The organism is Plantactinospora sp. A48 (assembly GCF_055793945.1).
The window spans coordinates 57,672-114,299 of the sequence record NZ_JBTIXF010000006.1; the positions used below are offsets into that span (position 1 = coordinate 57,672).

At 73.2% G+C, this 56,628-nt stretch carries 51 protein-coding genes and 2 pseudogenes (2 of these 53 running past the window's edge); 39 read left to right on the plus strand and 14 right to left on the minus strand.

Translation table 11 applies throughout. The features are described 5' to 3' along the window. Positions 1-690 carry the 5' portion of a TetR/AcrR family transcriptional regulator C-terminal domain-containing protein gene (locus ACXN5W_RS05325; protein WP_473157011.1) on the minus strand. The gene continues 330 nt to the left of window position 1, outside the view, so the window shows 690 of its 1,020 coding nt (coding positions 1-690); the start codon lies at positions 688-690; its stop codon lies off the left edge, out of view. A 224-nt stretch (positions 691-914) separates the two neighbouring features. On the opposite strand from ACXN5W_RS05325, the gene ACXN5W_RS05330 reads away from it, so the two are divergent. Together ACXN5W_RS05330 and ACXN5W_RS05335 are read left to right on the plus strand one after the other, a co-directional pair. Continuing rightward, positions 915-2,264 carry an FAD-dependent monooxygenase gene (locus tag ACXN5W_RS05330; RefSeq protein ID WP_473157012.1) on the plus strand — a complete coding sequence of 450 codons (1,350 nt, stop codon included), beginning with the start codon at positions 915-917 and terminating at the stop codon, positions 2,262-2,264. A gap of 4 nt (positions 2,265-2,268) precedes the next feature. After that, positions 2,269-4,755, plus strand: coding sequence for an FtsK/SpoIIIE family DNA translocase (locus ACXN5W_RS05335; protein WP_473157013.1), 2,487 nt, complete (start codon positions 2,269-2,271; stop codon positions 4,753-4,755). A gap of 51 nt (positions 4,756-4,806) precedes the next feature. On the opposite strand, the gene ACXN5W_RS05340 is transcribed toward ACXN5W_RS05335, so the two are convergent. Then, complete coding sequence (locus ACXN5W_RS05340; RefSeq protein ID WP_473157014.1) at positions 4,807-5,121, minus strand: DMT family transporter; 315 nt, start codon at positions 5,119-5,121, stop codon at positions 4,807-4,809. Between the two features lie 117 nt (positions 5,122-5,238). Here ACXN5W_RS05340 and rimO point away from each other — a divergent pair, with 117 nt between their 5' ends. From rimO to pspM, 6 genes are all read left to right on the plus strand, one after another. Beyond that, a complete protein-coding gene (gene rimO / locus ACXN5W_RS05345; protein ID WP_473157015.1) occupies positions 5,239-6,771 on the plus strand; it encodes a 30S ribosomal protein S12 methylthiotransferase RimO in 1,533 nt (510 codons plus the stop codon). 23 nt (positions 6,772-6,794) lie between these two features. Continuing rightward, positions 6,795-7,448, plus strand: coding sequence for a CDP-diacylglycerol--glycerol-3-phosphate 3-phosphatidyltransferase (gene pgsA, locus ACXN5W_RS05350; RefSeq protein WP_473157016.1), 654 nt, complete (start codon positions 6,795-6,797; stop codon positions 7,446-7,448). A 28-nt stretch (positions 7,449-7,476) separates the two neighbouring features. Further along, positions 7,477-7,995 carry a CinA family protein gene (locus ACXN5W_RS05355; RefSeq protein WP_473157017.1) on the plus strand — a complete coding sequence of 173 codons (519 nt, stop codon included), beginning with the start codon at positions 7,477-7,479 and terminating at the stop codon, positions 7,993-7,995. A gap of 238 nt (positions 7,996-8,233) precedes the next feature. Beyond that, entirely contained in the window at positions 8,234-8,740 is a 507-nt protein-coding gene (locus ACXN5W_RS05360; RefSeq protein ID WP_473157018.1) for a helix-turn-helix domain-containing protein, read from the plus strand. A 233-nt stretch (positions 8,741-8,973) separates the two neighbouring features. Further along, positions 8,974-9,840 (plus strand): PspA/IM30 family protein, encoded by an 867-nt coding sequence (locus tag ACXN5W_RS05365; protein ID WP_473157019.1) that lies wholly within the window; start codon positions 8,974-8,976, stop codon positions 9,838-9,840. Positions 9,841-9,857: 17 nt separating this feature from the next. After that, positions 9,858-10,631, plus strand: coding sequence for a phage shock envelope stress response protein PspM (gene pspM / locus ACXN5W_RS05370; protein WP_473157020.1), 774 nt, complete (start codon positions 9,858-9,860; stop codon positions 10,629-10,631). A 116-nt stretch (positions 10,632-10,747) separates the two neighbouring features. Here pspM and ACXN5W_RS05375 read toward each other — a convergent pair whose 3' ends face one another. The 4 genes from ACXN5W_RS05375 to ACXN5W_RS05390 form a co-directional block, all read right to left on the minus strand. Further along, positions 10,748-11,443 carry an MBL fold metallo-hydrolase gene (locus ACXN5W_RS05375; protein ID WP_473157021.1) on the minus strand — a complete coding sequence of 232 codons (696 nt, stop codon included), beginning with the start codon at positions 11,441-11,443 and terminating at the stop codon, positions 10,748-10,750. Positions 11,444-11,608: 165 nt separating this feature from the next. Continuing rightward, positions 11,609-12,403, minus strand: coding sequence for a DNA-formamidopyrimidine glycosylase family protein (locus tag ACXN5W_RS05380; protein WP_473157022.1), 795 nt, complete (start codon positions 12,401-12,403; stop codon positions 11,609-11,611). An 18-nt stretch (positions 12,404-12,421) separates the two neighbouring features. Then, positions 12,422-12,664, minus strand: coding sequence for a CPCC family cysteine-rich protein (locus ACXN5W_RS05385; protein WP_473157023.1), 243 nt, complete (start codon positions 12,662-12,664; stop codon positions 12,422-12,424). Positions 12,665-12,857: 193 nt separating this feature from the next. After that, positions 12,858-13,646: an SAM hydrolase/SAM-dependent halogenase family protein gene (locus ACXN5W_RS05390; RefSeq protein WP_473157024.1), complete on the minus strand. Its 789-nt coding sequence runs from the start codon at positions 13,644-13,646 to the stop codon at positions 12,858-12,860. A gap of 167 nt (positions 13,647-13,813) precedes the next feature. Here ACXN5W_RS05390 and ACXN5W_RS05395 point away from each other — a divergent pair, with 167 nt between their 5' ends. The 3 genes from ACXN5W_RS05395 (at position 13,814) to ACXN5W_RS05405 (ending at position 16,549) form a co-directional block, all read left to right on the plus strand. Beyond that, the gene (locus ACXN5W_RS05395; RefSeq protein ID WP_473157025.1) at positions 13,814-14,743 is read left to right on the plus strand and encodes an LLM class F420-dependent oxidoreductase; all 930 of its coding nucleotides are present in this window, start codon (positions 13,814-13,816) and stop codon (positions 14,741-14,743) included. Positions 14,744-14,954: 211 nt separating this feature from the next. Further along, positions 14,955-15,608, plus strand: coding sequence for a PadR family transcriptional regulator (locus ACXN5W_RS05400; RefSeq protein WP_473157026.1), 654 nt, complete (start codon positions 14,955-14,957; stop codon positions 15,606-15,608). 119 nt (positions 15,609-15,727) lie between these two features. Then, positions 15,728-16,549 carry an SAM-dependent methyltransferase gene (locus tag ACXN5W_RS05405; protein ID WP_473157027.1) on the plus strand — a complete coding sequence of 274 codons (822 nt, stop codon included), beginning with the start codon at positions 15,728-15,730 and terminating at the stop codon, positions 16,547-16,549. A 115-nt stretch (positions 16,550-16,664) separates the two neighbouring features. Here the strand turns inward: ACXN5W_RS05405 and ACXN5W_RS05410 are convergent, their stop codons facing one another. Next, on the minus strand, positions 16,665-21,353 hold the full coding sequence (locus tag ACXN5W_RS05410) for an Lhr family ATP-dependent helicase (protein ID WP_473157028.1): 4,689 nt from the start codon (positions 21,351-21,353) through the stop codon (positions 16,665-16,667). A gap of 154 nt (positions 21,354-21,507) precedes the next feature. Here ACXN5W_RS05410 and ACXN5W_RS05415 point away from each other — a divergent pair, with 154 nt between their 5' ends. From ACXN5W_RS05415 to mnhG, 7 genes are all read left to right on the plus strand, one after another. Further along, positions 21,508-21,840, plus strand: a complete 333-nt coding sequence (locus ACXN5W_RS05415) for a hypothetical protein (RefSeq protein WP_473157029.1) — start codon at positions 21,508-21,510, stop codon at positions 21,838-21,840. Positions 21,841-22,071: 231 nt separating this feature from the next. Beyond that, positions 22,072-25,242 carry a Na+/H+ antiporter subunit A gene (locus tag ACXN5W_RS05420; protein WP_473157030.1) on the plus strand — a complete coding sequence of 1,057 codons (3,171 nt, stop codon included), beginning with the start codon at positions 22,072-22,074 and terminating at the stop codon, positions 25,240-25,242. Continuing rightward, on the plus strand, positions 25,239-25,706 hold the full coding sequence (locus ACXN5W_RS05425; protein WP_473157031.1) for a Na(+)/H(+) antiporter subunit C: 468 nt from the start codon (positions 25,239-25,241) through the stop codon (positions 25,704-25,706). Before ACXN5W_RS05420 ends, ACXN5W_RS05425 begins: the two co-directional genes overlap by 4 nt. After that, positions 25,703-27,385, plus strand: coding sequence for a Na+/H+ antiporter subunit D (locus ACXN5W_RS05430; protein WP_473157032.1), 1,683 nt, complete (start codon positions 25,703-25,705; stop codon positions 27,383-27,385). Before ACXN5W_RS05425 ends, ACXN5W_RS05430 begins: the two co-directional genes overlap by 4 nt. After that, positions 27,382-27,957, plus strand: a complete 576-nt coding sequence (locus ACXN5W_RS05435) for a Na+/H+ antiporter subunit E (protein ID WP_473157033.1) — start codon at positions 27,382-27,384, stop codon at positions 27,955-27,957. Before ACXN5W_RS05430 ends, ACXN5W_RS05435 begins: the two co-directional genes overlap by 4 nt. A gap of 2 nt (positions 27,958-27,959) precedes the next feature. After that, on the plus strand, positions 27,960-28,220 hold the full coding sequence (locus tag ACXN5W_RS05440) for an MrpF/PhaF family protein (RefSeq protein WP_473157084.1): 261 nt from the start codon (positions 27,960-27,962) through the stop codon (positions 28,218-28,220). Further along, positions 28,217-28,660 carry a monovalent cation/H(+) antiporter subunit G gene (gene mnhG / locus ACXN5W_RS05445; RefSeq protein WP_473157034.1) on the plus strand — a complete coding sequence of 148 codons (444 nt, stop codon included), beginning with the start codon at positions 28,217-28,219 and terminating at the stop codon, positions 28,658-28,660. The genes ACXN5W_RS05440 and mnhG overlap by 4 nt, the downstream gene beginning before the upstream one ends. A 111-nt stretch (positions 28,661-28,771) precedes the next feature. On the opposite strand, the gene ACXN5W_RS05450 is transcribed toward mnhG, so the two are convergent. Further along, entirely contained in the window at positions 28,772-29,215 is a 444-nt protein-coding gene (locus ACXN5W_RS05450) for a hypothetical protein (RefSeq protein ID WP_473157035.1), read from the minus strand. Between the two features lie 322 nt (positions 29,216-29,537). On the opposite strand from ACXN5W_RS05450, the gene ACXN5W_RS05455 reads away from it, so the two are divergent. From ACXN5W_RS05455 to ACXN5W_RS05465, 3 genes are read left to right on the plus strand one after another with little or no spacing between them, the layout of a single operon-like run. Continuing rightward, positions 29,538-30,896 (plus strand): hemolysin family protein, encoded by a 1,359-nt coding sequence (locus ACXN5W_RS05455; protein WP_473157036.1) that lies wholly within the window; start codon positions 29,538-29,540, stop codon positions 30,894-30,896. Next, positions 30,893-31,957 carry a hemolysin family protein gene (locus tag ACXN5W_RS05460; RefSeq protein WP_473157037.1) on the plus strand — a complete coding sequence of 355 codons (1,065 nt, stop codon included), beginning with the start codon at positions 30,893-30,895 and terminating at the stop codon, positions 31,955-31,957. Before ACXN5W_RS05455 ends, ACXN5W_RS05460 begins: the two co-directional genes overlap by 4 nt. 11 nt (positions 31,958-31,968) lie before the next feature. Beyond that, the gene (locus ACXN5W_RS05465) at positions 31,969-32,829 is read left to right on the plus strand and encodes a sporulation protein (RefSeq protein ID WP_473157038.1); all 861 of its coding nucleotides are present in this window, start codon (positions 31,969-31,971) and stop codon (positions 32,827-32,829) included. A 6-nt stretch (positions 32,830-32,835) separates the two neighbouring features. Here ACXN5W_RS05465 and ACXN5W_RS05470 read toward each other — a convergent pair whose 3' ends face one another. Further along, positions 32,836-33,468 (minus strand): GNAT family N-acetyltransferase, encoded by a 633-nt coding sequence (locus ACXN5W_RS05470; protein ID WP_473157039.1) that lies wholly within the window; start codon positions 33,466-33,468, stop codon positions 32,836-32,838. A gap of 39 nt (positions 33,469-33,507) precedes the next feature. Here ACXN5W_RS05470 and ACXN5W_RS05475 point away from each other — a divergent pair, with 39 nt between their 5' ends. The 11 genes and pseudogenes from ACXN5W_RS05475 (at position 33,508) to rny (ending at position 45,128) form a co-directional block, all read left to right on the plus strand. Then, a complete protein-coding gene (locus ACXN5W_RS05475) occupies positions 33,508-34,848 on the plus strand; it encodes an aminotransferase class I/II-fold pyridoxal phosphate-dependent enzyme (RefSeq protein ID WP_473157040.1) in 1,341 nt (446 codons plus the stop codon). A gap of 170 nt (positions 34,849-35,018) precedes the next feature. Beyond that, the gene (locus ACXN5W_RS05480) at positions 35,019-35,723 is read left to right on the plus strand and encodes a UdgX family uracil-DNA binding protein (RefSeq protein ID WP_473157041.1); all 705 of its coding nucleotides are present in this window, start codon (positions 35,019-35,021) and stop codon (positions 35,721-35,723) included. A gap of 55 nt (positions 35,724-35,778) precedes the next feature. Then, a complete protein-coding gene (locus ACXN5W_RS05485) occupies positions 35,779-36,921 on the plus strand; it encodes an acyl-CoA dehydrogenase family protein (RefSeq protein ID WP_473157042.1) in 1,143 nt (380 codons plus the stop codon). An 81-nt stretch (positions 36,922-37,002) separates the two neighbouring features. Next, positions 37,003-38,421, plus strand: a complete 1,419-nt coding sequence (locus ACXN5W_RS05490; protein ID WP_473157043.1) for an MFS transporter — start codon at positions 37,003-37,005, stop codon at positions 38,419-38,421. A gap of 123 nt (positions 38,422-38,544) precedes the next feature. Beyond that, positions 38,545-38,745 (plus strand): DUF3046 domain-containing protein, encoded by a 201-nt coding sequence (locus ACXN5W_RS05495; RefSeq protein ID WP_473157044.1) that lies wholly within the window; start codon positions 38,545-38,547, stop codon positions 38,743-38,745. Positions 38,746-38,929: 184 nt separating this feature from the next. Beyond that, positions 38,930-39,781, plus strand: a pseudogene (gene recA, locus ACXN5W_RS05500) (recombinase RecA); the annotation flags it as partial. Positions 39,782-39,823: 42 nt separating this feature from the next. Continuing rightward, a pseudogene (locus ACXN5W_RS05505) lies at positions 39,824-40,396 on the plus strand (LAGLIDADG endonuclease); the annotation flags it as partial. Positions 40,397-40,567: 171 nt separating this feature from the next. Further along, the gene (locus ACXN5W_RS05510) at positions 40,568-41,068 is read left to right on the plus strand and encodes a hypothetical protein (protein ID WP_473157085.1); all 501 of its coding nucleotides are present in this window, start codon (positions 40,568-40,570) and stop codon (positions 41,066-41,068) included. Between the two features lie 107 nt (positions 41,069-41,175). After that, on the plus strand, positions 41,176-41,964 hold the full coding sequence (locus ACXN5W_RS05515; RefSeq protein ID WP_473157045.1) for a regulatory protein RecX: 789 nt from the start codon (positions 41,176-41,178) through the stop codon (positions 41,962-41,964). 217 nt (positions 41,965-42,181) lie between these two features. Beyond that, the gene (locus tag ACXN5W_RS05520) at positions 42,182-42,892 is read left to right on the plus strand and encodes a 3-keto-5-aminohexanoate cleavage protein (RefSeq protein WP_473157046.1); all 711 of its coding nucleotides are present in this window, start codon (positions 42,182-42,184) and stop codon (positions 42,890-42,892) included. 463 nt (positions 42,893-43,355) lie between these two features. Beyond that, positions 43,356-45,128, plus strand: a complete 1,773-nt coding sequence (gene rny, locus ACXN5W_RS05525; RefSeq protein ID WP_473157047.1) for a ribonuclease Y — start codon at positions 43,356-43,358, stop codon at positions 45,126-45,128. Positions 45,129-45,307: 179 nt separating this feature from the next. Here rny and ACXN5W_RS05530 read toward each other — a convergent pair whose 3' ends face one another. The 4 genes from ACXN5W_RS05530 to ACXN5W_RS05545 form a co-directional block, all read right to left on the minus strand. After that, a complete protein-coding gene (locus tag ACXN5W_RS05530; RefSeq protein WP_473157048.1) occupies positions 45,308-46,195 on the minus strand; it encodes an amino acid ABC transporter permease in 888 nt (295 codons plus the stop codon). Continuing rightward, positions 46,195-46,869 (minus strand): amino acid ABC transporter permease, encoded by a 675-nt coding sequence (locus ACXN5W_RS05535; protein WP_473157049.1) that lies wholly within the window; start codon positions 46,867-46,869, stop codon positions 46,195-46,197. Before ACXN5W_RS05535 ends, ACXN5W_RS05530 begins: the two co-directional genes overlap by 1 nt. Before the next feature lie 75 nt (positions 46,870-46,944). Continuing rightward, positions 46,945-47,805 (minus strand): glutamate ABC transporter substrate-binding protein, encoded by an 861-nt coding sequence (locus tag ACXN5W_RS05540; protein WP_473157050.1) that lies wholly within the window; start codon positions 47,803-47,805, stop codon positions 46,945-46,947. Between the two features lie 59 nt (positions 47,806-47,864). Continuing rightward, positions 47,865-48,611 carry an amino acid ABC transporter ATP-binding protein gene (locus tag ACXN5W_RS05545; RefSeq protein WP_473157051.1) on the minus strand — a complete coding sequence of 249 codons (747 nt, stop codon included), beginning with the start codon at positions 48,609-48,611 and terminating at the stop codon, positions 47,865-47,867. Positions 48,612-48,891: 280 nt separating this feature from the next. Here ACXN5W_RS05545 and selD point away from each other — a divergent pair, with 280 nt between their 5' ends. Continuing rightward, positions 48,892-49,893: a selenide, water dikinase SelD gene (gene selD / locus ACXN5W_RS05550; protein WP_473157052.1), complete on the plus strand. Its 1,002-nt coding sequence runs from the start codon at positions 48,892-48,894 to the stop codon at positions 49,891-49,893. A gap of 185 nt (positions 49,894-50,078) precedes the next feature. Next, entirely contained in the window at positions 50,079-50,561 is a 483-nt protein-coding gene (locus tag ACXN5W_RS05555; protein WP_473157053.1) for a hypothetical protein, read from the plus strand. 122 nt (positions 50,562-50,683) lie between these two features. Here the strand turns inward: ACXN5W_RS05555 and ACXN5W_RS05560 are convergent, their stop codons facing one another. Continuing rightward, positions 50,684-50,917 (minus strand): DUF2277 domain-containing protein, encoded by a 234-nt coding sequence (locus ACXN5W_RS05560; RefSeq protein ID WP_473157054.1) that lies wholly within the window; start codon positions 50,915-50,917, stop codon positions 50,684-50,686. Between the two features lie 197 nt (positions 50,918-51,114). Between ACXN5W_RS05560 and ACXN5W_RS05565 the strand changes: the two genes are divergently transcribed. The 5 genes in view from ACXN5W_RS05565 to ACXN5W_RS05585 are tightly spaced (at most 59 nt apart) and all read left to right on the plus strand, a layout consistent with a single transcriptional unit that may run on beyond the window. Continuing rightward, on the plus strand, positions 51,115-51,300 hold the full coding sequence (locus tag ACXN5W_RS05565) for a hypothetical protein (protein WP_473157055.1): 186 nt from the start codon (positions 51,115-51,117) through the stop codon (positions 51,298-51,300). A 26-nt stretch (positions 51,301-51,326) separates the two neighbouring features. After that, entirely contained in the window at positions 51,327-53,825 is a 2,499-nt protein-coding gene (locus tag ACXN5W_RS05570) for an FxsB family cyclophane-forming radical SAM/SPASM peptide maturase (protein WP_473157056.1), read from the plus strand. Further along, positions 53,800-54,687: an AAC(3) family N-acetyltransferase gene (locus ACXN5W_RS05575; protein ID WP_473157057.1), complete on the plus strand. Its 888-nt coding sequence runs from the start codon at positions 53,800-53,802 to the stop codon at positions 54,685-54,687. Before ACXN5W_RS05570 ends, ACXN5W_RS05575 begins: the two co-directional genes overlap by 26 nt. 59 nt (positions 54,688-54,746) lie before the next feature. Further along, positions 54,747-55,418 carry a TIR-like protein FxsC gene (locus ACXN5W_RS05580; protein ID WP_473157058.1) on the plus strand — a complete coding sequence of 224 codons (672 nt, stop codon included), beginning with the start codon at positions 54,747-54,749 and terminating at the stop codon, positions 55,416-55,418. Further along, positions 55,415-56,628 carry the 5' portion of a TIR-like protein FxsC gene (locus ACXN5W_RS05585; protein ID WP_473157059.1) on the plus strand. The gene runs 46 nt beyond the window's last position, so 1,214 of the gene's 1,260 nt are visible here — the first part of the coding sequence; the start codon lies at positions 55,415-55,417; its stop codon lies beyond the right edge, outside the window. Before ACXN5W_RS05580 ends, ACXN5W_RS05585 begins: the two co-directional genes overlap by 4 nt.

Sequence of the window (56,628 nt, forward strand, 5' to 3'; positions counted from 1 at the left end):
CGGCGCGAGCTGCGGGCGGGTCAGCGACATGGCCGAGGCCAGCCACGGATGCCGGCGGAACGCCGCCCACTCGGCCCGGACGATCCGCTCCAGCTCCGGCCGCCAGCCGCCGGCCGTCGGCGGTGGCAGCGGTTCGTCGCCGAGCGCGCGGTCGACCATGTGCAGGATCAGTTCCTCCTTCCCGTCCACGTACCGGTACAGCGACATGGTGGCGACGCCCAGCTCGGTCGCGACCCGGCGCATCGACAACTCGGCCAGGCCGTTGGCGTCCGCGACGGCCACCGCCACGGCCACGATCCGCTCCCGGCTCAGCTCCGGGCCGGGCTCGGGAACGGCGCCGGTCGCCCCTGCCGGCCGGGACGGCTCCGGTATCCCGGGCGACCCCGGTATCCCGGGCGACCCCGGGATACCGGGCGACCCCGGCGTGCCGGGCGGCCCCGCCGATCCAGGCGGTCCGGGCGGGCGTGAGGGCGTACCGGCGACCACGGTGCCGATCCCCGGTCGCGCCTCGGTCAGGCCCGCCTGCCGCAGCGCGGCGTGCGCCTTGGTGGCGGTGGCGATGGCGACCGACCACTCCCGGGCGATCCGCCGGGCGGACGGCACCGGATCGCCGGGCCGCAGGTCACCGGCGGCGATCCGCTGGTGGATCGCCGCGACGATGCGCCGGTACGGCGGTTCCGGCCGGCTCATCGACCCGGTCCCGCCGGGGTCGACCGGTGCCCTAGTACACCAGCGTGACGCAGTTCACTCAGAATGCCCTTCGGTTGGCCTTCACCGACCGTGCCGGTACCGCCCTCCGTACTAGTACGGAACCCTCGACCAGCCGGCCTCGACCAGCGGTGATTGCTGTCCCTGGCGGGATCTGCGTACGGTGTACTGATCACGACGTACAGCGTACACAAGCGGAGGAAACCATGGCCGTCAGAACCGTTCTCATCTCCGGCGGCGGGATCGCCGGGCCCGCGCTGGCGTACTGGCTGCGTCGGTACGGGTTCACCCCGACCATCGTGGAGACCGGCCCCGGACCACGGCCCGGCGGACAGGCCGTCGACATCCGCGGTGTCGCCCGCCGGGTGGTCGACCGGATGGGGATCATGCCCCGGGTGCGGGAGCTGGCGGTCGACGAGCGCGGATACGCCAACGTGGACGCCGCCGGCCGGGTGGTGGCCCGGATGCCGGCCGAGCTGTTCGGCGGCGAGGGCATCGTGGCGGAGATCGAGATCTCCCGGGGCGACCTCGCGGGGATCCTGTCCGACCTCACCCGCCCACACGTCGAGTACCGCTACGCGGACCGGATCAGCGAGCTGACCGAGGACGCCACCGGGGTCCGGGTGCGGTTCGCCAGCGGCGCCCAGCAGCGGTTCGACCTGGTGGTCGGTGCCGACGGGGTGTACTCGGGGGTGCGCCGGCTGGCCTTCGGGCCCGAGGAGCGGTACGTGCGACCGCTCGGCGCGTACACCGCCTACTTCACCGTGCCCGATCCGGGCGACCTGGACCACTGGTTCCTGATGTACAACGCCCCCGGCGGTCGGGTGGCCGGGCTGCGGCCCGAGCGCGGCGGCACCGCGAAGGCGATGCTCAGCTTCAGGTCGGCACCGCTCGGCCACGACCGGCGGAACCCGGACCAGCAGCGACGCATCCTGGCCGAGGCGTTCGCCGGAGTCGGCTGGCGGGTGCCTGGGCTGCTCGCGGCGATGTGGACGGCGCCGGACTTCTACTTCGACACGATCAGCCAGGTCCGGGTGCCGGTCTGGTCCCGGGGCCGGGTCGCGCTCGTCGGCGACGCGGGATACAGCGGCTCGCCGCTGACCGGGATGGGTACCAGCATGGCGCTGGTCGGCGCGTACGTGCTGGCCGGGGAGCTGGCGGCGGCCGGCGGCGCGTACCCGGTGGCGTTCGCCAGGTACCAGGAGGTGCTCCGGGACCATGCCAGCCAGGGCCAGGAACTGCCGCCCGGCGGGGTCCGCGCGTTCGCCCCGCGGACCAGGCTGATGATCTCGGCGCGGAACGCCAGCACCCGGATGATGCACCACTGGCCGATGCGGAACATCCTGGCCCGGCAGTTCGCCAAGGCCGACGCCATCACACTGCCGGACTACGAGGCTGTGACGGACCGGCCTGAGGCCGGCGGGGCTGGAACGGACCGGCCTGGGACCGGCGGGGCTGGGACGGCGGATCCGGTGCCGCCGCCGAGCAGCACCCATCGGCGGTCGGACACGGACCGCAGAACCGCGGATTCCGCCGACCGCGCGGCTACCCTGTGACTCTATGGCCGGTCGCACCTCATCCACGAGTCGCCGACGCGGCGCGTCGTCGGCTCGTTCCGGGGGCACGCGCGGCGCGGCCACCCGGTCGCGCCAGCCCGCCCGGGGCCGCCCGGCCGCGCGCCGACCCAGCCGTACCGCCCGGACCTCGCCGGCCGTCCACGTCGGACGGGCCATCGGTGCCGTGTGGATGGGCGTGGCCCACGGCGTCGGCTGGGCCGTCCGGACCGCCGGCCGGCAGGCGGCCACGGCCCGCGACCTCGACCCGGAACACCGCCGGGACGGCGGCGGGTTGCTGCTGCTCGGTTTCGCCATCCTGACCGCGGTGGCCGTGTGGTTCTCCGGTGCCGGCCCGCTGGGCGCGCGGCTGGCCGACACCATCCGGCTGTTCCTCGGCGCCGTGTCGGTCGTGCTGCCGGTGCTGCTGGGGGTCGGGGCGTACCGGTTGATGCGCCACCCGGTCCCGCCGGAGGACGAGCACCGCGGACGCGGCCTGGTCGGCTGGACGGCGTTGATCGTCGCCACCGACGCGCTGCTGCACATCGCCCAGCACCCCATCGACAACGCTCAGCGCGACTACGCGGGTGGGCTGATCGGTGCCGGCGTCGGTGACCTGCTGGAGCGCGGCTTCACCGCCTGGGTCGCGGTACCGCTGCTGGTGCTGCTCCTGCTCTTCGGTCTGCTGGTGGTCACGGCCACCCCGATCAACAAGATCCCGGAAAGGCTGGGTCTGCTGGCCGGCGCGGTCACCGGTACCGGCGCGGCCGAACCGGAGACCGGGTCGGCCGCGGAGACCGCCGCCCCGGCGCGCAAGCGTCGGCCGGCCCGCCGGGTCGTCGAACCGACCGACCCGGACGAGCCGCCCGAGGACCTGGCCGACGTCGACCCGGGCATGTTGCAGGAAACCATCGAGCTGCCCCGTCGCCCCCGGGTGCCGGCCAGCCGTCGGGTACCGGAACCGCCCGACCACTCCCCGCCGCCGACCCGGGCCGAGCAGCTCGACCTCACCGCGATCTCCGGCGACTACCAGCTGCCGCCGCCGAACATGCTGGGCAAGGGCAGCGCGCCGAAGACCCGCAGCCGGGCGAACGACGAGGTCATCGCGGCGCTGACCGGGGTGTTCGACCAGTTCAACATCGACGCCGCCGTCACCGGGTTCACCCGGGGCCCGACGGTCACCCGGTACGAGGTGGAACTCGGGCACGGCGTCAAGGTCGAGCGGATCACCCAGCTCTCCCGCAACATCGCGTACGCGGTGAAGTCCGCGGACGTGCGGATCCTGAGCCCGATCCCGGGCAAGAGCGCGGTCGGGGTGGAGATCCCGAACACCGACCGGGAGGACGTGGCCCTCGGCGACGTGCTGCGCTCCCGCGCGGCCACCAGCGACCATCACCCGATGCTGGTGGCGCTGGGCAAGGACATCGAGGGCGGCTACGTGGTGGCCAACCTCGCGAAGATGCCGCACATCCTCATCGCGGGCGCCACCGGCGCGGGCAAGTCTTCCTGCCTGAACTCCCTGCTGGTGTCCCTGCTGAGCCGGGCGACCCCGGACGAGGTGCGGCTGTTGCTGATCGACCCGAAGCGGGTCGAGATGACCGGGTACGAGGGGATCCCGCACCTGGTCACGCCCATCGTGACCAACCCGAAGAAGGCGGCCGAGTCGCTGGAGTGGGTCGTCCGCGAGATGGACATGCGGTACGACGACCTGGCCGCCAACGGGGTCCGACACATCGACGAGTACAACCGGCGGGTCCGGGCCGGCGAGATCAAGGCGCCGCCCGGCAGCGAACGGGAGATCCGCCCGTACCCGTACCTGCTGGTCATCGTGGACGAGCTGGCCGACCTGATGATGGTCGCCCCGCGCGACGTGGAGGACTCGGTCGTCCGGATCACCCAGCTCGCCCGCGCGGCCGGCATCCACCTGGTGCTGGCCACCCAGCGGCCCTCGGTGGACGTGGTCACCGGCCTGATCAAGGCCAACGTGCCGTCCCGGCTGGCGTTCGCGACCTCGTCCCTGGCCGACTCCCGGGTCATCCTCGACCAGCCCGGCGCCGAGAAGCTGATCGGCCGGGGCGACGGCCTGTTCCTGCCGATGGGCGCCTCCAAGCCGACCCGCATCCAGGGCGCCTGGGTCTCCGAGAAGGAGATCGAGGCGATCGTCAAGTTCTGCCGGAACCAGCGCGAGCCGGAGTTCCGGCCGGACGTGCTGACGGTGGCCCAGGAGAGCAGGAAGAAGATCGACGAGGACATCGGCGACGACCTGGAGCTGCTGGTCCAGGCCATCGAGCTGGTGGTCACCTCACAGTTCGGTTCGACCTCGATGCTCCAGCGCAAACTGCGGGTGGGTTTCGCCAAGGCGGGTCGGCTGATGGACCTGATGGAGACCCGGGGCATCGTCGGGCCGTCGGAGGGCTCCAAGGCCCGGGACGTGCTGGTCAAACCGGACGAGCTGGCGGAGGCCCTGGCCGGGGTCCGCGGCGTCGACGCCTGATCTCCACCGCCGGACCCCGATGTGCTGACCCCGAAGCGACGAGCCTTCCGATCAGTGGAAGATCTTGAGGCCGACCACGCCGGCTACCACGAGCAGCAGGCAGAGTAGCCGGGGCAGGCTCGTCGACTCGCCGAGCGCCAGCATGCCGACCGTGGCGGTGCCCACCGCCCCGATGCCGACCCAGACGGCGTAGCCGGTGCCGACCGGGATCTCCCGCAGCGCGTACCCGAGCCCGAGCATGCTGCCGATCACGGTCACCAGGAAGATCACCGAGGGCACCGGCCGGGTGAACCCCTGACTACGGTCCAGGGAAACCGCCCAGGCCGTCTCCAGGAGCCCGGACAGCACCAGAACGATCCATGCCATTACGGGACCACCTCCAAGTCGATTGTCGCTGTAGACGATCAACGGCGCCGGTGCGTTGGGCGGGTCCGGCGTGGTCGGCGTGGTCGGCGGGGCCGACGACCGGCCCGGTAGGCTCGGATGGTGTCCGCCACCTCCCCCTCCGCGCGCAGCGCCAGCCCCGCATCCGGCACCGACGGCCGTCGGGTCGCCCTGCTCACCCTGGGCTGCGCCCGGAACGAGGTCGACTCGGAGGAACTGGCCGCCCGGCTGGACGCCGACGGCTGGGAGGTGACCACCGACGGCGAGCGCGCCGACGTGGTGCTGGTCAACACCTGCGGCTTCGTGGAGAAGGCCAAGCAGGAGTCGATCCAGACCCTGCTCGCGGCCGCCGGCTCCGGCGCCAAGGTGGTGGCCGCCGGCTGCATGGCGGAGCGGTACGGGCGGGAGCTGGCCGACAGCATGCCCGAGGCCCAGGCGGTGCTGGGCTTCGATGACTACCCGGACATCTCGGCCCGGCTGGGCTCGGTGCTCGCCGGTGAGCGGGTGGACTCGCACGTTCCCCGGGACCGTCGTGAGCTGCTGCCGCTGACCCCGGTCTCCCGGCGCGGCACCGGCGTCGTCGTTCCGGGTCACGGCGCCGGATCAACCACGCCGGCTCCCGCCGGTGGGCCGGCCGCGTCGTACGCCGACGAGCACACTCCCGCGCATCTGCGTCCGGTGCTGCGCCGCCGGCTCGGCACCGGACCGGTCGCCTCACTCAAACTGGCCAGCGGCTGCGACCGGCGGTGCGCCTTCTGCGCGATCCCCGCCTTCCGCGGTGCCTTCGTCTCACGTACCCCGGACGAGTTGCTCGCCGAGGCCGAGTGGCTGGCCGGTACCGGTGTCCGGGAGTTGGTGCTGGTCAGCGAGAACTCCACCTCGTACGGCAAGGACCTGGGTGATCCTCGGGCGCTGGAGAAGCTGCTGCCGCAGCTCGCCGCCACCCCCGGGATCGTCCGGGTGCGGGTGAGCTACCTACAGCCGGCGGAGACCCGGCCGGGTCTGGTGGAGGCCATCGCCGGCACCCCCGGGGTGGCGCCGTACTTCGATCTGTCGTTCCAGCACTCCAGCGAGCCGGTGCTGCGCCGGATGCGCCGGTTCGGCTCCACCGAGCGCTTCCTGGACCTGCTCGGCTCGGCCCGCGCGCTGGCACCGGACGCCGGGGCGCGGAGCAACTTCATCGTGGGTTTCCCGGGGGAGACCCGGGGTGACGTCGACGAGCTGGTCCGGTTCCTCACCGAGGCCCGGCTGGATGCCATCGGCGTGTTCGACTACAGCGACGAGGACGGCACCGAGGCCGCCGGGTTGGCCGGCAAGGTCTCGGCCGCGACGGTCCGGCGGCGGTACGACCGGCTGACGCGGCTGGCCGACGAACTGTGCTCGCAGCGGGCCGAGGAACGGCTGGGCTCCACCGTGGAGGTGCTGGTGGACTCGGTGGCCGACGGGATCGTGGAGGGCCGGGCCGCCCATCAGGCGCCGGAGGTCGACGGCTCGACCACCCTGGTGGCGCCGGACGGTGCCGCCGACCTGGCCGCGCTGCGTCCCGGTGACCTGGTCAGAGCCAGGGTCACCGGTACGGAGGGGGTGGACCTGGTGGCCGAGCCGATCAGCATGATCTCGGCGGCCGGGTGACGGGCCGGAGCGGGGGGAACGGAATGACCGAGGGGAGCGGGCGGACGGACTGGGTCGCCGCCGATCCGGCCGGTCCCGCGCGGGCCCCGGACCCCGTACCGGCCGACGCCGAGCCGCGGGTCGTGCCGCCCGTACCGGTGGTGAACGCCGCCAACGCCCTGACCGCGCTGCGGATCGTGCTGGTGCCGGTCTTCGTCGTCCTGGTGGCCTGCTCCGCGCTGGTCCAGCCGGGATGGCGGGTCGCGGCCACCCTGACCTTCGTGGTCGCCTCCACGACCGATCTGGTGGACGGTTGGATCGCCCGCCGGTTCGGGCTGGTCACCTCGTTCGGCAAGGTGGCGGACCCGATCGCGGACAAGGCGCTGACCGGCGCCGCGCTGCTGCTGCTCTCCTGGTACGACCGGCTGCCCTGGTGGGTGACGATCGTGGTGCTGGTCCGGGAACTGGGCGTGACCCTCATCCGGTTCTGGGTGATCCGCTACGGAGTCATCGCGGCGAGCCGGGGCGGCAAGGCGAAGACCGCCCTGCAGATCCTGGCCATCGTCTGGTACCTCTGGCCGGTACCGGCCGTCGTCTCCGGCGTCGGTGGCTGGATCATGGCAGCGGCCGTTATTGTGACGGTTGTAACTGGTTTGGACTATCTGGTGCGGGCTGCCCGATTGCGCAGGGCGGCCTGAGCCGGTGAGCGCGGCGGAGGAGAACTGGATGACCACCGGCACAGACCCGGGTTCCGGCAGCGCGGCGGCGGCGGCCGTGCATCTGCTCGTCGAGCGCGGACAGACGCTGGCCACCGCCGAGTCGCTGACCGGCGGACTGCTGGCCGCGACGATCGTGGAGATCGCCGGGGTGAGCGCCGTCTACCGGGGCGGCCTCGTGGTCTACGCCACAGACCTCAAGGAGCGGCTGGCGGACGTACCGCCGGACCTGCTCGCCGCGCGCGGACCGATCGATCCCGATGTGGCCGTGGCCCTCGCCGAGGGATGCCGGGGGCGGTGTGACGCCGACTGGGGTGTCGCGACGACCGGGGTGGCCGGCCCGGAACCCCAGGACGGCCACCCGGTGGGTGAGGTGTACGTCGCCGTCGCCGGCCCGGCGGGGTCAGCCGTACGCCGGTTGGAGCTGTCCGGCGGCCGGGCGGCCATCCGCAACGCCGCGGTCGCCGAGGCCCTGCACCTGCTCACCGACGAGTTGCACGCCGTGGCGGGCGAGCCGTCGATCCGCTGACCCACCCGGCCCGGCCGTGTTGAGGCTGGTGGAACGGCCGGGCCGTCCCCGGCGTGCCGCTCGCATCGGCTCACCACGGTGGGCGGCGATCCGGCGTGGCGGGCGGGGTGGGATGTCGTCCGGGCCCGCAGCGGGTACGGTTGCGGGCAAGCTCCCGGCTCCGCCGCGGGGCTCGGGTCCACCGCCCGGACCGCCGTGTGGTGGAACCAGGAAGTGTCCCGCGTGATGGGGAGGTGCGATGGTCCTGCTGCGCCGAGTCATCGGTGACGCACTACGTGCGCGCCGGCAGGGTCAGCACCGGACCCTGCGCGAGGTGTCCACCGCGGCCAACGTCAGTCTGGGCTATCTCTCGGAGATCGAACGCGGGCAGAAGGAGGCGTCCAGCGAACTGCTGGCCGCGATCTGCGACGCGCTCGGTGCCCGGCTCTCCGAGGTGCTGGGTGAGGTCAGCGACACCCTGGCCCTCGCCGAGCAGGTGCCGGGGGTCCTGCTGCCGGTCCGCGAACGTCCCGCCGAGGTGCCGGTGTCGGTTCCGGACCAGCCCGCCGCCGCTGCCAGCGCGGCCCGCCCGGCCCGGACCGAGGTCGCGGCCCGCGCCGCCGCCGAGACACCGGTTCGGACGGTCAGCTCGGACGGCCGGTTGCCGCTCTCGGTGAGCCCGGAGTTCCCGCTCAAGGCCACCCTGCGCGCTCCGCGTCGGGTGCCTGGTCCGGAACGCGACCGGGACGTGGTCTGCGCGGCGTGACCGGGCAGGTCCAGCGCCCGGTCTGGGGCGTACCGGCCTGGCTGGGCGTCGTGCCGACGGCGTAGGGTTGATCTCCCGATACCGGAGTCGCGTCAACTTCGCCCGCCGGTCCCCTGCCATCAGTGGCGCGCGACTGGGACGATGGAGGCGGTCCGCGCGGTTCCTGGCTGTCCGGTCGGGGCTCGACCGGCGCGGTCGAGGCGAGCGACGATGCGTGAGGGGATACCGGGGAGATGGCGAACCCGTTCGTCAAGGGCTGGCGCTACCTGATGGCGCTGTTCGGTGCCAAGATCGATGAGTACGCCGACCCGAAGGTGCAGATCCAGCAGGCCATCGAGGACGCCCAGCGGCAGCACCAGGCCCTGGTCCAGCAGGCCGCCGCGGTGATCGGCAACCAGCGTCAGCTGGAGATGCGGCTGTCCCGGAACATCGCCGAGGTGGAGCGACTTCAGGCCATGGCCCGGCAGGCGTTGGTGCTGGCCGACAAGGCCCGCGCCGGCGGCGACGAGTCCGAGGCGCAGAAGTACGAGCAGTCGGCCCAGACCCTGGCCACCCAGCTCGTCTCGGCCGAACAGCAGGCAGAGGACCTCAAGACCCTGCACGACCAGGCGCTGAACGCGGCCGGCCAGGCCCGCAAGGCGGTCGAGAACAACTCGATGATCCTCCAGCAGAAGCTGGCCGAGCGGACGAAGCTGCTGAGCCAGCTCGAGCAGGCCAAGATGCAGGAGTCGGTGGCCCGTTCGCTGGAGTCGATGTCGTCGCTCGCCGCGCCCGGCAACACCCCGTCGCTGGACGAGGTCCGGGAGAAGATCGAGGGTCGGTACGCGACCGCGATGGGCCGCGCGGAGCTGGCCAGCAACTCGGTCGAGGGCCGCATGCTGGAGATCCAGAAGTCGAGCCTCGACCTGGCCGGGGAGTCCCGGCTGGAGCAGATCCGGGCCGGCATGACCGGCGAGCGGCTGACCGGCGGCACCGACAAGCCGGCGCTCGGCCAGACCGAGTCGGGCGCCGATCGCGCCTCGGTCGCCCGGCTCGACGAGATCCGGGCCAGCATGGCCCGGGACAAGGCCGCTGGCGGCGACGCCAGCACCGCGAGCTGAGCCCACCGGGACGCCAGGTGGCAGACCAGCGGGCCCGTTACCTGCGTCAGCTGCGCAGGCTGCGTCGGGGTGCCCGCCGCTGGAGCGCGCTGGCCGGCACCCTCGGCGGCGCGACGGCGGTGCTCACCCCGTACCACGGCGTGGGGTTGCCGGACGCGGTCTGGGCGGCGGCCGCGGGTGGCTCCACGGTGCTCGCGTTGTGGCGCTGGGCCGACCTGCGCGCCCTGGCCCGCCAGCCGCTGCCCCCGGCCGAGTCCCCGGCCCAGACCCAGGCCCGGCTGATCGCGAGCGTCGAGCGGCTGCCGTCCGGCCGGGCCGCGCTGGACGAGGTACGCCGGCAGCGGGCCCGGCTGGCTCTGCGCGGCTCGGCGGCGGCCCGCCCGTGGCACCGGCTGGATCGCGCCGCGCAGGCGCTGGCGGGGCTCGCCGGCCGACTCACCGGCGCCGGTGACGAGGCCCTGGCGGAGGCGGCGACAGCCGAGCGGTCGCTGCGCGACCTGGGCCGCCGGGTGGCCGAGATCGAACGGGCCGTGAAGATCGCCCCGGAGGAGTCCCGGGCATCGCTGACGACGGCACACGCGCGGCTGCTCGGGCAGTTCGACAGCGGTGTGACGGCGTACGAGCGGCTGGTGGCCGCCGCGGCCGGGTACGTGGCCGAGGAGGCCAGCCCGGTCGGTGACCACCCCTCGGTCTCCCGGCTGACCGAGGCCAGCGACTTCCTGCACGGCGTCGCGGCCGGGTTGGCCGAGTTCCGGGATTCCGCCGAGCAGCGACCCCGAGCCGCGCACTGACCCGGCCCTACCCCGGCTTGATCAACACAAGTTCGGCGGTGTCGGGGCATCAGATCCACTTGGACCCCCCAACCTCGCCGAAGTTGTGTTGGCCTTGCCCGGCGTGGGGCGGCCGGTCAGAGCGCCAGCCGTAGCCCGGGGACGGCGAGGATCACCGGGCAGTCCGCCTCGGTCGCGGCCTCGGCCAGCAGCGCACGGTGATCCTGCCAGGCTCTCAGGTGGGTGAGGACCAGCAGCTCCGAGCCGGATCGGGCGGCCAGCCGGCCGGCGTCGCCGGCGGTCAGATGATCCCGGATCGGGCCGTCCACGTCCGAGCCGGACGCCTCGGCGAGCAACACCCGGCAGCCGGCCGCCAGCTCGTCGATCGCATCGCACGGACCGGTGTCGGCGGTGTAGCAGAGCGCGTCGCCGAGCCGCACGGCCCAGCACTCGCCATGGTCCACCCGGGACAGCCGGGCCGCGATCGGGCCGAGGGTCAGCGGCCCGGACACCGCAGCCGAGGTGTCGAAGGCGTCCGGATTGGTCCGCAACACCTCGTTCAGGTCGGACGGGCCGATGATCCGCAACGGTGGCGCCGCCGACTCGACCCGCAGCCGCCAGAGTTGCGTGGCGTCCGCCGTGTGGTCCGAATGGTTGTGGGAGAGCAGCACCAGGTCGATGTCGCCCGGGTCGACGTACCGCTGGAGCGGACCGGAGGCGCCCGCCCCGAGATCGAGCAGCAGGTGGTAGCCCTCATGTTCGACCAGGTAGCACGAGCAGGCCGAGTCCGGGGCGGGGGCGGAACCGGCGCAGCCGATCACGGTGAGGCGCATCGTCGGACGGTAACCCGACGGCCCGGCCGGCACGGGTCCGGCGGTCCTGGGCCAGATCAACCCCGAGGGCGACGGCCAGGTTGACCCGGGGCGATGAGGCCTGACGCAGGTGGGCCGGGGATGACGGGGCCAGGGCCGGGTGGGCCGGGGCGATGAGGGCCCGGGTCAGGTGGGCCCGGGTTGGCAGTGCGGACACCAGTAGGTGACCCGTTCGCCCTGCTCCCGCTTGCTGATCGGGGTGCCGCACCGGCGACATGGCAGACCTTGCCGGCCGTACACGTAGGTTGTCTCGCCGCGCCGCAGCGCGCCGGTGGTGCTCTGGGTCCACCGGCCCCGGTTCGCCGCCAGCAGCCGCTGGGCCAGTGCCACCAGCCCGGCCAGGTCGCGTACCCCGCCCACGGGCGCCCACGGCGAAACGCCGCGCAGGAACAGCAGCTCGCTCTTGTAGAGGTTGCCCACCCCGGCCAGATTGCGCTGGTCGAGCAGCGCCTCGGCGATCTCCCGGTCCGGGTCGGCGGCCAGCCGGCGGGTCGTCTCGGCCGCGTCCCAGTCCGGGCCGAGCAGATCCGGACCGAGGTGGCCGACCAACCGTTCCTCCTCGTCGGTCGGCACCAGAGCCAGGTCGTGCAGGTGGTAGCCGACCGCGACGGTGTCCGGGGTACGCAGCACCACCCGGATCAGGTGCGCCGGCCGGGCCGCCCAGCGCTCACCCGAGGCGTACGCGCGCCAGGCCCCGTCCATGCGCAGGTGTGAGTGCAGGGTCAGGTCCCGGTTGTCCACCGGGGTCCGGAACCGCAGCAGGAGGTGCTTGCCCCGGCTGACCGACCCCAGCACGGTGGCGCCGGTCAGATCGGCGGTGGCGAGCTGCGGCACGCGGAAGTCGCTGGCCGTCAGCCGACCACCCGCCAACGCCCGGTGCAGGACGCGGGCGGTGTTCCACACGGTGTCACCCTCGGGCACCGGCTCATCCTGCCCCGGTCAGTTCGGTTCCTCCCACCGGGGCACCCCGTCCCCGCCATGCCATGGGTTGCTCGTGCCGTAGAGCTGGAAGTTCAGTCGAGCGTGCGACAGGCTCAGGGTGCCGTTCGGACCGCCACGCACCACGTCCGGGTCGGCGTCCGCCGGGCCGTCGCTGGTCCAGGAGCAGACCGGGCAGGTGGCGTACCCGGTGCGGTAGCCGCAGCACGGACAGACATCGAGGTCGATGGAGTGCTTGCCCACATCGGTAAGCATTTCACAGCGCAACGTGATCGGGGACGCTCCGCGCCCGCCTGTCGTGGCCGACTCCGCACGGATCGGCCGCCCCGACGGCCGCCCGGCGGCCAGGTCCAGCACGGCCCGGCGGCCAGGTCCAGCACGGCCCGGCGGCCAGGTCCAGCACGGCCCGGTGGCCTGGAGGTCAGGCCGGGGCCGGTCATCGCCGCGTGACGATCCGCACGATGTCTCCAGGCGTTACGGCGAGTACCACGGTTGCCCGGCCGCCGTTCACCGCCACGGCCACCTTGTCGGCCGAGTCGACGTAGACCACGAGACCGCCGGCGGGTGCCGAGCCGAAGGTCTCGCCACGCACCGCCGGCACCTCGCCAACCCGGAGTACCGGTCCGAGTCCGGCCAGCGTCCGGCCCGGGGCCGCGAGCTGCACGTTGCCGAACCGGTCCACGGTGAGCACCTCGGCCTCCAACCAGCCGTCTCCGGACGCCACCACCGGCTCGGGCAGCCGGACCAGCCCCGCCGGGTCGATCGGGTCGCCCGCGTCGGCCAGCGGCGCCCCCGCCGCGAGCCGGGCCGCGGTCGGCGCGAAGACATCCCGACCGTGGAACGTGCGCGACACAGTCGGGCCGAACCAGTCCTGGTTGGTCAGCTCCACCGCGGCCCGGATGCCGCCGAGGGCGTCGGCCGCCCAGGGCAGCAGCCCGTTGTCCGGCCCGACGAGCAGGCCACCCGGCGTTTCGACGGCCACCGCCCGGCGCGCGGTGCCGACGCCGGGATCGACCACCGCGAGGTGGACGGCGGCCGGCAGGTGGCCGATTGTCTGGGCCAGGACGGCGGCGCCCCGGGTGACGTCACCGGGATGGACGAGGTGGGTCACGTCGATCACCCGGACGTCCGGCGCCAGCCGCGCGATCACCCCGTGGCAGGCCGCCACGAAGCCGTCGAAGAGGCCATAGTCGGTGGTGAAACTGATCCATGGGTACCCGGCCATGCCGGAACGGTAGCGCGGGCCGTCACCCACCCACCCGCCGTCGGCGCGGGCCACCGCCTGTCGCCGTCCGTCCGCCGTCGGCGCGGGCCACCGCCTGTCGCCGTCCGTCCGCCGCCGGCTCCGGCCGCCGGTGGGCGGACCTGCGGGCCGGCTGGCAGAGTGGGGCCATGCGACTGTGCGTCTTCACCGAGCCCCAGCAGGGCGCGTCGTACGACGATCTGCTCCGGGTCGCCCGGCACACCCAGGACTGCGGTTTCGAGGGCTTCTTCCGATCGGACCACTACCTCACGATGGGCGGTGCCGGGTTACCCGGTCCGACCGACGCCTGGCTGACCCTGGCCGCGCTCGCGGTGCAGACCGAGCGGATCCGGCTCGGCACGCTCGTCACCGCGGCGACGTTCCGGCTGCCCGGCCCACTGGCGATCAGCGTGGCCCAGGTCGACGCCATGAGCGGCGGTCGGGTGGAACTGGGCCTGGGCGCGGGTTGGTTCGCCGAGGAGCACTCCGCGTACGGCATCCCGTTCCCACCGGTCGGTGAGCGGTTCGACCGGCTGACCGAACAGCTTGAGGTGATCACCGGCCTCTGGTCCACCAAGCCGGGTGGGACGTTCAGTCATCCCGGTCGGTACTACCCGGTGGACGGGTCGCCCGGCCTGCCGAAGCCGGTCCAGCAGCCCGGCCCACCGATCATCATCGGCGGCAAGGGCCCGACCCGGACTCCCCGGTTGGCCGCCCGGTACGCGGCCGAGTTCAACGTGCCGTTCAGCCCGCCCGAGCAGGTACGGCGCGGCTACGACGCTGTCCGGCGGGCCTGCGCCGAGGCGGGTCGTGACGAGCTGCCGGTGTTCTCCGCGACGTTGACCGTGGTCTGCGGCGCCACCGACGCCGAGGTGCGGCGCCGCGCTGACGCGATCCGGCGCGACCCCGCCGAGGTGCGCTCGTCCGGCGCCGGCGTGGTCGGTACGCCCGCCCAGGTGGTCGAACAACTGCGGGAGTACGCCGACCTGGGCGCGACCCGGTTCTTCCTCCAGGTGCTGGACCTGTCCGACCTGGACCATCTCGATCTGATCGCCGCCGAGGTGGCACCCCGGCTCTGACCCGTCGGCGGGAACCCGCGACGGTCACGGGCTCGCCAGGCGGCTGCCGGGCCCTGCCGGCCTGCCGTGCCGCCGGCCCGCTCGCCCGCGTGGAGGAACTGGATCCGTATACTCGCCAACGAGTATGGGTGTCCGGGTGCCGGGACCGGGGCGCCGCCCGCGCCGGTCCCGGCACCCGGACATCCCGGGTGGTCCGACGAAGGAGGCTGCGGTGGCGCGACGCAAGGTGAGCAACCTGCTCGCCCTCGCCGTACTGGCCATGCTCGCGCCCGGCCGCCCGCTGCACCCGTACGCGATCGCCAGCGTGCTGCGCCGGACCGGCAAGGAACGCGACATGTCGATCAAGTGGGGCTCGTTCTACACCGTGGTCGGCAACCTGGAGAAGCACGGGCTGATCGCCCCCACCGCCAGCGGCCGGGCCGGTCGCCGGCCCGAGCGGACCGAGTACGCCATCACCGAGGCCGGCCGGGCGGAACTGCGGGACTGGCTGACCGAGCTGGTCGCGGTGCCGGTGCAGGAGCAGTCCCGGTTCGAAGCGGCGCTGTCGGTGCTCGGCGTGCTGCCGCCGGACGAGGTGGTCGAGCTGCTCCGCCGGCGGATTGCCGCGCTCGACGCCGAACTGGTCGCGGGCCGGGCGGAACTGGTCCGCCTCGGGGCCGCCGGTGTCGGGCGGCTGTTCCTGATCGAGACGGAGTACGCGCTGGCGATGCGCGAGGCCGAGCTGTCCTGGGTGCGGTCGCTGCTGACCGACCTCACCGAGGAGACCATGCCGGGGATGGCCGAGTGGCGCGGCTATCACGCCACGGGCGAGCAGCCGGAGGAGTGGCGGCGCCTGTTGGACGGGGAATCACCGACCGACGGCTGACCTGCCATCGCGGACCGTGGCGGATCGGGATACGCGGGGTGGCCGGGCCCGCCGGTGCTCTCTACACTGGACCGCGCCTCCGGCGGCCACGCGGAGCGACGACGGGAGAGGTGACCGGCGTGCGCGAACAATTCTCGAGCAGGCGACCGCACCAGACCATCGACACCTCGATCCCGCACCCGGCCCGCCGATACAACTACTGGCTCGGTGGGAAGGACAATTTCGCCGCCGACCGGGCGTCGGGTGACCAGATCGCGGCGGCGTGGCCCAGCATCCGGACGGCCGCGATCGAGAACCGCCAGTTCCTCAAGCGGGTCACCACGTTCCTGGCCGGCGAGGCCGGCATCCGGCAGTTCCTGGACATCGGTACCGGACTGCCCACTGCCGACAACACCCACGAGGTCGCCCAGACGATCGCCCCGGATGCCCGGGTGGTGTACGTGGACAACGACCCGATGGTCGGCATGCACGCCCGCGCGCTGGTGACCAGCACCCCGGAGGGCATGACCAGCTACCTGGAGGCCGACCTGCGGGACCCGGAGGGCATCCTGGCGCATCCGGACCTGCGGCGGACCATCGACCTTGGCCGTCCGGTCGCGCTGATGCTGATCGCGGTGCTGCATTTCATTCCGGGCAACGACGAGGTGACCCGGATCGTGCGGCGTCTGTTGTCGGCTCTGCCCGCCGGCAGTTATGTGGCCGCGAGCAACGCCACGAAGGACTTTCTGAGTCCGGACGACGCCGCCGCGTACGACACGTTGCTGGCCAGCGGCCGGATCGACGTGTTCCCGCGCAGCCGGGGCGAGCTTGCGACACTGGTCGCCGGGCTCGACGTGGAGAGCCCGGGAATCGTGCCGGTCAGCGAGTGGCGCGCGGTCGAGCCCTACCGGCCGGATCCGGCCGACGTGTCGGTGCTCGGCGTGGTCGCCCGGGTACGGTAACCAGCTTCGTCTGTCTCCGACGCGACCGCAGGACCCGACAGGTCGCCGGGAAGTCGACCGCGATGCCGTCCGGTGGCTCGGAACGGTCAGCGGTGGGTGGCCCGACGAGTCCCGGTCAGCCGCGTAGCCGCAGTCCGCGCGGGGTGGCCCGGAAACCGGCGGCGGTGAGCGCCTCGGCCAGCGGCGTCGACCGGACCGCGCCGCCGTCGGCCCGTTCCACCGAGATGGCGCCGAGCGCGCCCGAATGCACGGCGTCGGCCAGCGCCTTCGCGGCGGCGGCGAGCGTGTCCGGGTCGTCGGTGAAGGACAGGATCGTCCGGCCGCCCCGCTCGACGTACAGGATGAGATCGCCGGCGGACAGCACGACCAGGGCGCCCGCCTTCCGCCCGGCCCGGTGGCCGGCGGCCGGCACCGGTTCGCCGTCGCCGGAGTCCACCACCCGCTCCGGCCAGGGCAGCGCCGCGCCGTACGGGTTGGCCGGATCCGTCGCGGCCAGCACGAGCGCGGGTCCCGACCCGGCCCGGCCCGGCCCCGGCTCGGCCAGCGCCCGGATCCGGTCCACCGCCCCGGGCACCGCGAACTGGGCGGCACCCAACCCGTCCACGAAATAACCCCGCCGGGCCGCGCCGCGCTCCTCCAGCGCGGACAGCACCGGGTAGACGGCCGCGAAGCCGCCGGACACACCCTCGGCCATCACCGCACCCCGGGTCAGCACCCCGTGCCGTTCCAGCAGGGCGTCGGCCAGGGTGGCGGCGCGGCGGGTCGGATCGGTGTCCCGGTCCGGCAGCAGCGACCACCGGCCGGCCACCGTCGGCGGTCCGGTGCGGGTGGGCAGCGCCCGGCCGGGCCGGCGGTAACGGGTACGCGGGCCGGTGGACCGGGTGCGGTGTGCCCCGCCACCGCCGAGCGCGGTCCGCAGCGGGGCGAGGGTGTCGTTGGTCAGCCGTCCGGCCCAGACCAGGTCCCACAGCGTGGCCACCAGCGCGGCGTCGTCGGCCGCCCCGCTGCGCTCGGCGAGGGCCCGGAAGAACAGCGCCTGACCGTCCGCCAGCGCGCCCAGCACCGCCTCGTGCAGCGGGGTCAGCGCGAGCGTGTCGTCCGGCCCGGGAAGCAGCAGCGGGGCGACGTCCGCGTACGCGAGGGTCACCCAACCGTCGCCGCCGCCGATCGCACCGGAGCCGGCCCACAGCACCTCGCCACTGGCGCACAACTCGTCCAGGTAGGCCGGGGAGTAGTCGGCCACCCGACCCGGCAGCACCAGTCGTTCCAGCGCCGAGGCCGGCACGGCGACGCCCTGGAGCTGTTCGACCACGGCGGCCACCGCGTCCACCCCCCGAGCCGAGGAACCGACCTGCTGCCAGCGCGGCAGGAAGGTGGCCAGCGCCCGGTGCGGCACCGGTTCGATCTCCCGGCGCAGCGCCGCCAGCGACCGCCGCCGCAGCAACCGGAGCACCTCGGCGTCGCACCATTCGGCGCCCGCGCCGTCCGGCCGGAACTCGCCGGCGACCACCCGACCGGTAGCGGCGAGCCGGCGCAGCGCCTGCTCCACCACGAACACCCCGAGCCCGAACCGCGCCGCGCAGGTCGCGGCGGCGAACGGCCCGTGTCCCCGGGCGTACCGGGCGACCAGGTCACCGAGCGGATCCGGCACGGGGGCGAGGTACGCCTCGGCAACCCCGACCGGCAGGGCCACCCCGAGCGCGTCCCGGACCCGACCGGCGTCCTCGACCCCGATCCAGCGCTCCTGGCCGGCGATCCGTACCCGGAGCACCCGCCGGGCGGATTCCAGCCCGGTCAACCACTCCGGTCGGACACCCCGCTCGGCCAGCTCAGCCTCGGTCAGGTCGCCGAGCAGCCGGAGCAGCTCGATCACGTCCTCGGCGTCCCGCGCCCGGCGTTCCTCGGTGCGCCACCGCAACCGGCGCTCGGTCTCGGCCACCACGGCCGGGTCCAGCAACTCGCGCAGGTCGACCCGGCCCAGCAGCTCACCGAGCAGGGTGGAATCCAGGGCCAACGCGGCGGCCCGCCGCTCGGCGAGCGGGGAGTCGCCCTCGTAGAGGAACGCGCCGACGTAGCCGAAGAGCAGCGACCGGGCGAACGGTGACGGGCGGGGCGTCTCCACCTCGGCCAGCCGCGCCTTCCGGCCGGCCAGGTCGCGCATCAGGCCGACCAGGCCCGGCAGGTCGAAGACATCCTGGAGGCATTCCCGCGCCGCCTCCAGGGTGATCGGGAAGTCGGCGTACTCGCGGGCGACGTCGAGCAGTTGGGCGGCCCGCTGGCGCTGCTGCCACAGCGGCTGCCGGCGGCGGGGGTCACGGCGCGGCAGCAGCAGGGCGCGGGCGGCGCACTCGCGGAACCGGGCGGCGAACATCGCCGAGGTGCCGACGGACTCCTCGACCAGCTGGGTGATCTCGTCGGGGTCGAAGACCACCAGCTCGGCGCCGGGTGGATCCTCGGCGGTGTCCGGCAGCCGGACCACGATCCCGTCGTCGGACGGCATGACCTGGGCGTCCACGCCGTACCGCTCGGCGAGCCGGCGGCCGATGGCCAGCGCCCAAGGGCCGTTGACCCGGGCCCCGAGCAGGCAGTGCACGGCCAGCCGCCAGTCACCCAGCTCGTCCCGGAAGCGTTCCACGACCACCGTCCGGTCGTCCGGGACGGCCCGGGTGGCCTCCCGCTGGTCCCGCAGGTAACCAAGCAGGTTGCCGGCGGCCCAGTCGTCGAGCCCGTGCCCGATCAGGCTCGACCGGGCGGTCGCGTCGTCGGCGCGAACCAGCCCGCGCAGCCGGGCCCCGATGGCCCGGCCCAGCTCCACCGGCCGGCCCAGCGCGTCGCCCTTCCAGAACGGCATCCGGGCCGCCTGCCCCGGCGCGGGGGAGACCAGCACGCGATCGGGGGTGATCTCCTCGATCCGCCACGAGGACGAGCCCAGCAGGAACACGTCGCCGACCCGCGACTCGTAGACCATCTCCTCGTCCAGCTCGCCCACCCGGGCCGCCCGCTCGGCGCCGGCGAGGAACACCCCGAACAGGCCCCGGTCCGGGATGGTGCCGCCGCTGGTGACGGCGAGCCGCTGCGCGCCGGGCCGGCCGGCCAGCACGTCGGCGACGCGGTCCCAGACCAGCCGGGGCCGCAGTTCGGCGAAGGCGGTGGACGGATACCGCCCCGAGAGCATGTCGAGTACGGCGGTGAGCGCCGAATCCGGCAGCTCGGCGAAGGGGGCGGCCCGGCGGACCAGCGCGGCCAGGTCCCCGACCCGCCACTGGTCCAGCGCGACCATCGCCACGACCTGCTGCGCGAGCACGTCCAGGGGGTTGCGCGGGTAACGCAGCTCCTCGATGGCACCCTCGGCCATCCGGTCCGCCACCACCGCGCAGGAGAGCAGGTCACCGCGGTGCTTCGGGAACACCACCCCCCGGGAGACCGCGCCGACCTGGTGGCCGGCCCGGCCCACCCGTTGCAGTCCGGCGGCCACGCTGGGCGGAGCCTCGATCTGCACCACCAGGTCGACGGCGCCCATGTCGATGCCGAGTTCGAGGCTGGAGGTGGCCACCACGGCCGGCAACTGGCCGGACTTGAGCGCCTCCTCGATGTGTTTGCGTTCCTCCCGCGACACGCTGCCGTGGTGGGCCCGGGCGATCACCGGCGGGGCACCCTCGGCCGCCCCGGACTGCGCCATGATCTCCGCGGGCAGCCGGCGACCCGTCGCGCCGGCCCTCGGAACGGCGCCGAACGACCCCGTCCCGCCGCCGGTTGGTCCGGCTCCGTCTCCGGTCGGCCCGGCTGCGTCTCCCGTCGTTTCGGACCCGCCGCTGGCCGCGGACCCGCTGTCGGCCGCGGACCCGCCGCTGGCCGCGGACCCGCTGTCGGCCGCCTCGGCCGCCAACTCGTTGAGCCGGGCGCACAGCCGCTCCGCTCCGCGCCGGGAGTTGGTGAACACGATGGTCGACCGGTGCGCCCGGATCAGCGAATAGACCCGCTCCTCGACGGCCGGCCAGATGGAGGTCCGCCGGGGCCCGCCCAACTCGTCGTCGACCGGCTCGGTCACCTCGTCCAGCCGGGTCATGTCCTCGACCGGAACCTGCACGCTGACCTCGATGGTCTTCGCGGTGCGCGGCTGCACCACGTCGACCGGCCGGGAGCCGCCGAGGAACCGGGCGGTCTCGTCGACCGGCCGGACGGTGGCGGACAGGCCGATCCGCTGCGCCGGCGCCGACAGCAGGTCGTCGAGCCGCTCCAACGACAGCGCGAGATGGGCCCCACGTTTGGTGGCCGCCACCGCGTGCACCTCGTCCACGATCACCGTCTCCACCCCGCGCAACGACTCTCGCGCGGCCGAGGTGAGCAACAGGAACAGCGACTCGGGCGTGGTGATCAGGATGTCCGGCGGGGTTCGGGCGAACGCCCGCCGCTCGTCCGCCGGGGTGTCTCCGGTGCGCATCCCCACGGTGATCTCGGGCGGGGTGAGGCCGAGCCGGACCGCGGCGTGCCGGATGCCGGCCAGCGGCGCCCGTAGGTTGCGCTCGACGTCCACCGCCAGCGCCTTGAGCGGGCTGACGTAGAGCACCCGGCAGCGGTGCTGCCGGTCGGCCGGCGCCGGCTCCCGGGCCAGTCGGTCGAGCGACCAGAGGAACGCCGCGAGGGTCTTGCCGGAACCGGTGGGCGCGACGACCAGGGCGCTGCGACCGGCGCCGACCGCCTGCCACGCCCCGACCTGGGCATCGGTGGGCGCGGCGAAGGAGGCGGCGAACCACTCCCGGGTCGCCGCGCCGAATCCGGTCAGCGCCTCATGCACGCTCCCCATCCTGCCCCGTGGGTCCGACAATCCCCATCGGCCCCGGTGAGGCTTCCGGATAAACGGATGAAAAGCATTAATTATGGCTTAACTTCTTGCCCACCTGCCGGTACTTACCGTACTTTCTCCCGCAACGCAGCGTGTACCGGCATGAGGAGGGTGGATGGCCGTCATCGGGCGCACCTCCTCGCCCGGTGCCGACGTGCTCATCCGGATGGTCGACCACCACCTCACGGTGCTCGGATCCGTGCTGACCGCGGCCGATCTCGACCTCGCCCGGCGACTGGCCGACTGCCTGCGGGAACTGGTTGTCTTCACCGCGGAGGCGAGCGCCGCCGATCGGGCCCGGGTCCGGGTGGCGGTCCACTGCTTCGTCCGCGCGCCGCGCCGCCACCGGCAGTCCGCGGCCCACCCCCTCGCGCTCGCCGTCGTGCTGATCGAGCAGACCGCGCGCCGGTTGGGCCGGCCCGACCTGGTGGACCGGGTGTCCCACTGAGCCTGCCGGACCGGACGCCCGACTGACCGATCCAGGCTCCGGCCACCGGGCCCGGCCGCCGTACCGCCCCTCGTCGGCCCGGCCCGGTCCACCGTCTTTCGAGGGCGTGCCCGGTCCACCGTCCGGGCGGATTCGGCGAATGACGTCCGCCGCCCGCTCAACTGCCGTGTGATTCGTCGTAGCCGACGCTGCGCGCAGAGCGCGGTGACCCGTACCCGTGATCGGAGCCGCATGCTCGTCCTGCTGGTCCTCCACCTGGCCGCCGCGCTGGTCGCGCCGGTGCTGGTCCGGTGGTGGGATCGGACCGCCTGCGCCGTGCTGGCGGCGGTGCCGGCCGCGACCCTCGGCTGGGCGGTCGCCCGGACCGGTGCCGTCCGGGACGGCGGTGCGGTCGTCGAGACGTACCGGTGGGTCTCCTGGCTCGGCCTCGACCTGGCGCTGCGGGTCACGACGCTGTCCTGGTTGCTGCTCCTGGTGGTCGGCGGGGTCGGCGCGGCCGTCCTGGTCTACTGCGCCCGGTACTTCCCCGCCAAGCGTTCGGGCCTCGGCCGGTTCGCCGCCACGTTCCTCGGGTTCGCCGGCGCGATGACCGGCCTGGTGCTGGCGGACAACCTGCTGCTGCTCTACGTCTGCTGGGAGCTGACCAGCGTGCTGTCGTTCCTGCTGATCGGGCACAACCCGGTGACGCGGGCCACCCGGCAGGCCGCCACCCAGGCGTTGGTGGTGACCACCCTGGGTGGCCTGGCGATGCTCGTCGGATTCGTCGTGCTCGGCCAGGCCGCCGGGACGTACCGGTGGTCGCAGATCCTGGCCGGCGGTCCGCCGGGCGGGGCCGCCGCGACGGTCGCGGTCCCGCTGGTGCTGGCCGGCGCCCTGACCAAGTCGGCGATCTTCCCGACCAGCTTCTGGCTGCCGTCCGCGATGGCCGCACCCACACCGGTGTCGGCGTACCTGCACGCGGCGGCGATGGTGAAGGCCGGCGTGTACCTGGTGGCGCTGCTCGCGCCCGGTCTCGCCGGAGTGCCGGCCTGGCATCCGGTGCTCTACGTCCTGGGCGTCGTCACCATGCTCACCGGCGGCTGGACCGCGCTGCGCCAGGTGGATCTCAAGCTGCTGCTGGCGTACGGCACGGTCAGCCAACTCGGCGTGCTGATGGTGCTGACCGGCACCGGAAGCCGGGCCGCCGCGCTGGCCGGGCTGGCGATGCTGCTGGCACACGCGCTGTTCAAGTCCGCGCTGTTCCTGGTGGCCGGCGTGGTCGACCACGCCACCGGCACCCGGGACATCAACCGGCTGACCGGTCTGGGCCGGCGGATGCCGGTGCTGCTCGCCAGCGCGGTGCTGGCGGCGGCGTCGATGGCCGGTGTCCCACCACTGCTGGGCTTCGTCGGTAAGGAGGCGGCGGTACACGCGTTGCTGGACCAGCCGGCGCTGCTGGCCGCCGTGCTCGCGAGCGCGACACTGACCGTCGCGTACAGCGCCCGCTTCGTCTGGGGCGCCTTCGGCGGGCGGCCAGACCGCCAGTCCGGCCCGATCCACCAGGCCGGTCCGAGTCACCAGGCCGGCCCGATCCACCGGGCCGGCCCGATCCACCGGGCCGGCCCGATCCACCAGGCCGGCCCGATCCACCAGGCCGGTCCGAGTCACCGACCCGGTCCCGGGCATCCGCCCGAGCTGGTTCATCCGCCCGGCCCGGTGCTGCTCGCGCCGCCCGCCGTGCTGGCCGGCGCCGGGTTGCTGCTCGGCCCGTTGTCCGGCCGGCTGGACCGGCTGCTGGCGCCGTACCCGGATCAGTTTCCCGGGCCGGCTTACCACCTCGCGCTCTGGCCCGGCTGGACCCCGGCGCTCGGCCTGTCGGCCCTGGCCCTGACCGTCGGCGCGGCCCTGTTCGCGGTCCGCGGCCGGCTGAACCCGCTGGTCATCCGGCTGCGCGCGCCGGTGTCCGGTGCCCAGGCGTACCGGTGGGTGATCCACCTGCTGGGCCGGCTGGCGAGTGAGGTGACCGGGGCGACCCAACGCGGCTCGCTGCCGCAGTACCTCGGCACCATCCTCACCGTCCTGGTGGTGTCGGCCGGCGGCATGCTGCTGGCCGGTGGACCGTGGCCGGTCGATGTCCGGCCCTGGGACGGGCCCGCGCAGGCCGTCGCCGGCGCGGTGCTGGTGGTCGCCGCGCTGCTCGCCGTGCGAGCCCGCCGCCGGATCAGCGCGGTGGTGCTGGTCGGAGTCACCGGGTACGGCACGGCCCTGCTGTTCATCATGCACGGCGCTCCGGACCTGGCGCTCACCCAGTTCCTCGTCGAGACGGTCACCATCGTGGTGTTCGTGCTGGTGCTCCGCCGGCTACCGACCGCCTTCTCGGCCCGGCCGGTGCGGCGCAGCAGGTGGCTGCGGCGCGGTATCGGGGTGGCGGTCGGCCTGGTGATGTCCGGGCTGGCGGTGACGGCCACCACCGGCCGGACGGCGGTATCGATATCGACCGACTTCCCGGCGCTCGCCACCCACGGCGGGCACGGCCGCAACGTGGTGAACGTGACCCTGGTCGACATCCGGGCCTGGGACACGATGGGCGAGCTGGCCGTGCTGGTCGTCGCCGCGACGGGCGTGGCCAGCCTGATCTTCGTACGGCCCACCCGGGCCCGACGGCCCGGCCGGCGCGAGTTGCCGGACCCGACCGAGCCACTGGGCCGGCACCCGACCGCGCCACCCGTCGGCGCCGACCGCGCCCCGGCGCACCGGGGACGTGAGCGGGTGTGGTTGCGCGGCGGCAGCACGCTGAGCAGCCGTCGGCGCTCGATCGTCTTCGAGGTGGTCACCCGGCTGGTCTTCCACATCATCGTGCTCTTCTCGATCTTCCTGCTGTTCGCCGGACACAACGCGCCGGGCGGCGGCTTCACCGGTGGCCTGGTCGCCGGTCTGGCCCTCGCCGTCCGGTACCTGGCGGGCGGTCGGTACGAGCTGGACGACGCGGCACCGCTGGACGCCGGTGTGCTGCTCGGGGTCGGCCTGGCCACCTCGGTCGGCTCCGGACTGCTGGCGCTGGTGGCCGGCGGTTCGGCGCTGCGCAGCACCGTGGTCGACCCGCACCTGCCGCTGATCGGCGACCTGCACCTGGTGACGTCGCTGTTCTTCGACATCGGGGTCTATCTCGTCGTCGTGGGTCTGGTGCTGGACATCCTGCGCAGCCTGGGCGCCGAGGTGGACCGGCAGATCGAGACCGGGGGAGGACCCGAACCGACCGACGGGGGCCCCGTACCGACGGCTGGCCCGGCGCCGGGCGGTGGGTCGGCATCGGCTGGTGGGTCGATGTCGGCGGATGGCCCGGCGTCGGCGGATGGCGCGGCACCGCTGGCCGCCGGGGCGAAACGGGGTCCGGTCATCCGCGGTGCAGAGGAGGCCCGATGAGACCGTCGTTCGTACTGGTGCTGGTCGTCGGGGTGCTCTTCGGCACCGGCGTCACCCTGCTGCTGGAACGCAGCCTGACCCGGGTGGTCCTGGGCATCGTGCTGACCGGCAACGGCCTGAACCTGCTGATCCTGCTCGCCGGGCGGGCCGGCGGGCCACCGGTGGTCGGCGTCACCGAGCCGGCCGGGATGAGCGATCCGCTGCCCCAGGCCATGGTGCTCACCGCCATCGTGATCACCTTCGGGGTGACCGCGCTGCTGCTCGCCGTGGCGTACCGAAGTTGGCAGGTCCGGGGCGACGACGAGGTCCAGGACGACCCGGAGGACCGGCGGATCGTCGAGCTGGCCCGACGCGATCAGACGCCCGAGCCGGAGACCGGCCCCGAGACCGGGGTGGACGATCCGGAACAGGTGGACCTGGACGGGCTGCCCGCCACCCCGGGGCGGAGGGACCGCCGCCGATGAGGAACCTCGTCGTCCTTCCGGTCATGCTGCCGCTGCTCGGGGCGGCGGTCACGCTGGTCCTGGCCGGCCGTCCCCGGATCCAACGCGCGGTGAGCGTGATCGTCCTGACCGCGACCCTGGCCGTCTCCGCCGTGCTGCTCGGAGTTACGGCCCGACATGGCACCCTGGTGGTCGCGATCGGTGGCTGGGCCCCGCCGGCCGGCATCGTGCTGGTCGCCGACCGGCTGGCCACGCTGATGCTGGTGGTCTCCGTGGCCGTCACCCTGGCGGTGCTCTGCTACGCCATCGGCCAGGGACAGGCAGGTGACCAGGAGACACCGGTGTCGGTCTTCCACCCGACCTACCTGGTACTGACCGCCGGCGTGGCGAACGCCTTCCTCGCCGGTGACCTGTTCAACCTCTTCGTCGGCTTCGAGGTCCTGCTGGCGGCGAGTTATGTGCTGATCATGCTGGGCGGGACCGAGTCCCGACTGCGGGTCGGTACCACGTACGTGGTGGTCAGCCTGCTCTCCTCGGTGATCTTCCTGTCCGCTGTCGGCCTGATCTACGCGGCCACCGGCACGGTGAACCTGGCCCAGCTGGCCGTCCGACTGGACGCCCTGCCCGATCATCTGCGGCTGGTGCTCCAGGTGATGCTGCTGCTGGCCTTCGGCGTCAAGGCGGCCGTCTTCCCGCTCTCCTCATGGCTGCCGGACAGTTACCCCAGCGCCACCACGCCGGTCACCGCGGTCTTCGCCGGGCTGCTCACCAAGGTCGGCGTCTACGCGATCATCCGCACCGAGACGTTGCTGTTCCCCGACGGCCGGGTGGCCAACCTGCTGCTGGCGTTGGCGCTGCTCACCATGCTGGTCGGCATCCTCGGCGCGCTGGTGCAGATGGACATCAAACGGCTGCTGTCGTTCACCCTGGTCAGCCACATCGGATATCTGCTGTTCGGCGTGGCGCTCACCTCGGTGGCCGGACTGGCCGGAGCGATCTTCTACGTGCTGCACCACATCACCGTGCAGACCACCCTGTTCCTCGCCGCCGGCCTGGTGGAGCGGCGGGCCGGAAGCACCGACCTGAACCGGCTCGGCGGACTGGCCCGGTCCGCGCCGCTGCTGAGCGTGCTGTTCCTGGTGCCGGCGGTCAGCCTCGCGGGCATCCCACCGCTGTCCGGCTTCCTCGGCAAGCTCGGCCTGATCCAGGCGGGCGTGGCGCGGGGTGGTCCACTGCCCTGGGCGCTGGTCGCCGCCAGCAGCCTCACCAGCCTGCTCACCCTCTACGCCGTCATCCGGGTCTGGAACCTCGCGTTCTGGCGGCCGGCGGCGGCCGCCGTACCGGCCGAGGCCGAGCCGGTGGAACTGGTCGACCCGGCGGGCCGCATCATCGTGGAGCCGACCGGCCCGGTGGCTGGTCCGGCGCCGGATGACCGATCGGGCGGGTCGGCTCCGGGTGGCCCGATGAGTGACCTGTCGGCTGTTCCGGGGCCGGGCGCGGAGGCCGGGCCGGAAGCGACCCGGCCGGCGCAGCGACATGTTCCCCGGACGATGGTGGGGGCCACCGCTGCCCTGGTCGGGCTGGGCCTCGCGTTCACCGTGTTCGCCGGGCCGCTCTACCGGGTGGCCGGAGACGCCGCCCAGGAACTGCGGCAGCGCGGCCCGTACGTCGAGGCGGTGTTCCCGGGCGGTGTGCCGTGACCCCGTCCGCGCCGGCGTCCAGGCGGAACCGCTGGCGTGAGTGGGCGGTCGCGGTGGTCGTACTGACCGTCGTCTGGAGCCTGTTCTGGGGCGAGTTCAGTTGGGCCAACACCGTGGGCGGGGCGCTGGTCGCGGTGGCGGTGCTGGTGTTCTATCCGCTGCCGCCGGTGACCTACGCCGGCCGGGTACGGCCGCTGGCCGTGCTCACCTTCGCGGCCCGGTTCGGAGCCCAACTGGTCCTGGCGAGCGCCCGGCTCAGCCTGGTCGCGGTCCGGCCCGGCCCGCCGCCCCGGTCGGCGATCGTCGGGGTACGGCTGCGCGTCCCGACCGATCTCAACCTCACGCTCGTCGCCGAGGCGCTGTCGCTGGTGCCCGGCACGCTGATCGTGGACGTCGAACGGGCCAGCGGCACGCTGTTCGTACACATCCTGGACACCGGGCGCACGGCGGACGTGGCGGAGAACCGCCGGCGGGTCCATGACCTGGAGTACCGGCTGGTCCGCGCCGTGGGATCCCGCGCGGAACTGGCCGCCCTGGCATCGGATCCCGACGGGAGGGACCTGGACCGGTGACGATGACACTGTTGGGAATCGTCGTGGCGGTGCTGTTGTCCACCGCGGCGCTGCTCGCGCTGGCCCGGATGGCCCGCGGCCCGGCCGTACTCGATCGGATCGTCGCGGCCGAGGCGCTGATGTCGCTGATGGTGGCCGCGGTCGGCACCGAGGCGGCGATCCACCGGCACGCCACCACGCTGCCCATCCTGGTGGTGCTCTCGCTGCTCGGCTTCGTCGGCTCGGTGGCCGCGGTCCGGTTCTCCGCCGGGGAGGAGTCGTGACCGGCGGTCTCCTGGCTGGTGGTCTCTCGGCCGATGGTCTCTCGGCCGGTGATTTCCCGGCCGGCGGAGTGGCGCAGGTGTGCTCGGCGGTCTGCCTCGTCGGCGGTGGCCTGCTCAGCCTGTTCGCCGCCATCGGCCTGATCCGGTTTCCCGACGTGCTGTCCCGGATCCACGCGGTGACGAAGCCGCAGGTTCTCGGGGTGTTGCTGGTCCTGCTCGGGCTGGCGCTGCGACTACCGGACGCCGCCGATCTGGGCATGCTGGCCCTGGTGGCCCTCTTCCAACTGGTCACGGCGCCGGTGGCCGGCCAGATGATCGGGCGGGCCGCGTACCGGTCGGGCAAGGTCCGCCGGGATCTGCTCGACGTCGACGACCTGGCCGCCTCGCCGACCGCGCGGAACCGCTGGAGCGGTGGTCGCGAGCCTTCGCCGGGTGATTGACCGGCCCGGTCGGCACCCTTCGCCGGGTGACTTACCGGCCCGGTCGGAACCGGTCGCCGGGTTGCCGGGTGCGGGGCGGCGGGGCCCCCCGGGTCCGTCGCCGGATTCCGATCACTCGTCCAGCGGGACGATGCCGACCACGACGCCGTACAGCAGGTGGTCCGTCAGCTCGGCCAGTCGCCGGGCGGTGCCGCCGTGTTCGCGGTGGATGCCGAGCGCCGGCGCCAGCAGCGTCTGGAACGCCGTCCAGAACAGCACCCCGTACAGCGGTCCGGCCCAGGGGCGTCGGCGCAGCCCACGCGGCAGTATGCCGTACAGCAGGCCACCGGCGGCACCGTACGTCCAGTGCGCGGCCTCGACCAGCGCGGGCCGGCGCTCCGGGGGCACCCGGTGGAACAGCCCCGGGGCGGTCTTCTCCAGCACCGACTCGGGAGGCGTCTTGTCGATCAAACCCAGCGCCGTGGTCGCCTGGCGCATCCCGGACATGCTCATCGCCCCGACGGCCCCTCGCACGGCGGCCCGGCCCGCGGATCGGATGCCGCGCCGCTCGGTCATGTCGACCTCCCCGTCTCGTCGTGCGCCGCGAGTCCCCGGCGCACCGTGGGCCATCGGCTGACCCCGGTCGTCCCGTCGATGCACTACCCAGGGGGAAGCGCCCGAAACGGCTGCCGCCCGCGACTCCGACGGTCCCGCCCGGGACTCCGGCGGTCCCGTCCGGGACTCCGGCGGTCCCGTCCGCCCCACCGGTCTCTTCCGTACACGCCCAGCGAACTCGCAGCAGACCTGGATAAACTGGCACCATGATCGACTCTTCTGCCCGGGAGGGCAGCTGTAGCCGGCCGGTGGACGGCCGGCAGCGGGGAGCCCTGACCCACCCGTGCTGATCCTGCTCGGCCTCCTGCTCATTCTGCTGTTGACGGCGGCGACGGGTTACTTCGTCGCCCAGGAGTTCGGCTACGTCGCCGCCGACCGGGGACGGTTGCGGCAGCTCGCCGACGAGGGCGATCGGGCCGCGAGTCGGGCCCTGGCGGTCACCGGTCAGCTGTCCTTCATGCTGTCCGGCGCCCAGCTGGGCATCACGGTGACCGGACTGCTGGTCGGCTACGCCGCCGAGCCGTACCTCGGGGACGGCCTCGCCGACCTGCTCGGCGTCGCCGGCGTGCCGGCCGCGGTACGTCTGCCGGCGTCGGTCGGGCTGGCGCTGCTGCTCGCGACGGTGATCCAGATGGTGCTCGGCGAACTGGCGCCGAAGAACCTCGCCATCGCCCGACCCGAGGCGCTGGCCCGCACGCTCAGCCGGTCCACGCAGGTCTACCTGCGCGTGGCTGGTCCGGTTGTCCGGCTGTTCGACGCGGCCGCCACCCGGCTGCTGCGCCGGGTCGGCATCGAGCCGATCGAGGAACTGCCCAGCGGCGCCACCCCGGAGGATCTGGAACAGATCATCGCCGCCTCCCGCGAGGAGGGCTACCTGGACGCCGAGATGTCCGACCTGCTCGACCGTGGCCTCGACTTCCGTGAGCTGACCGCCGGCGAGGCCATGGTGCCCCGGGTGGACGTCCGGATGATCCGGGCGGACGAGCCGGTCACCCGACTGGTCGAGCTGCTGGACACCGGCCACTCGCGGTTCCCGGTCCACGGCGTGGACGTGGACGACCTGGTGGGCGTCGTGGGCATCGCCGACGTGCTGGGGGTGCCGCCGGAGCGCCGGGCCGGCACGCCGGTCTCGGCGGTCGCCGTACCGCCGCTGCTGGTGCCCGAGACGCTGCCGCTGCCGACGGTGCTGGACCGGCTGCGGGCCGGGCACCGCCAGCTGGCCTGCGTGGTCGACGAGTACGGCGGGTTCGCCGGGGTCATCTCGCTGGAGGACATCGCCGAGGAACTGGTCGGGCCCATCCGGGACGAGGACGATCCGCCGGAACGCGCGCCGGTCCGGCAACCCGACGGCTCGTGGGTGGTGCCGGCGCGCTGGCGGATCGACGAGGTGGCCGACAGCACCGGCATCGAACTGCCCGAGGCCCCCGAGTACGACACCCTGTCCGGGCTGGTCATGCGGGAGCTGGGCCGGGTGCCCGAGGTCGGTGACCGGCTGGAGATCGAACTGCCGACCGAGCCCGACGAGCCCGACCGGCACACCTGTGCCCTGGTGGAGGTGCTCGCCGTCGACCGGCACGTGGCCGACTCGGTACGTCTGCGCGTCCACCCCGGCGCCGCCGATCGCACCGAGGTGCCGTCGTGAGCGTCACCTGGGCGCTCGTGCTGTCGGCGCTGCTGCTGGTGCTGAACGGGTTCTTCGTGGCGGCCGAGTTCGCCCTGGTGGCGAGCAAGCGGTACCGGTTGGAGCAGGCGGCCGCCACCGGCAGCCGCGCGGCCCGCGCCGCGCTGCACGGCAGTCGCGAGCTGTCGTTGATGCTGGCTGGCGCGCAGCTCGGGATCACGGTCTGCACCCTCGGCCTCGGCGCGCTGGCCGAGCCGGCGATCGAGCGGCTGCTGGCGCCGCTGTCGCACGCCGTGGGCCTGCCCGCCGCGACGGGACACATCATCGCCCTGGTGGTGGCGTTGGCGCTGGTGACGTTCCTGCACCTGGTCGTCGGTGAGATGGCCCCGAAGTCGTGGTCGATCACCGATCCGGAACGCTCGGCGCTGCTGCTCGCCCTGCCGTTCCGGGCCTTCGCCCGGGCCGTGCGGCCGGTGCTGGCCATCCTCAACTGGCTGGCCAGTGCCACGCTCCGGGTGGTCCGGGTCGAACCACAGGACCAGCTCGCCCAGGTACACGGGCCGGGTGAGCTGCGGATGCTGCTGGAGCAGTCCCGGGAGCACGGTCTGCTGGCGGCCGAGCAGCACCTGATGCTCACCAGCATGCTGGCCCTGCAGGGCACCAGCGTCGGCGACGTGATGGAGCCGTTGGACCGGATGGTGGTGGTCCGGTGCCGGGACACGGCCGAGCGGATCGAGCAGGTGTCCCGGGACAGCGGCCGGTCCCGGCTGCCCGTGGTCGACGGACAGGGCCGGGTGACCGGGGTGGTGCACGTGCGGGAGGCGGTCCGGGCCACCACCGCCGGCCGGCAGACCAGCGCGGAACGGCTGATGACCGCGCCGTTCGCGCTGCCGGTCACCGCGACCGTGACCGAGGCGGTCGCCGCCATGCGGTCCCGGCAGGCACAGCTCGCCATGGTCACCGCCGGCCGTGGCGCCACCCGCCCGGTCGGCTTCGTGGCCCTGGAGGATCTGCTGGAGGAGGTCATCGGGGAGTTCGACGACGAGACCGATCCGGTGCCCCGCGGCCGGCGGATGCGCTGAGCGGGGTCGCGGTGGCCTGGGCGGCGGAGGTGGGCCTGTCGGTGCAGACCGATCTGGCCAATCCGAGCACCCGTCCGGGGCTGCGGCTGCCGGGCCGGGTCACCCTGACCGCCAACCTCGGCGCGCTACGGGTCGACGGCGTACGGCTCGGGCTGGTCGCCCGGGTCGAGGGCGCGGACGGCGGCCAGGCCCTGGTGGAGTTCCACCGGACGGCGGTGTCCGGGGGGTTCGTGCTGGCCGCCGGGGAACGCCGGGTGGTGCCGTTCGCGGTGCCCGTGCCCTGGGAGACCCCGCTCACGGTGATCGCCGACAAGGCGCCGCTGGGCCTGCGGATGGGGCTGCGCACGGACGTCGCGGTCGGTCCGGACGGCACCGCGGACGAGCTGCGCCCGCTGTTCGTCCACCCGCTGCCGGCCCAGGCCGGGATCCTCGACACCCTGGTCGAGCTGGGATTCGAGCTGCGCCAGGCCGCGCTGCGAGCCGGCCGGCTGCCCCGGGTACGGCAGGAGTTCGGCTTCCATCAGGTGATCGGCTACTGGGCCGCCCCGATGTACGCCGGGCCGATGAGCGAGCTGGAACTGACCCTGGTGACCGACCGGTACGGGGTGGAGGCGGTGCTCTGGCTGGACCGCCGGCTGGCCCTGTCCGGCGGCGGCCACACCAGCATCAGCCGGTTCCGGGTCAACCACGCCGACGCCGACCGGACGGACTGGCCGACCGTGCTGGACGGCTGGCTGCGCGCGGCGATCGACCGGCACGCCGCGGCGGCGTCCCAGTTCCACGCCCATCCGCACCTGACCCAGTCGCCACGGGTCAGCCGCCCACCCGACCCCATCGAGCAGGGCGGCGACCCGGGCATGACCGCCGGCTGACCCGCCTCAGCGTTCCGCCGGCAGCAGTTTGTCCCGCAGGCGGTCCCGCGCCTGCGGCCACTCGTCCGCGACCATCGAGTAGAGCGCCGAGTCGCGCCAGGTGCCGTCGGCGCGGCGCCGGTTCGCCCGCAGCGTGCCCTCCCGGGTGGCCCCGAGCCGCTCGATGGCCCGACGCGACCGTTCGTTCTGCACGTTGGTCTGCCAGGTCACCCGGACCGCGCCCAGCATTTCGAAGGCCCGGGTGAGCAGCAGCAGCTTGGCCTCGGTGTTGATGCCGGTCCGCCACCACCGCCGACCGAGCTGGGTGTAGCCGATCTCCATGGTCAGCAGGTCCTCGTCCGGCTGGTGGTAGGACGTGGTGCCCACCACCACCCCGGTCACGGCGCAACGTTGCACCCACGGCACCCGTACACCCCGCTCGGCGGCATCCAGCGCGGCCCGGATGTGGTCCGTCATCCCGGCCACGTCCCGGGGTCGGGGACTGCCGACGTATCGCCACACGTCGGGGTCGTCGAGTGCGTTGAACAGGTCGGCGGCGTGCCGGGGTTCGAGCGGCTCCAGGATGACGTGCGCACCGCGCATCGGTGCCGCGGCGAGCCACTCGCGGGCGGCGGTGGTCCGGTCCGTCTTCGCGTACATCTGGCCAACACCTCTTTGTTCTAGTACAGTCTCCGTTCTGTGGCAGTACGTTATCAGCTCACCGGCTCGACCGCGCTCGACATTTCGGCCAGCGTGGAGACGGGCATACGCACCGGGGCGCTGCCCCCGGGCGCGGCGCTGCCCCCGGTGCGGGCACTCGCCGGACAACTGGCGGTCAGCCCCGCGACCGTGGCCAGGGCGTACCAGACGCTGCGCCAGCGGGGGCTCGTCGAGACCGCCGGGCGCAACGGCACCCGGGTCCGCGCCCGGCCCGCCGTCGTGGCCGTGCGCTCGGCGGGCCGGACCCCCGTACCGCCGGGGTTGCTCGACCTCTCGGCCGGTGAGCCCGACATCCGGCTGCTGCCATCGTTCGGCCGGCACCTCGCGGCGGTCGCCGCCAGCGCCGACCCACCCACCGGGTACGGCGCGGCCGGCGTGCTGCCCGAACTGGCCGACCGAGCCCGGCGAAGATTGACCGCCGACGGCGTACCGGCGGATGGGATCGTGCTCACCAGCGGCGCCCTGGACGGCATCGAACGGCTGCTCGTCAGCCACCTGCGACCTGGCGACGCGGTTGCGGTGGAGGATCCGGGCTGGGCCAACCTGCTGGATCTGGTGGCCGCGCTCGGCCTACGACCCGTCGGCGTTCCCGTGGACGACGAGGGACCGGTCGTGGACGGCCTGCGGGCCGCGCTCGAGCTGGGGGTCCGGGCCGTGGTGGTGACCACCCGGGCGCAGAACCCCACAGGTGCCGCCGTCACCGCGGGGCGGGCCCGGCGGTTGCGGGCGGTGCTCGCCGGCCGGCCCGGCGTGCTGGTGGTCGAGGACGACCACGCCGCGGAACTGGCCCGGTTCCCGCTGCACACCCTGGCCGGCGCGGTGCCGACCTGGGCGTTCGTCCGGTCGCTCAGCAAGCCGTACGGGCCCGACCTGCGGGTGGCCGTGCTGACCGGTGACGAGGCCAGCCTCGCCCGGGTCGCCGGGCGGTTGCGGCTCGGGGCCGGCTGGGTCTCCACGGTGCTGCAACGACTGGTGCTGCGGCTGTGGGCCGACGCAGCGACGACCGAACTGGTGGCCGACGCGGCCGGCAGCTACGAGCGGCGCCGCGTCGCGCTGCTGGCGGCGCTCGCCGATCGCGGCGTCCCCGCGCACGGCCGTACCGGGGTCAACGTGTGGGTGCCGGTGCCCGACGAGACCCAGGCGGTCACCGTGCTCCGTGACGCCGGCTACGCGGTGGCGCCCGGCTCCCGCTACCGGCTCGGCGCCGGTCCCGGAGTCCGGATCACCGTCAGCCCGCTCGCCGACGCCGACATCGCCGCGCTGGCCACCGCGCTGGCCAGCGCCGTGGCGCCCGCCACGGCCATCGCCCGCACAGTCTGATCCCGGTACGCCCCCGCTGGTCGCACGGTCCGGTCCCGGCGCGTTCCGCTGGTGGCACGGTCCGGTCCCGGCGCGTTCCGCTGAGGCGTGGGTGCGAGGTACCGAGGTTCGCGTGGCCCGCCCGGCGGGTTGGGCGAGTGCGGCGGGGTCGACGGGGTAGAACATTCGCCATGCCCGACACCCGTACCGCGCCCGGTGCGCAGCAGTTCATCCCGCCCGATGCCGACGACCTGGCCGCGCTCAAGACAGCCGCCGCCGGGTGCCGGGGCTGTGAGCTGTACGAACCGGCCACCCAGACCGTCTTCGGGCGAGGTGACGCGCATGCTCGCGCGGTGTTCGTCGGCGAGCAGCCCGGCGACATGGAGGACCGGAAAGGGCTGCCGTTCGTCGGGCCGGCCGGCCACCTGCTGCGGGAGGCGGTGGACGAGGCCGGAATCGACCCGAAGCACATCTACCTGACGAATGCCGTGAAGCACTTCCGTTTTGAGTTGCGCGGGAAACGACGCATCCACCAGAGCCCGGACCGGACCCACATCACGGCCTGCCGGCCCTGGCTGGTCGCCGAGTTCGCCCGGCTGCGTCCCGCCGTGGTGGTGGTGCTCGGCGCCACCGCCGGCAAGGCGCTGCTGGGGCCGTCGTTCCGGGTGACCCAGTCGCGGGGCAGGCTCATGCCGTGGCCGGACGCAGCCCAGCACCCGGACGACTTCCGGCAGGTGCCGGTGGACTCCCGTGGCGACCGCGCGGACGCCCCACCGGCCCAGCTGCTGGCCACCATCCACCCGTCGGCCGTCCTGCGCGCGGACAACCGCGACGAGGCGTACGCGGGACTGGTCGCCGACCTCAGGATCGCGGCCGGTGTCCTGACAGGTCGCTGACGACCGGCCCGCGTGGGCTGGGCCCGGGACCGGGCCGGGTGCCAGACTGACCGGCATGGAGCAGCACCTCTACGAGCCCATCCACGAGGAGTTCCGCGAGCTGTGCCGGGAGTTCCTGGCCCGCGAGGCGGTGCCCCGGCACGACCGGTGGGAGGCCGAGGGCATCGTCGACCGGGACGTGTGGCGGGCCGCGGGCTCCGTCGGGCTGCTGGGTCCGGACGTACCCGAGGAATACGGCGGCGGTGGGCAGCGGGACTTCCGGTTCAACGCCGTCCTGGTCGAGGAGATCGTCGCGGCCGGCTGCTCGGGCCTCGGCTTCGGCCTGCACAACGACGTGGTCGCGCCGTACCTCGTCGAGCTGACCACCGCCGACCAGCGTAAACGCTGGCTGCCCGGGTTCTGCTCCGGTGAGCTGATCACGGCGATCGCGATGAGCGAGCCGGGTGCCGGCTCCGACCTGGCCGGCGTACGGACCAGCGCCGTGCGCGACGGGGATCACTACGTTCTCAACGGACAGAAGACCTTCATCACCAACGGCGAACTGGCCGATCTGGTGGTGGTGGTCGCCAAGACCGCGCCGGACCAGGGTGCTCACGGGGTGAGCCTGCTCGCGGTCGAGCGGGGTACGCCCGGCTTCACCCGGGGGCGGCGGCTGGCCAAGGTGGGTCTGAAGGCCAACGACACGGCTGAGCTGTTCTTCGACGACTGTCGGGTGCCGGTCGACAACCTGATCGGCACCGAGAACCACGGCTTCTACCATCTGATGGGCAACCTGCCCCGGGAGCGGCTCGGCATCGCCGTCGCGGCGGTCGCCGCGGCCGAACGGCTGCTCGCGCTGACCCTCGACTACGCCCGTTCCCGGCAGGCGTTCGGCCGGCCCATCGGTGCCTTCCAGCACAACCGGTTCCTGCTGGCGGAGCTGGACACCGAGGTGACCATCGCACGGACGTTCGTGAACCACTGCCTGGCCGAGTTCAACGCGGGCCGGCTGTCGGTGGCCGACGCGGCCAAGGCCAAGTGGTGGACCACCGAGTTGCAGAACAAGGTCGCCGACCGCTGCGTCCAACTGCACGGCGGGTACGGCTTCATGCTGGAGTACCCGGTGGCGAAGGCGTGGTTGGACAGCCGCGTGCAGACCATCTACGGCGGCACGACCGAGATCATGAAGGAGATCATCGGCCGCGGCCTGGGGCTGTAACGCGGATGCGGCCCGTCCGCCCCGAGTGTTAGGAAGGGCCCCCTGCTATACCGAAAACGATAAGAAGGGGCCCTTCCTTTCATGGCCACCGAGCTGACCGCGCCGCCCGACGCCCACCCCGACGTTCGGCCGGTCCAGCGACGTACCGTCCGGCTGCTCTTCGTCACCCAGATCATCGGCGGGGTCGGCGTGACCATCGGGATCGCCGTCGGCGCGCTGCTGGCTCGCAGTGTCGCCGGTACCGCCGCCTCGGGGCTGGCCCAGGCGGCCGCCGTGGTCGGCGCCGCGCTGCTCGCGGTGCCCGTCACCCGGGTCATGGCCGCGCACGGTCGCCGTCCCGGACTGGTGCTCGCGTACCTGACCGGGACGCTGGGCGGGATCGTCGTGGTCGTGGCCGCGACGTATCGCTGGGTGCCGCTGCTCTTCGTCGGCATGCTGCTGTTCGGTGGCGGCAGCACGGCCAACCTCCAGGCCCGGTACGCGGCCGTCGACCTGGCCGATCCGGCACGCCGGGCCCGGCAACTCTCCCTGGTGGTCTGGGCCACCACGATCGGCGCGGTCGCCGCACCCAATTTCGCCGCCGTGGCCGACGCGACGACCCGGGGCGCCGGGCTGCCGCAGTACGCCGGTCCGTTCGTGTTCAGCGCCGCGGCCTTCGTCGTCGCGGCGGTTGTGCTGCTGGTGCTGCTGCGCCCGGACCCGCTGCTCACGGCCCGACGGTTGGCCGCGACGCTGACCCGACCCGGTGTCGTGGTGCCCGATTCCGTGCCACCAGCGACCCACGACGCCGCGCCGCAGACCGGACCCGGGCCGGCGGCACAGCTCGGAGCCGGGTCCGCCGGGACCACCCGGGGGTCGCGGGGTCGGGCCGGGCTCCGGGACGCGCTGCGGGTGGTGGCCGACCGGCCCGATGCCCGGCTCGGGGTGGCCGCCGTCGCGGTCGGCCACCTCGTGATGGTCGCGGTGATGACCATGACGCCGGTACGCATCGGCGAGTCGCACGCCGAGGCGGACGTACTGCGGGTGGTGGGACTGGTGCTCAGCCTGCACATCGCCGGGATGTACGCGCTGTCCCCGCTGGTGGGCTGGCTGACCGACCGGGTCGGCCGGCGGCCGGTCATCCTCGGTGGGGTGGCGGTGCTGCTGGCCGCGTGCGCGGTCGCCGGAACGGCCGGACACGACACTCCCCGCCTGGCGGCCGGACTGGTGCTGCTCGGCCTCGGTTGGTCCGGCACCATGGTGGCGGGCTCCACGCTGCTGTCCGAATCGGTGCCCGGCGACGTACGGCCGGCCGCGCAGGGACTCTCCGATCTGATCATGGGGCTCGCCGGCGCTTCGGCCGGCGCGGCGAGCGGGTTTGTCGTGCAGTTCGCGGGTTACCCGGTGCTGACCGGGCTGGCCGCGGTCGCCGTCGTACCGTTGCTGGCGCTAGCGTTGCGTCCGGTGCCGGCGGTGGCCGCCGGCGCGGCGGACCGCCGGCCGGAGTCGGCCGGCGATTGATCCGGCCGGTCGGCGACCGGGTGGCGGACCATCCGATGGCGGTCGGAGCGACGGGAGCATCCGGCGACGGCCAGGTGGCGGGACCATCCGGCGGCGGCCGGGTGGACGGAGGGGGAGCGGGCAGTGCGGCTGACGGATTTCTGGACCCGGCTGGAGCGGGCGTTCGGCCCGGGGTACGCCGCGAGCATCGCCACCGACCAGGTGCTGTCCCAGTTGAACGGGCGGACCATCGAGCAGGCCCTGGCCCAGGGGGAGGCGACGGTCGTGGTGTGGCGGGCCGTGTGCGCCGCTTATCCCGATCGAGTGCCGGCGCGACTACGCTGAGCAGGCTTTTCGGCCGACCCGTGTGTCCGGGACGATCTAGTACAGGTGTTCGGCTATTGTCCACAGCGAGACGTTGTCCACAGGCTACGGCCGGGTCGGCTGTGTTCTGTCGTACCCAGCGCCTAGCGTGTGGCACGTGACTAGAGGTTCTTCGAAAGCGCCGGCGAAGGCAGGGGTGGCGACCATGGCGGCAGGCCCTGACCGGGAGAAGGCACTCGACCTTGCTCTCGCTCAGATCGACAAGCAGTTCGGCAAGGGTTCGGTGATGCGGTTGGGTGAGCGGCCGGTGGTGCAGACCGCCATCATCCCGACCGGCTCCATCGCGCTCGACGTGGCGCTCGGGGTGGGTGGGCTGCCGCGCGGTCGGGTGGTCGAGATCTACGGCCCCGAGTCCAGCGGTAAGACGACGGTGGCGCTGCACGCGGTGGCCAACGCCCAGCGGGCCGGCGGCATCGCCGCGTTCATCGACGCGGAGCACGCGCTCGACCCGGAGTACGCGAAGGCCCTCGGCGTCGACACGGACGCCCTGCTGGTGTCCCAGCCGGACACCGGCGAGCAGGCGCTGGAGATCGCGGACATGCTGGTCCGCTCCGGCGCGATCGACGTCATCGTGATCGACTCGGTGGCGGCCCTGGTGCCGCGGGCCGAGATCGAGGGTGAGATGGGCGACAGCCACGTGGGTCTCCAGGCCCGGCTGATGAGCCAGGCGCTCCGCAAGATCACCGGCGTGCTCAACAACACCGGCACCACGGCGATCTTCATCAACCAGCTCCGCGAGAAGATCGGTGTGATGTTCGGCTGCATGTCGTACTCGACCAGGGTCACCTTGGCAGATGGCACGCAGGAGAAGATCGGCAAGATCGTGAATCAGCGGATGGACGTCGAGGTCCTTTCCTATGACCCGGAGACCAACCGGGTGGAGCCGAAACGGATCACCAACTGGTTCAACAATGGTCCTGCGGAGCAGTTCCTCCAGTTCACCGTGGCTAAGTCGGGGGGCAACGGCCGTGCCCAGTTCGCGGCCACGGCCAACCACCTGGTACGCACCCCCGGCGGCTGGCGGGAAGCGGGTGAGCTCATCGCGGGCGACCGGGTGATGCTGGCCGAGGAACGCCGGCTCAGCGAACAGCAGTGGCAGGTGGTGCTCGGGTCGTTGATGGGTGACGGTAACCTCTCGCCCAACCGGCAGGATCGCTCCGGTGTCCGATTCCGGCTCGGGCACGGACCGGAACAGGTCGGCTATCTCGACTGGAAAGTCTCGTTGCTCGGCAACGTACCGGTGTCCCGACGGGTTGATTCCCGCGGTGCCGCCTTCGCGGACTTCACTCCACTGCCGGAGCTCGGTGAACTGCGGCGTGCCGTTTACCTGGGCGACGGTAAGAAGCATCTGAGCTGGGATTACCTCAAGGCGCTGACCCCGCTGGCCCTTGCGGTGTGGTACATGGACGACGGCTGCTTCACCCTCCGGTCCAAGGGATTGCAGGAGCGCACGGAGGGTGGCTCAGGGCGTATCGAGATCTGCGTGGAGGCGATGGCGGAGGGCAGCCGCGAGCGGCTGGTCGAGCACCTGCGCGACGCGTACGGCTTGGACGTCAAGCTGGTCACCAGGGGAGCGCGTGGCGTCGCCTCGATCCGGTTCACCACGGCGGCTACGGCCCGCTTCCAGGAACTCGTAGCGCCGTATGTGCCCCCGGCCATGGAGGCGAAGCTGCTGCCACGATTCCACGGCCGTTGCATCGTTCAGCCGGAGTTCGTGCCGGCGGAGATGACCCCGGTGCCTGCCCGGATCATCGATGTGCGGATCAAGCCCAAGACGAGGTCGATGAACCGCTTCGACATCGAGGTGGAGGGCAACCACAACTATTTCGTCGACGGTGTGATGGTGCACAACAGCCCCGAGACGACGACCGGTGGGCGGGCGTTGAAGTTCTACGCCTCGGTCCGGCTCGACGTGCGGCGCATCGAGAGCCTCAAGGACGGCACCGACGTGGTCGGCAACCGGACCCGGGTCAAGGTGGTGAAGAACAAGGTCGCGGCGCCGTTCAAGCAGGCCGAGTTCGACATCATGTACGGCAAGGGCATCTCCCGGGAGGGCTCGCTGATCGACGTCGGCGTGGAGCAGTCGATCATCCGGAAGTCCGGCGCCTGGTACACCTACGACGGTGACCAGCTCGGCCAGGGCAAGGAGAAGGCTCGAGAGTTCCTCAAGGAGAACCCGGACGTGGCCGCCGAGATCGAGAAGAAGATCCTCGAAAAGCTCGGCGTCGGCGCGGGCGCGGGGGACGCCGCGGGCGGCCCGGAGCTGCCGCCGGTGGACTTCTGAGCCGCGCACGATGAAGGGCCGCCACGGTGCGGCCGGGAAATCTGGCACCCGCGAGGGTTCGCAGGTTTCCCGGTGGGCCGCGACGATGACCGACGGTGACTGACGGCATGCCTGGACGACGGGGTGCCCGGCGCGGTCGGGGCTGGGATGCGTCCCCGCCCCGACCTCGTCGGGCCCAGCCGGTCGACGACGCCAACGGTGATGACTCCGTTGCCAACGACGGGGGTATCGACGGCATCCCGGCTGACGCCGAACACGGCAGCCAGGTCGGGGACGGCCGAGGCGGCCGAGGCCGGAGCAGCCGGTCGGGCCGGAGCGCGGGGGGCGGGACCACGCCGCCGGACGAGGCGGAGCTGGCCCGGGAGATCTGCCTGCGCCAGCTTGCCGTCCGGCCGCGAACCCGAGCCGAGCTGGCCACCGCGATGGCCCGCCGGGGCATCTCCGAGGAGATCGCCGCGGGCGTGCTCGACCGGTACGGCGAGGTCGGCATGATCGACGATGCCGCCTTCGCCCGGGCCTGGGTGAGTAGCCGGCACACCGGGCGGGGGCTGGCGCGTCGGGCGCTCGCCAACGAGCTGCGACAGCGCGGCGTCGATCGTGAGGTCGCTTCCGAAGCCCTCGACGAGCTGGACGAGGACACCGAGGCCGAGACCGCCCGCGCCCTGGTGGACCGGAAGCTCCGCACCGCCCGGGGCGAGCCGGACGCGGTTTTCCGCCGGCTGGTGGGCATGCTGGCCCGCAAGGGATACCCGCCGGGGGTGGCGATCCGGGCGGTCAAGGACGCACTGGCCGCGCAGAGCGCCGAGGCGGCCGAGTTCGCCGACCGCATCGATCCGGACGCCCTGGCCGACGCCGAGCTGGGCGATGGCGAGCGGGACGGCCGCGCGCTGGGCTGAGGCTCCCTCGGCGGCGGCACCCGGCGACCAGACACGGTTCACCATCGTCGTAGGCGTCCGGCGTCCGGGCACGGTTCACCGTCGTCGTGGGCGTCCGGCGTCCGGCGTCCGGGCACGGTTCGCCGTCGTCGTGGGCGTCCGGCAGCCGGGTCCGGTTCACCGCAGTCGCGGGGTACCCGATGGTGGCCACGAGTTCGGCCGGGGAAGGGGCGATCGGATGCTCAAGGTGTGTCTCAACGGGGACCGCAGCCGGCAGGAACATCGGGCCGTGCCACTGACCGCCGCCGAGCTGGCCGCCGACGCGGTCCGGTGCGTGACGGCCGGCGCGGGCGCCGTACACCTGCATCCGCGCGACCACGACGGCAGGGAGACCCTGGCGGCGCCCTTTGTGACGGAGGCCGTGGCGGCGGTCCGGGCGGCCTGTCCGGGTGTTCCGGTCGGGATCACCACCGGTGCCTGGATCGCCCCCGACCCGCGGGATCGGGTGGTGGCCGTCCGGAGCTGGCGGACGCTGCCCGACTTCGCCTCGGTGAACGCCCACGAGCCGGGCGCCGAGCAGGTCGCGGCGGCGCTGCACGAGCGGGGGATCGGCGTCGAGGCCGGCCTGTGGACGCCGGAGTCGGTGGCGGCGTACCGGCGGTGGCGGGTGCCGGTCCATCGGGTGCTGCTCGAATGCCTGGTGCCCGACCGGGCCGGCGCGATGGTCCGCGCCGAGGAGTTGCTGACCAGCCTGGGCACGTCGTCCGCCGAGGACTCGGTGCTGCTGCACGCCGAGGGTCCCGGGGTGTGGGAGGTGCTCCGGATGGCCGTCGAGCGCGGCCTGGACAGCCGGATCGGCCTGGAGGACACCGTCGAGTTGCCCGACGGATCGACGGCGTCCGGCAACGAGGCCCTGGTTACCGCCGCGATCGCGCTCGGCGCACACTGACCCGACCCGATGGATCGGGTCAGCCCGGGCGGTGGGACTGGCGGTACCGGCGTGCCGGATGGGGCCGATGGGACGGCCCACACCCGCCCGGTCGATCATGACTCCTTGACCGAACGGGCACTTGCGACCTAGCCTCGCCTACAAAGGTGAGAACTGCCCGACCAACGCAGGCAACGCGCACAACATAGATCGCATAACAGTACGACAACACTTGAGCCAGCTCAGCGGCCAGACAGCTCGCCCCGGGACGGCCCGGTCCGGGGCGGGAGGACAGTCGTCTCAGCCACCGGCGGTGCGTTGCCAGCACCGTTGATGGCTCCTACCCGCAGCCACCGCCCCGGTCGGGCGTCTCGAAGGGCAGGGCGGGCTCCGGATGGCAGCGCCTCCGGTGCCGGCGGTGGAGGGAGGCGGCCATGACCTTGTGGCGGACAGTGGCCGGTGCGCATCCGCGCGGAGGTTTCCGATGAGCGGCCCGGAAGGGGTGTTGCTCGTCGCGATCGCCCTGCTGGCCGTCGTGGTGGTGGCAGCCCTGGTGCTCGGTGCCCGCACGCTGCGCCGGCTCGGGGCCGGTCCGGCACAGTCCCCGGACGACCCCGCGTTCGTCGCCGAACGGGACCGTCAGGAGCAGTCACTCGCCGCCCTGCGCGAGGCCGCCGACGAGGCGTCCTCAACGGTGGACGTGGCGAAGTCAGCCGCTGCCGCGGCCAAGGCGGAAACCGCCGCGGCCAAGGCCGAGGCGAGCGCGGCCCGCGCCGAGGCGCGGCGGGTACTGGAGGCGGCCCGTACCGAGGCGGACAACGTCCTGGAGCGGGCCCACCGGCAGGCGGAGAGCGACGCCGAGCAAGTTCGGGCCGCGGCCCGGCGCAGCGGTGAGCGCGAGGTCGCGATGCTGGCCAGCACCACCCGCGAGCAGGCCGCCGAGGTGGAGCGCCGGGCGCAGCGGATGGACGAGCGGGAACGGCTGCACACCGAGGAGGTCGAACGGCTCGCCGAGCGGGAGCGGCGGCTCGCGGCGGCCAGCGCGGACCTGGCCGCCCGGGAGGCGGCACTGGCGGTACGCGAGGCCGCGCTCGTCGAGGGCGAGGAGCGGCACCGCCGGGAGCTGGAGCGGATCGCCGGACTGACCTCGGACGCCGCCCGGCAGGAGCTGGTCGAGTCCATCGAGGGGCAGGCCAAGCGGGAGGCCGCGATCCTGGCCCGGGACATCGAGAGCGAGGCGCGGGCCACGGCCGAGCAACGGGCCCGGCACATCGTGGTGGACGCCATCCAGCGGGTGGCCAGTGAACAGACCGCGGAGAGCGTGGTCAGCGTGCTGCACCTGCCCGGCGACGAGATGAAGGGCCGGATCATCGGGCGCGAGGGGCGGAACATCCGGGCCTTCGAGTCGGTCACCGGAGTCAACCTGATCATCGACGACACCCCCGAGGCGGTGCTGCTGTCCTGCTTCGACCCGGTCCGCCGGGAGGTCGGCCGGTTGACGCTGGAGAAACTGGTGCTGGACGGCCGCATCCACCCGCACCGGATCGAGGAGGTCTACGACACCGCGCGGCACGAGGTGGAGCGGCTGTGTCGGCGCGCGGCCGAGGACGCACTGGTGGAGGTGGGCATCACCGATATCCACGACGAGCTGATCGACCTGCTGGGCCGACTGCGCTACCGGACCTCGTACGGGCAGAACGTGCTCAAACACCTCGTGGAGACCGCGCACATCGCCGGGGTGATGGCGGCCGAGCTGCGGCTGGACATCCCGACCATCAAGCGGGCGGCGTTCCTGCACGACATCGGCAAGGCGCTCACCCACGAGGTGGAGGGCAGCCACGCACTGATCGGCGCCGACCTCGCCCGCAAGTACGGCGAGAGCGAGGACGTGGTCCACGCGATCGAGGCGCACCACAACGAGGTGCCGCCGCAGACCATCGAAGCCGTGCTCACCCAGGCGTCCGACGCCTGCTCCGGGGGCCGGCCGGGCGCCCGGCGGGAGAGCCTTGAGGCGTACGTCAACCGACTCGAGCGGATCGAGGAGATCGCCGGCGGCAAGGTGGGGGTGGAGAAGGTCTTCGCCATGCAGGCCGGCCGGGAGATCCGGGTGATGGTCAAGCCGGACGACGTGGATGACATCGGCGCCGCGGTGCTGGCCCGGGACGTGGCCAAGCAGATCGAGGAGGAGCTGACGTATCCGGGTCAGATCCGGGTGACGGTGGTCCGGGAGTCCCGGGTCACCGAGATCGCCCGCTGACGGCTTCTGGGCGGCGCCACGTCTCCAGTTTCGCCTGTCGCATTCGGCCGAGACGTCGATGGGTACGGGTACGGGTACGGGCGCGCAGGATCCATCAGTTGCTACTCCATCTGACGGACCGACGAGTTCCCTGCCGCCGGCCCATCAGCAGGTGGCCAGGCGCCTCGCGCTAGTGCGGATCAGCCCTGCGGCTCGGCGACAGCTGTTCCGTCGGGCATGGCCGAGCCCGGTGTGGCGGTCTGCGCCGGGGCCCGGGGGGCTCTGCGTCGGGTGTGCCGGTCCAGCCAGGACGCCAGCGCGGTGATCAGCGAGTTGAGCACGATGAAGATCACGGCCACCACCATGGCGGCGGCCACCAGGTTGCCGTAGTTGGCCGCGACGTCGTTGACGCCCCGTTGCAGCAGTTCGGGGAAGGCGACGATGTAGCCGAGAGCGGTGTCCTTCAGCAGCACGACGAGCTGGCTGACGATCACCGGAAGCATCGCCCGGGCCGCCTGCGGGATGAGAATGAGCCGCATCACCTGGCTCTTGCGCAGGCCGATGGCGTAGGCCGCCTCGGACTGGCCGCTCGGGATCGACCGGATGCCGGCCCGGAACGCCTCGGCGAGCACCGACCCGTTGTAGAGGGTGAGCCCGATGACCACGGCCCAGAACGCGGGGACCGGTCCGGAGATCAGGAACGGCACGCCGTAGAAGATGAAGAAGATCATCAGCAGCAGCGGTACGGCCCGGAAGAACTCCACGACCACACCGGCCGGGACCCGCAGCCACCACCGCTCCGACAGTCGGCCGACCGCGAAGACGATGCCGAAGGCGAGCGACAGCACCATTCCGGTGAACGCGGCGAGCAGCGTCTGGACCAGCGCGGGCAGGATGAACTGGGTCCAGGTGGACGCCCGTGCGAAGGGCTTCCAGAGCGCCCCTTCCCACTGGCCCGCCTGGTCGAACTTCGAGTAGATCCACCACAGCAGGGCGGCCAGACCGACCCCGAAGACGACGCTGAGCACCCGGTTGCGGATCCGGGCCTTCGGCCCCGGGTGGTCGTAGAGAACGGTGCTGGTGCTCATCAGCGCTTCACCGCCAGTCGGTTGGCCAGCCAGCCGAAGAGGTAGCCGGTGGGGATCAGGAACGCGGCGAAGGTGCCGGCGAAGACCAGGAAGATCGGGATGACCGCGTCACCGTTGCTGTTGATCAGGTCCTTCATCACGCTGGACGATTCCATCAGCCCGATCGTCCCGACGATCGTCGCGTTCTTGCACAGCGCGATGAGGACGCTGCCCAGCGGGGCCACCACGGCGCGGCCGGCCTGCGGCAGCACCACGATCCGTAGCGTCTGGAAGAAGCTCATTCCGATCGCCCGGGCCGCCTCGGCCTGGCCGGCGGGCACCGTGTTGATGCCCGAGCGGATGGCCTCGCAGACGAACGCCGCGGTGTAGACCGACAGGCCGACGACGCCGAGCCAGTAGTTGTTCAGGTCGAGGTCGTCGGAGAGGCTGAGGCCCAGGGTGGAGAAGAGGCCGAAATAGCAGAAGAAGACGATCAGCGTGAGCGGCGTGTTGCGGAAGATGTTCACCCAGGCCGCGCCGACGCCGCGCAGCACCGGCACCGGGGAGACCCGGAAGGCGGCCAGCAGTACCCCGAGGACCAGCGCGAGCACCGCGGCGGCCCCGGTCAGCTTGAGGATCCAGAAGAACCCCGACAGGTACGCGTGGAGGTTCGTCGGGTCGGCGAATACGTGCATGCGTCGGCTCCCGGGGCGCGTGGTCGCAGGTGGGGCGTACCGGGGGTCGGCAGCCGTGCCGACCCCCGGTGCCGGTCAGACCGTTCCGCAGTTGGTCAGCTTGCTGGTGTCCAGCTCAGGCGCGGCCTTGCCGCTCTTGCCGAGCGTGTTGTCCCAGGCGGCCTTGTAGGTGCCGTCGGTGGCGGCGGCCTTGAGAATCTCGTTGACCTTCTCGCAACCGTTCTTGTCGTCCATCTTCAGGCCGATGCCGTAGGGCTCGGTGGAGAAGGGCTTGCCGACCACCTTGAACTTGCCGGCGTACTGCGACTGGGCGGCGTAGCCGGCCAGGATGATGTCGTCGGTGGTGACGGCGTCCACCTGCCCCCTCTCCAGCAGCGGCAGGCACTTGGAGTACGAGTCGAACTGCTGGAGCCTGGCCTTCGGGTGATCCGTCTGGATCCGCTTGGCCGGCGTCGAGCCGGTCACCGAGCAGACGGTCTTGCCGTCCAGGGCCTCCGGCCCGGTCAGCGTGGAGTCCGCCTTGACCAGCAGGTCCTGTCCGGCGATGTAGTACGGTCCGGCGAAGTTGACCTTCTTCTTCCGATCGTCGTTGATCGTGTACGTGGCCACGACCAGGTCGACGGTGCCCTGCTGGATGAAGGGCTCCCGGTTCGACGAGACGGTGGTCTTCCACTCGATGTTGCCGGCGTCGACGCCGAGGCCCTTGGCGACGATCTTCGCGATCTCGATGTCGAAACCCTCGTACTGGCTGCCGGTCTGGAGGCCCAGGCCGGGCTGGTCGGCCTTCACACCGATGACCAGCTTCTTCTGGCTCTGGGCCTTCCCGACGATGCCCTTGGCGCCCCCGCCGGAACCGCCGCTGTCGCCGCCGCAGGCGCTCATGCCCAGGGCCAGGGTGGCAGCCGCGACGACCGCCGCCGCGCGTTCGTACCGCATATTCATCTCCTTCTTCGGCTCAAAGCCCGCCGGAAACGGCGGCACTCCACTACGGACGCTCAGTGCGTCAGGATCTTGGAAAGGAAGTCCTTGGCCCGCTCGCTGCGCGGGTTCGCGAAGAACTCCGCGGGCGGGGCGTCCTCGACGAGCTGCCCGTCGGCCATGAAGATGACCCGGTTGGCCGCGTGCCGCGCGAACCCCATCTCGTGGGTGACCACCACCATGGTCATGCCGTCGCGGGCCAGCGCCGTCATCACGTCCAGCACCTCGCCGACCATCTCCGGGTCGAGCGCGCTGGTGGGCTCGTCGAAGAGCATCGCCTTGGGCTGCATGGCCAGCGCCCGCGCGATGGCGGCCCGTTGCTGCTGCCCGCCGGAGAGCTGGGCCGGGAACTTGTCCGACTGGTTGGCGATGCCGACCCGGTCGAGCAGCGCCATCGCCCGCTCGCGGGCCGCGGCCGGCTTCTCCCGGCGGACCTTCAGGGGCCCGAGGGTGACGTTTTCCAGGATCGTCTTGTGGGCGAAGAGGTTGAAGGACTGGAAGACCATCCCGACCTCGCTGCGTAGCCGCGCCAGCGGCCGGCCCTCGGCGGGAAGCGGCTGCCCGTCGAAGGTGATCGTGCCGGAGTCGATCGGCTCCAACCGGTTGATCGTGCGGCACAGCGTCGACTTGCCCGAGCCCGACGGCCCGATGACGACGACCACCTCACCCCGACCAACCGAGAGGGTCACGTCGTGCAGCACGTGCAGCGGACCGAACCACTTGTTGACCGATTCGAGCACGATGAGCGGCTCGTCAGTCGTCACCGTCGTCCACCGTCCTGTCGATTGGCGTTGGCTGCTGAATGTCGGCTCCGCCGGTGGCGTCACCTCTGGTGGAGCCACTGTAGGCGGCCCCTACAACCGGAGTGCAACCCGAGAGGTCACGGAGCAGTAACACCGTCCGGGTCCGGACGTACCCACGGCACGTCTGCGGGCGCGATCCAGCACTCCGGGCTTCGCCGCGACGGGGCCCGGACGGGTTGTCCGGCTTCCGACCCGGGCAGGATGGGCGACGACGATCCCCGGCGAGAAGGAGCAGCCAGCCATGGAACCGGTCCGGTTGACCCGGTACGCCCGCGGTGGCGGGTGTGCCTGCAAGATTCCGCCGGGTGAGTTGGAGGCCGTGGTGGCCGGCCTGGGCATTCCGGCGGGCCGGACCGGCGAACGGCCCGGCGACCTGCTGGTCGGGGTCGAGCACGGCGACGACGCCGCGGTCGTCCGGCTCGACGAGCACACCGCCGCGGTGGCCACCGCGGACTTCTTCACCCCGGTGGTGGACGACCCGTACGACTGGGGTCGGATCGCCGCCTGCAACGCCCTGTCCGACGTGTACGCGATGGGCGGCACACCGCTGGTGGCGCTGAACCTGCTCTGCTGGCCCCGGGACGTACTGCCGATGGAACTCGCCGGCGAGGTGCTGCGTGGCGGCTACGACCTCGTCCGGCAGGCCGGCTGCCACCTGGCCGGCGGGCACAGCGTGGACGACGAGGCGCCGAAGTACGGCCTCGCGGTGACCGGCGTGGTCCGGCCGGAAGAGCTGATCACGCTCGACTCGGGTCGGCCGGGGCTGCCGCTGTCGCTGACCAAGCCGCTCGGTGTGGGTGTGCTCAACTCGCGGCACAAGGCGACCGGCGAGGTGTTCCCGGAGGCGGTGGCGTCGATGACCACCCTCAACCGGGACGCGGCCCGGGCCGCGGTGGCCGCCGGGATACGTTGCGGCACCGACGTGACCGGTTTCGGCCTGCTCGGCCACCTGTCCAAGCTGGCCCGGGCCAGCGGGCTCACCGCCGTCGTGGACTCGGCCCGGGTGCCCTACCTCGACGGCGCGCGGTCGGCGGTCCGGGCCGGCCATATCAGCGGTGGCAGTCGCCGGAACCTGTCCTGGGTGACCCCGTGGACGGACTTCGGCGCGGTGAGCGAGGAGGACCGGCTGTTGCTGGCCGACGCGCAGACCTCGGGGGGACTGCTGGTCGCGGGCGAGGTGCCCGGTGGAACGGTGATCGGGGAGTTGCGCCCGCGCGGCGCGGCCATGGTGCTGGTCCGGTAGCCGACAGCTCCGGGCGGGTCACGGGACAATTTAGTCCCAAATGGTCACAGACCGGTAACTTCGCCCCGACGGGCCTGGCCGGGCCGGCACCATCGTCTCAGGGGAGCGGTTCGAGCCGGCTCCCGGCCCGTGGGGGGCGAGCCGGGCTCGCGATCCCGGTAGCCGCGAACGAGAGGTGGGACGGCATGACCGAGCTCTGGAACTGGAAGGTCGAGGACGACCGGGTTCGGGCCGAGGTCTACCAGGCACTGGCCGAGTCGCTCGGTCGCCCGGTGGTGCCGCTCGGAGCCCGCGAGCCCGAGCGGATCCCGGTGGGCGCCGTGGTCGCCGACGTGTGGTGGCGACCGGGCGAGTTCGCGCTTTCGATCGACTGCTACGGACCGCCGACGGGGCTGGCCGAGCACACCGCGGCCGCCGCGCTGGCCAGCCGGCTGGATCGCCGGTGCCTGCTGGCCGACGACACGTACGACGGCAGCCGACACCTGCTGGTGGGCCCGGACGGCACCATCCGCCCGGTCCACTTCGTGGTGGTCGAGACCGACGACGGCGAGGTGCTGCACGGAGAGCAGCTGTGCAGCACCGCCGAGCCGGGCTGTCGGGGCTGGTCGCAGTGCGGCCAGTCGCGTTGGGCACCCGACTCGGTGCTGCCCGCGCTCGTCGCCGCCTGAGCGCGGGCACGCCGGTCCGGGCTGAGGCGCCAGCGCGCCGGTCCGGGTTCAGGCGCGAGCGCGCCGGTGCGGGCGGGCGGATCAGGAGTCGGCTGAGCCCCGGGCGCGCCGGTCCGGGTGGGTCAGGAACCGCCGGATGCCGAGCCAGCGGGCCGGCGTACCACCAATTGGTCGAGCAGTTGGTGGGTGGCGGCGGCCACCGCGCTCACCGCGGCGTCGAACGCCGCCGCGTTGTGCGGCGCCGGCTGTCGGAAGCCGCTGATCTTGCGGACGTACTGCAGGGCCGCGGCCTCGATGTCGGCGGGCGTGACCTGCTCGGCGTACGGCTCACGCAGCGTCTTGATGCTGCGACACATGGCTCCTCCTGGAGTCGGTGGGATGGCGCCTGGCCGGCCTGTCCACCAGGTGGACGATTGTCCGCCGGTGGTATTTCCGATCCTGTCATGCGCCGGTGACACAACGTCGAAAACTCTCTATCCTTGCGGTGAGGGAGGCCGGCGGGCTGTCCCTGCCGCGCCTCGTGCCGTGCGTCTCGGCCCAAGGGAGAATCATCGTGGACCACGCCGGAACCAAGCTGTCCCTTTCCGACCTCGACACCCTGGAGCACGTCCTCCGTACCCCGCTCGACCGGCTCGTCATCGACGACGACCGGGTCGAGACGGTGTTGCGCCGCGTCCGTCGTCGCGAGCGTGCCCTGGTGAGCGCCGCCCCGGTCGCCGCCTTCAACTCCGCCATCTGAACTCGCTGGCCGGGCGGGACGGGTCGGTGCGGTCGCGCGCGTTCAGCCAGTACGTGCTCAAGGTACACAGCCGCTGTGACCTGAGCTGTGACCACTGCTACATCTACGAGCACGCCGACACCGGCTGGCGACACCGCCCCCGGGCCATGCCCATGGACGTGGTCCGGGCGGCGGCCGGCCGGATCGCCGAGCACGCCGCCGCGCACCGGTTGCCCAGGGTGCATGTCGTACTGCACGGTGGCGAACCGCTGCTGCTCGGCGCGGCCGGCCTGCGCGCGGTGCTGGCCGAACTGCGCGCCACGATCTCTCCGGTCACCGACCTCGACCTGCGGATGCAGACCAACGGCGTGCTGCTGACCCGCCAGATCGGCGACCTGCTGCGCGAGTACGACGTCCGGGTCGGTGTGTCGCTGGACGGCGACCGGGCGGCCAACGACCTGCACCGCCGGTTCGCCAACGGCGCCAGCAGCCACCAGCGGGTGCTGCGGGCGCTCGCGCTGCTGCGCGAACCGGCGTACCGGGAGTCGTACGCCGGCATCCTCTGCACGGTCGACGTCCGCAACGATCCCGACCGGGTCTACGCGGCGGTGCTGGCCGAGCGCCCACCCCGGATCGACCTGCTGCTGCCACACGGCACCTGGGACACCCCGCCGTACCGGCCCGACGGGACGACCACCCCGTACGCGGACTGGTTGTACCGGATCTACCGGCGCTGGAACGCCGACGGCCGGCCGGTACCGATCCGGCTGTTCGACTCGCTGCTGGCCACGGCCGCCGGCGGGCGCAGCGAGACCGAGGCGGTGGGCCTCGAACCGGCCGACGTGCTCGTGATCGAGACGGACGGGGCCTGGGAACAGGCGGATTCACTGAAGACGGCCTACGACGGCGCGCCGGCCACCGGGTTCGACGTGCTGCGCCATCCGGTCGACCAGGTCGCCGGGCACGCCGGGCTGGCGGCCCGGGACGGCCTGGCCAGCCTCTGCGCCACCTGTCGGGACTGCCCGGTGGTGCACCGCTGCGGCGGCGGCCTGTTCGCCCATCGATACCGGTCCGGGTCCGGCTTCGACAACCCCTCCGTCTACTGCGCGGACCTCAAGGCGTTCATCGCGGCGATGGACCACACCCCGCCGTCCGGGCGTCCGGTGCCGCCCACCGTCGGGACGGCGCCGCCCACCACGGGCGCGGTGCCGGTCAGCATCGGCCCGGTACCGGCCGTCACCGGGACGGCGCCACCCGCCCCCGGGGCGGTGCCGGTCAGCATCGGCCCGGTGCCGGCCGCCGCCCGGTCAGGGTCACCCACCGCGTCACCCACCGCCCGGCCGGCACCGTCGGCGGCCGGCCCCGGCCCGGTGTCGGTGCCCGGTCCGACCGGGGGAGGGCTGGCGGCGCTGTTGGACGATCTGGCCACCGGGTACGGGACGGCCGCCACCCTGGACCGGCTCGCCGACGCCCACCTGTCGGTCACCCGGACCCTGCTCGCCGCGCTGGTCGGGACGATCGAGTCACCCGTACCGCCGGTCGTGGCCGACGCCTGGTCGGTGCTCGCCGCGGTGGACCGGGTCGCCCCCGGTGCGCTCCGGGCGGTGCTGGCCCATCCCGGTACCCGCCCCTGGCTGGTGCGGGCGCTGACCGGCGGGCACCGGTCCGGTACGGCGGCCGCAGCCGAACCGGCGGCCCGGCTGGCCGCCCTGGCCGCCGCGGCGGCGGTGCGGGCGGGCCACCCCGCCCGGCTCACCGTCGCGACGCGGTACGGGACGGTGCTGCTGCCCACCGTGGGTCGGCTCGACCTCGGGCGCTCGGCGCCGGACGAGCTTCCGATCACCGTCGGCGACGGATCCTTCACCATCGGCCCGGAGCCCGGCTCCACCGTCGTCGTGGACCGGCCCGATCCCGCGCTCGGCTGGCGACCCGCACCCCGGCTGCACGCCGCCGGTTGGGAACTGGCCATCGAAGACGTCCATCCGGGGCAGGACCGGTTCGCCGTACCGGTCGGGCCGGCGCTGACCCCGGTCGGGCTGCTGTCGTTCCGCCGGGTGCTCGCGCGGGCCTGGGCGGAGATCCGCCGCGACACCCCGGAGCACCTTCCGGGTCTGCGCGCCGCACTGCGGACCGTCGTACCGGTGCGCCCGGCGGGGGTGTCGCGGACCGCTCCGGCCGGCTTCGGCGCGGTGGGCGTGCCGACGGACGGGGCCGCCGGGGTGGCCGGGCCGCTGGTCCGGGACTGGCAGCTGGGCAAGCTGGACGCGGTGCAGGATCTCTGCGACCTGCTCGACCCGGCCGGCCCGGCGCTGGTGGCCGTGCCGGGTCGACCGCCCCGGCCGGCCGCCGAGCTACTGGCCGAGCTGTACGCCGAGGTCGGCCCGCCGGTCCTCGGGCCGGGTCGCGAGCCCGCCGGACAGCGGTGGCACCGGGCCGCCGAGGCGGCCGGGACGCTGCTCGACGCCGACGTCCTGACCGGCCACGGGCTACGGTTCGTCACGGGGCTGCGGGACTCACTCGATGCCCGACAACCAGTCCGGGGCTGAGGTCGACCGGGGATGCGCGCAGCCGGTGGTCGAGGTCGACCCGGCCGGACGGTGTTCCGGGCCGCCACGCCGGTCTGCCCCGGCCCTTCGCGCCGACCTGCGGGCCCTCGGGCTGTGCGCGGACCTGCCGGTGCTGGTCCACTGCTCGATGCGGCGGCTCGGCCCGGTCGACGACGGTCCGAACGGGCTGCTGGCGGCGTTGCGGGACGTGCTCGGACCGGCGGGCACCGTGGTGGTACCCACGTTCACCGAGGGCAACTCGTTCACCTCCCGCGCGTACCGCGCCTCCACCCGGGGCCTGAGCGCGGCCGACGAATCCGAGTACCAGGCGCGGATGCCGGCCTTCGACCGGCGCGACACGCCGTCGGAGGGCATGGGCGCGTTGGCCGAGGCCGTCCGCCGGCATCCGGCGGCCCGGCGCAGCGCCCATCCGCAGAGCTCGTTCGCGGCCCTCGGCGCGCAGGCGCGCCGGATCACCGTCGGGCACCGGCTGGACTGCCACCTCGGCGAACGGTCCCCGCTGGGCCGGCTCTACGACCTGGACGCCGTCATCCTGCTGCTCGGCGTGGACTACCAGGTCTGCTCGGCGCTGCACCTGGCCGAGTACCGGCTGCCGGCCCCCGGGGCGCCACGCCGGACGTACGGCTGCTTCCGGTTCGAGGCGGGCCGCCGGGTGCGGCGGGAGTTCGTGGACATCGCCCTCGACGACAGCGACTTCGGCCCGCTGGGCGAGCGGCTGGACCGGATGCCGTACGTCCGGCGCGGTCCGGTGGCCGGCACGCTGGCGCGGCTGCTGCCCATGCGGGCCGCCGTGGACTTCGCGGTCGACTGGTTGACAGCTCATCGCTCTTCTCGCCGTTGACGTTGGTGCCTACGCTCAAGACGCGGGACGGCCGCCTCGGGACGAGAGAGAACGACGACGTGGATACTGCGGAGTTCACCGTGGACCCACGGGCGCCGCTGTTCTTTCTCAGTTACGCGCACGCCCACGAGGGGCGGCGGACCCCGGCGGCACGGGAACCGATCGCGTTCGTCCGCCGGCTCTTCGACGACCTGTCCACACACGTGGGTGAGCTGGTCGGCCGGCCGGCGGGCGCCGATCCGGGCTTCATGGACTCCACGATGAGCGGCGGTGAGCGGTGGACCCCCGAACTGCTGACCGCCGCCGGCACGTGCCAGGTGTTCGTGCCGCTCATCTCCACGTCGCTGCTGAACAGCACCTGGTGCGCGATGGAATGGGACGCGTTCTCCCGCCGCAGCATCGTGCGGCGTTCGGACGGCGGCTCGGCGCACGAGACGGCGATCGTGCCGGTGATCTGGTCACCGACCGACGCCGCCCTGCTGCCGCCGGTGGTGGCCGACATCCAGCGGTTCACCCCGACGAACATGCCGGACCCGCAGATCGCCGCGCAGTACCACGGCGAGGGCGTGTACGGCCTGCTGACGTTGCAGTGGGAGAACGCCTACCGGGCGGTGGTGTGGCGGCTGGCCCAGCGGGTGGTGGCGATCCACCGCGCCTACTGGGTCGCCCCCCTCGTTCCGCAGAGCGCCGACCAACTGCGCAACGTGTTCCTCACGAAGGAGGGGGAATGACCGGGCCGAGTGGACCGGCCACCGCGGCGACGCGGTCCCGGCATCGAACCTATTTCTTCCTCAGCTACGCGCACTCGGCGCCCACCTCGGACGCGGTCCGGACCGACACCGACCCCTGGGTGGGCCAGCTGTTCCAGGACCTCTCCGCCGAGGTCAGCCTCCAGGCCCGGCCGGGCAGCGGGATGGACATCGGCTTCTTCGACCAGCACATCCCGCTGGGCGCCGACTGGAAGGCGGCGCTCGCCGAGGCGCTGGGCGCGGCCGAGGTGTTCGTGCCGCTCTACTCGCCCGGATACTTCAGCCGGTCCTGGGCGCTGGGGGAGCAGGAGTCGTTCCGGGGCAGGCTGGCCGACGCGGGCGTGGCCGACCCGGCCGAGCGGGTCGTGCCGGTGCTGTGGATCCCGCTACCGTCCTGGGAGGACCGGCCGGAGGCCGGCCCGGCGCTGCGGTTGGGCGCGGAGATCCCCGAGTACGCCGAGAACGGCCTGCGCGCGCTCTGCATGCTGACCGCCTACCAGCGGCCGTACAAAAAGGTGCTGGACCGGCTCGCCCGGCGGATCGTGACGGTCGCCGAGGGGGAGCCGCTCGGGCCGTCCCGCGCCCCGGCACTGGGCGACCTGGCCCCGGCCGACGTCACCGCCGATCCGGCGTTCGCGGTGGCCGTGCTGGCGCCCAGCGCGGCCGAGGCGCCGCCGGACCGGCCGCCCGGACGCTACGGCAAGAGCGGCGCGCACTGGCGGCCGTTCGCCGAGCGGCAGGCGCTGCCGGTCGCCGAGTACGCGGCCAGCACCGCCGAACGGCTCGGTCTGCCGACCCGGATCATCGACTTCGCCGACGCCGCGCCGCTGCTGCGCCGCTGCCCCGCGGTGGTGCTCACCGACCCGTGGACGGTCTCCCAGCCGGGTGGCGCGCGGGTGATCCGAGCCGCCGCCGACGGGTTGCCGCCCTGGGTCGTACCGTTGGTGATCTCCGACGGTGAGGATCCGCGGGAGGCCGAGCGCGGCGCGGACCTCGCCGACACGGCCGTCGCTATGCTGCGGGACGCCGGAGTCGGGCAGGCCCGGCAGGTCCGGGGGATCCGCGAGTTCGTCGAACTGCTGCCAGTGCTGGTCACCCAGGCCCGCCGGCAGTATCTCCGGCACTTTCCCATGCAGCCGTCCGGGGGACTGCCACCCGCGGACCGGCCGCGCCTCGGCTACGCCGAACCGTC

Excerpts from the sequence above, each read along its gene's own strand:
- ACXN5W_RS05330 (WP_473157012.1), top strand. The coding sequence starts at position 915 with ATGGCCGTCAGAACCGTTCTCATCTCCGGCGGCGGGATCGCCGGGCCC.
- ACXN5W_RS05360 (WP_473157018.1), top strand. The coding sequence starts at position 8,234 with ATGGTCCTGCTGCGCCGAGTCATCGGTGACGCACTACGTGCGCGCCGG.
- ACXN5W_RS05470 (WP_473157039.1), bottom strand. The coding sequence starts at position 33,468 with ATGTACGCGAAGACGGACCGGACCACCGCCGCCCGCGAGTGGCTCGCC.
- ACXN5W_RS05535 (WP_473157049.1), bottom strand. The coding sequence starts at position 46,869 with ATGCACGTATTCGCCGACCCGACGAACCTCCACGCGTACCTGTCGGGG.
- rny (WP_473157047.1), top strand. The coding sequence starts at position 43,356 with ATGAGCGGCCCGGAAGGGGTGTTGCTCGTCGCGATCGCCCTGCTGGCC.
- ACXN5W_RS05555 (WP_473157053.1), top strand. The coding sequence starts at position 50,079 with ATGACCGAGCTCTGGAACTGGAAGGTCGAGGACGACCGGGTTCGGGCC.
- ACXN5W_RS05390 (WP_473157024.1), bottom strand. The coding sequence starts at position 13,646 with ATGGCCGGGTACCCATGGATCAGTTTCACCACCGACTATGGCCTCTTC.
- ACXN5W_RS05485 (WP_473157042.1), top strand. The coding sequence starts at position 35,779 with ATGGAGCAGCACCTCTACGAGCCCATCCACGAGGAGTTCCGCGAGCTG.
- ACXN5W_RS05515 (WP_473157045.1), top strand. The coding sequence starts at position 41,176 with ATGCCTGGACGACGGGGTGCCCGGCGCGGTCGGGGCTGGGATGCGTCC.
- ACXN5W_RS05415 (WP_473157029.1), top strand. The coding sequence starts at position 21,508 with ATGGCCGTCATCGGGCGCACCTCCTCGCCCGGTGCCGACGTGCTCATC.
- ACXN5W_RS05410 (WP_473157028.1), bottom strand. The coding sequence starts at position 21,353 with ATGGGGAGCGTGCATGAGGCGCTGACCGGATTCGGCGCGGCGACCCGG.
- ACXN5W_RS05355 (WP_473157017.1), top strand. The coding sequence starts at position 7,477 with ATGACCACCGGCACAGACCCGGGTTCCGGCAGCGCGGCGGCGGCGGCC.
- ACXN5W_RS05520 (WP_473157046.1), top strand. The coding sequence starts at position 42,182 with ATGCTCAAGGTGTGTCTCAACGGGGACCGCAGCCGGCAGGAACATCGG.
- ACXN5W_RS05340 (WP_473157014.1), bottom strand. The coding sequence starts at position 5,121 with ATGGCATGGATCGTTCTGGTGCTGTCCGGGCTCCTGGAGACGGCCTGG.
- ACXN5W_RS05450 (WP_473157035.1), bottom strand. The coding sequence starts at position 29,215 with ATGACCGAGCGGCGCGGCATCCGATCCGCGGGCCGGGCCGCCGTGCGA.
- ACXN5W_RS05420 (WP_473157030.1), top strand. The coding sequence starts at position 22,072 with ATGCTCGTCCTGCTGGTCCTCCACCTGGCCGCCGCGCTGGTCGCGCCG.
- ACXN5W_RS05575 (WP_473157057.1), top strand. The coding sequence starts at position 53,800 with ATGCCCGACAACCAGTCCGGGGCTGAGGTCGACCGGGGATGCGCGCAG.
- ACXN5W_RS05560 (WP_473157054.1), bottom strand. The coding sequence starts at position 50,917 with ATGTGTCGCAGCATCAAGACGCTGCGTGAGCCGTACGCCGAGCAGGTC.
- ACXN5W_RS05335 (WP_473157013.1), top strand. The coding sequence starts at position 2,269 with ATGGCCGGTCGCACCTCATCCACGAGTCGCCGACGCGGCGCGTCGTCG.
- ACXN5W_RS05365 (WP_473157019.1), top strand. The coding sequence starts at position 8,974 with ATGGCGAACCCGTTCGTCAAGGGCTGGCGCTACCTGATGGCGCTGTTC.
- ACXN5W_RS05480 (WP_473157041.1), top strand. The coding sequence starts at position 35,019 with ATGCCCGACACCCGTACCGCGCCCGGTGCGCAGCAGTTCATCCCGCCC.
- ACXN5W_RS05510 (WP_473157085.1), top strand. The coding sequence starts at position 40,568 with ATGAACCGCTTCGACATCGAGGTGGAGGGCAACCACAACTATTTCGTC.
- ACXN5W_RS05440 (WP_473157084.1), top strand. The coding sequence starts at position 27,960 with ATGACACTGTTGGGAATCGTCGTGGCGGTGCTGTTGTCCACCGCGGCG.
- ACXN5W_RS05490 (WP_473157043.1), top strand. The coding sequence starts at position 37,003 with ATGGCCACCGAGCTGACCGCGCCGCCCGACGCCCACCCCGACGTTCGG.
- ACXN5W_RS05540 (WP_473157050.1), bottom strand. The coding sequence starts at position 47,805 with ATGCGGTACGAACGCGCGGCGGCGGTCGTCGCGGCTGCCACCCTGGCC.
- ACXN5W_RS05425 (WP_473157031.1), top strand. The coding sequence starts at position 25,239 with ATGAGACCGTCGTTCGTACTGGTGCTGGTCGTCGGGGTGCTCTTCGGC.
- rimO (WP_473157015.1), top strand. The coding sequence starts at position 5,239 with ATGGTGTCCGCCACCTCCCCCTCCGCGCGCAGCGCCAGCCCCGCATCC.
- ACXN5W_RS05430 (WP_473157032.1), top strand. The coding sequence starts at position 25,703 with ATGAGGAACCTCGTCGTCCTTCCGGTCATGCTGCCGCTGCTCGGGGCG.
- selD (WP_473157052.1), top strand. The coding sequence starts at position 48,892 with ATGGAACCGGTCCGGTTGACCCGGTACGCCCGCGGTGGCGGGTGTGCC.
- ACXN5W_RS05375 (WP_473157021.1), bottom strand. The coding sequence starts at position 11,443 with ATGCGCCTCACCGTGATCGGCTGCGCCGGTTCCGCCCCCGCCCCGGAC.
- pgsA (WP_473157016.1), top strand. The coding sequence starts at position 6,795 with ATGACCGAGGGGAGCGGGCGGACGGACTGGGTCGCCGCCGATCCGGCC.
- ACXN5W_RS05530 (WP_473157048.1), bottom strand. The coding sequence starts at position 46,195 with ATGAGCACCAGCACCGTTCTCTACGACCACCCGGGGCCGAAGGCCCGG.
- ACXN5W_RS05395 (WP_473157025.1), top strand. The coding sequence starts at position 13,814 with ATGCGACTGTGCGTCTTCACCGAGCCCCAGCAGGGCGCGTCGTACGAC.